The sequence below is a fragment of the Paracoccus aestuarii genome (assembly GCF_028553885.1).
GTDB classification, from domain to species: domain Bacteria; phylum Pseudomonadota; class Alphaproteobacteria; order Rhodobacterales; family Rhodobacteraceae; genus Paracoccus; species Paracoccus aestuarii.
Genome location: NZ_CP067169.1, coordinates 168,182 through 222,698, shown reverse-complemented (window position 1 = coordinate 222,698; position 54,517 = coordinate 168,182). Strand labels below are relative to the sequence as shown.

General features: G+C 69.9%; 57 protein-coding genes, 1 tRNA gene and 3 pseudogenes (1 of these 61 only partly in view). 34 read left to right on the top strand and 27 right to left on the bottom strand.

The window, feature by feature from the left end:
* Both JHW48_RS01130 and JHW48_RS01125 read right to left on the bottom strand, forming a co-directional pair.
* Positions 1-1,158 carry the 5' portion of an amidase gene (locus JHW48_RS01130; protein WP_119886269.1) on the bottom strand. 171 nt of this gene lie to the left of the window's left edge, so the window shows 1,158 of its 1,329 coding nt (coding positions 1-1,158); the start codon lies at positions 1,156-1,158; its stop codon lies beyond the left edge, outside the window.
* Positions 1,159-1,335: a DUF1674 domain-containing protein gene (locus tag JHW48_RS01125; protein WP_119886270.1), complete on the bottom strand. Its 177-nt coding sequence runs from the start codon at positions 1,333-1,335 to the stop codon at positions 1,159-1,161.
* Between the two features lie 100 nt (positions 1,336-1,435).
* On the opposite strand from JHW48_RS01125, the gene JHW48_RS01120 reads away from it, so the two are divergent.
* The 10 genes from JHW48_RS01120 (at position 1,436) to JHW48_RS01075 (ending at position 12,352) form a co-directional block, all read left to right on the top strand.
* On the top strand, positions 1,436-2,662 hold the full coding sequence (locus JHW48_RS01120; protein WP_240637849.1) for an RsmB/NOP family class I SAM-dependent RNA methyltransferase: 1,227 nt from the start codon (positions 1,436-1,438) through the stop codon (positions 2,660-2,662).
* Positions 2,663-2,726: 64 nt separating this feature from the next.
* Entirely contained in the window at positions 2,727-2,900 is a 174-nt protein-coding gene (locus JHW48_RS01115) for a hypothetical protein (RefSeq protein ID WP_170152293.1), read from the top strand.
* A 62-nt stretch (positions 2,901-2,962) separates the two neighbouring features.
* Positions 2,963-4,558 (top strand): bifunctional phosphoribosylaminoimidazolecarboxamide formyltransferase/IMP cyclohydrolase, encoded by a 1,596-nt coding sequence (gene purH, locus JHW48_RS01110; RefSeq protein WP_119886272.1) that lies wholly within the window; start codon positions 2,963-2,965, stop codon positions 4,556-4,558.
* Positions 4,558-5,268: a signal peptidase II gene (gene lspA, locus JHW48_RS01105; protein WP_240637845.1), complete on the top strand. Its 711-nt coding sequence runs from the start codon at positions 4,558-4,560 to the stop codon at positions 5,266-5,268. Before purH ends, lspA begins: the two co-directional genes overlap by 1 nt.
* A gap of 49 nt (positions 5,269-5,317) precedes the next feature.
* On the top strand, positions 5,318-5,821 hold the full coding sequence (locus JHW48_RS01100) for a DUF3035 domain-containing protein (protein ID WP_240637846.1): 504 nt from the start codon (positions 5,318-5,320) through the stop codon (positions 5,819-5,821).
* A complete protein-coding gene (locus tag JHW48_RS01095) occupies positions 5,821-7,071 on the top strand; it encodes a cytochrome P450 (RefSeq protein ID WP_119886274.1) in 1,251 nt (416 codons plus the stop codon). The genes JHW48_RS01100 and JHW48_RS01095 overlap by 1 nt, the downstream gene beginning before the upstream one ends.
* A gap of 372 nt (positions 7,072-7,443) precedes the next feature.
* Positions 7,444-8,814, top strand: coding sequence for a M16 family metallopeptidase (locus JHW48_RS01090; RefSeq protein WP_240637850.1), 1,371 nt, complete (start codon positions 7,444-7,446; stop codon positions 8,812-8,814).
* The gene (locus JHW48_RS01085) at positions 8,811-10,124 is read left to right on the top strand and encodes a M16 family metallopeptidase (protein ID WP_205961906.1); all 1,314 of its coding nucleotides are present in this window, start codon (positions 8,811-8,813) and stop codon (positions 10,122-10,124) included. The genes JHW48_RS01090 and JHW48_RS01085 overlap by 4 nt, the downstream gene beginning before the upstream one ends.
* 47 nt (positions 10,125-10,171) lie before the next feature.
* Positions 10,172-11,998, top strand: a complete 1,827-nt coding sequence (mutL, locus tag JHW48_RS01080) for a DNA mismatch repair endonuclease MutL (protein ID WP_119886276.1) — start codon at positions 10,172-10,174, stop codon at positions 11,996-11,998.
* A 66-nt stretch (positions 11,999-12,064) separates the two neighbouring features.
* The gene (locus JHW48_RS01075; protein WP_119886277.1) at positions 12,065-12,352 is read left to right on the top strand and encodes a DUF3775 domain-containing protein; all 288 of its coding nucleotides are present in this window, start codon (positions 12,065-12,067) and stop codon (positions 12,350-12,352) included.
* A 60-nt stretch (positions 12,353-12,412) separates the two neighbouring features.
* Here the strand turns inward: JHW48_RS01075 and JHW48_RS01070 are convergent, their stop codons facing one another.
* Both JHW48_RS01070 and JHW48_RS01065 read right to left on the bottom strand, forming a co-directional pair.
* Positions 12,413-13,621 carry a PQQ-dependent sugar dehydrogenase gene (locus JHW48_RS01070; RefSeq protein WP_119886278.1) on the bottom strand — a complete coding sequence of 403 codons (1,209 nt, stop codon included), beginning with the start codon at positions 13,619-13,621 and terminating at the stop codon, positions 12,413-12,415.
* A 92-nt stretch (positions 13,622-13,713) separates the two neighbouring features.
* Positions 13,714-14,787, bottom strand: a complete 1,074-nt coding sequence (locus JHW48_RS01065) for a saccharopine dehydrogenase (RefSeq protein WP_119886279.1) — start codon at positions 14,785-14,787, stop codon at positions 13,714-13,716.
* Positions 14,788-14,931: 144 nt separating this feature from the next.
* Between JHW48_RS01065 and JHW48_RS01060 the strand changes: the two genes are divergently transcribed.
* Both JHW48_RS01060 and JHW48_RS01055 read left to right on the top strand, forming a co-directional pair.
* Positions 14,932-15,684: an MBL fold metallo-hydrolase gene (locus tag JHW48_RS01060; protein WP_119886280.1), complete on the top strand. Its 753-nt coding sequence runs from the start codon at positions 14,932-14,934 to the stop codon at positions 15,682-15,684.
* A 4-nt stretch (positions 15,685-15,688) separates the two neighbouring features.
* A complete protein-coding gene (locus tag JHW48_RS01055) occupies positions 15,689-16,408 on the top strand; it encodes a TVP38/TMEM64 family protein (RefSeq protein ID WP_170152294.1) in 720 nt (239 codons plus the stop codon).
* A 4-nt stretch (positions 16,409-16,412) separates the two neighbouring features.
* On the opposite strand, the gene JHW48_RS01050 is transcribed toward JHW48_RS01055, so the two are convergent.
* From JHW48_RS01050 to JHW48_RS01040, 3 genes are all read right to left on the bottom strand, one after another.
* The gene (locus JHW48_RS01050) at positions 16,413-17,063 is read right to left on the bottom strand and encodes an RluA family pseudouridine synthase (RefSeq protein ID WP_119886282.1); all 651 of its coding nucleotides are present in this window, start codon (positions 17,061-17,063) and stop codon (positions 16,413-16,415) included.
* On the bottom strand, positions 17,060-17,686 hold the full coding sequence (locus JHW48_RS01045; RefSeq protein ID WP_119886283.1) for a LysE family translocator: 627 nt from the start codon (positions 17,684-17,686) through the stop codon (positions 17,060-17,062). Before JHW48_RS01045 ends, JHW48_RS01050 begins: the two co-directional genes overlap by 4 nt.
* Positions 17,687-17,752: 66 nt before the next feature.
* Positions 17,753-18,205, bottom strand: coding sequence for a GAF domain-containing protein (locus JHW48_RS01040; protein WP_119886284.1), 453 nt, complete (start codon positions 18,203-18,205; stop codon positions 17,753-17,755).
* 78 nt (positions 18,206-18,283) lie between these two features.
* Here JHW48_RS01040 and JHW48_RS01035 point away from each other — a divergent pair, with 78 nt between their 5' ends.
* The 7 genes from JHW48_RS01035 to JHW48_RS01005 all read left to right on the top strand — a co-directional run bounded on the left by JHW48_RS01035 (position 18,284) and on the right by JHW48_RS01005 (position 23,873).
* Positions 18,284-19,591, top strand: a complete 1,308-nt coding sequence (locus tag JHW48_RS01035; RefSeq protein ID WP_147388094.1) for a histidine kinase — start codon at positions 18,284-18,286, stop codon at positions 19,589-19,591.
* A gap of 45 nt (positions 19,592-19,636) precedes the next feature.
* Positions 19,637-20,290 (top strand): response regulator, encoded by a 654-nt coding sequence (locus JHW48_RS01030; protein ID WP_170152295.1) that lies wholly within the window; start codon positions 19,637-19,639, stop codon positions 20,288-20,290.
* Positions 20,287-20,811 carry a DUF2478 domain-containing protein gene (locus tag JHW48_RS01025; RefSeq protein WP_240637848.1) on the top strand — a complete coding sequence of 175 codons (525 nt, stop codon included), beginning with the start codon at positions 20,287-20,289 and terminating at the stop codon, positions 20,809-20,811. The genes JHW48_RS01030 and JHW48_RS01025 overlap by 4 nt, the downstream gene beginning before the upstream one ends.
* The gene (locus tag JHW48_RS01020; protein WP_119886288.1) at positions 20,811-21,068 is read left to right on the top strand and encodes a sulfurtransferase TusA family protein; all 258 of its coding nucleotides are present in this window, start codon (positions 20,811-20,813) and stop codon (positions 21,066-21,068) included. The genes JHW48_RS01025 and JHW48_RS01020 overlap by 1 nt, the downstream gene beginning before the upstream one ends.
* Positions 21,069-21,086: 18 nt before the next feature.
* Complete coding sequence (gene mbfA / locus JHW48_RS01015; protein WP_119886295.1) at positions 21,087-22,061, top strand: iron exporter MbfA; 975 nt, start codon at positions 21,087-21,089, stop codon at positions 22,059-22,061.
* 19 nt (positions 22,062-22,080) lie between these two features.
* Complete coding sequence (locus tag JHW48_RS01010) at positions 22,081-23,004, top strand: AEC family transporter (RefSeq protein ID WP_119886289.1); 924 nt, start codon at positions 22,081-22,083, stop codon at positions 23,002-23,004.
* A 68-nt stretch (positions 23,005-23,072) separates the two neighbouring features.
* Entirely contained in the window at positions 23,073-23,873 is an 801-nt protein-coding gene (locus tag JHW48_RS01005) for a crotonase/enoyl-CoA hydratase family protein (protein ID WP_119886290.1), read from the top strand.
* Positions 23,874-23,958: 85 nt separating this feature from the next.
* Here JHW48_RS01005 and JHW48_RS01000 read toward each other — a convergent pair whose 3' ends face one another.
* The 3 genes from JHW48_RS01000 to dapD all read right to left on the bottom strand — a co-directional run bounded on the left by JHW48_RS01000 (position 23,959) and on the right by dapD (position 25,881).
* Entirely contained in the window at positions 23,959-24,537 is a 579-nt protein-coding gene (locus JHW48_RS01000; protein ID WP_119886296.1) for an exopolysaccharide biosynthesis protein, read from the bottom strand.
* A gap of 67 nt (positions 24,538-24,604) precedes the next feature.
* Positions 24,605-25,060, bottom strand: a complete 456-nt coding sequence (locus tag JHW48_RS00995; RefSeq protein WP_119886291.1) for a YaiI/YqxD family protein — start codon at positions 25,058-25,060, stop codon at positions 24,605-24,607.
* Positions 25,060-25,881, bottom strand: coding sequence for a 2,3,4,5-tetrahydropyridine-2,6-dicarboxylate N-succinyltransferase (gene dapD / locus JHW48_RS00990; RefSeq protein ID WP_119886292.1), 822 nt, complete (start codon positions 25,879-25,881; stop codon positions 25,060-25,062). Before dapD ends, JHW48_RS00995 begins: the two co-directional genes overlap by 1 nt.
* Before the next feature lie 105 nt (positions 25,882-25,986).
* Between dapD and JHW48_RS00985 the strand changes: the two genes are divergently transcribed.
* Together JHW48_RS00985 and rsgA are read left to right on the top strand one after the other, a co-directional pair.
* Positions 25,987-26,823: an LOG family protein gene (locus JHW48_RS00985; RefSeq protein WP_272835686.1), complete on the top strand. Its 837-nt coding sequence runs from the start codon at positions 25,987-25,989 to the stop codon at positions 26,821-26,823.
* Positions 26,824-26,833: 10 nt separating this feature from the next.
* Positions 26,834-27,853: a ribosome small subunit-dependent GTPase A gene (gene rsgA / locus JHW48_RS00980; RefSeq protein ID WP_119885287.1), complete on the top strand. Its 1,020-nt coding sequence runs from the start codon at positions 26,834-26,836 to the stop codon at positions 27,851-27,853.
* Between the two features lie 54 nt (positions 27,854-27,907).
* On the opposite strand, the gene rlmN is transcribed toward rsgA, so the two are convergent.
* Both rlmN and JHW48_RS00970 read right to left on the bottom strand, forming a co-directional pair.
* Positions 27,908-29,113, bottom strand: a complete 1,206-nt coding sequence (gene rlmN / locus JHW48_RS00975) for a dual-specificity RNA methyltransferase RlmN (protein WP_119885286.1) — start codon at positions 29,111-29,113, stop codon at positions 27,908-27,910.
* 106 nt (positions 29,114-29,219) lie between these two features.
* Positions 29,220-29,741: an invasion associated locus B family protein gene (locus tag JHW48_RS00970; RefSeq protein ID WP_119885285.1), complete on the bottom strand. Its 522-nt coding sequence runs from the start codon at positions 29,739-29,741 to the stop codon at positions 29,220-29,222.
* Positions 29,742-29,890: 149 nt separating this feature from the next.
* Here JHW48_RS00970 and JHW48_RS00965 point away from each other — a divergent pair, with 149 nt between their 5' ends.
* Entirely contained in the window at positions 29,891-30,877 is a 987-nt protein-coding gene (locus tag JHW48_RS00965) for an asparaginase (protein ID WP_119885284.1), read from the top strand.
* Between the two features lie 110 nt (positions 30,878-30,987).
* On the opposite strand, the gene JHW48_RS00960 is transcribed toward JHW48_RS00965, so the two are convergent.
* Both JHW48_RS00960 and serB read right to left on the bottom strand, forming a co-directional pair.
* Positions 30,988-31,746, bottom strand: coding sequence for a TSUP family transporter (locus JHW48_RS00960; protein ID WP_119885283.1), 759 nt, complete (start codon positions 31,744-31,746; stop codon positions 30,988-30,990).
* 37 nt (positions 31,747-31,783) lie between these two features.
* A complete protein-coding gene (gene serB / locus JHW48_RS00955; RefSeq protein ID WP_119885282.1) occupies positions 31,784-32,668 on the bottom strand; it encodes a phosphoserine phosphatase SerB in 885 nt (294 codons plus the stop codon).
* 123 nt (positions 32,669-32,791) lie between these two features.
* On the opposite strand from serB, the gene JHW48_RS00950 reads away from it, so the two are divergent.
* Positions 32,792-32,865, top strand: a tRNA-Gly gene (locus JHW48_RS00950).
* Between the two features lie 92 nt (positions 32,866-32,957).
* On the opposite strand, the pseudogene JHW48_RS00945 reads toward JHW48_RS00950, so the two are convergent.
* Positions 32,958-33,818 (bottom strand): annotated as a pseudogene (locus tag JHW48_RS00945) (LysR family transcriptional regulator); the annotation flags it as partial.
* 136 nt (positions 33,819-33,954) lie between these two features.
* Here JHW48_RS00945 and chvE point away from each other — a divergent pair.
* The 7 genes from chvE to JHW48_RS00910 are packed head-to-tail and all read left to right on the top strand — an operon-like array spanning position 33,955 to position 42,936.
* Positions 33,955-35,010, top strand: coding sequence for a multiple monosaccharide ABC transporter substrate-binding protein (gene chvE, locus JHW48_RS00940; RefSeq protein WP_119885281.1), 1,056 nt, complete (start codon positions 33,955-33,957; stop codon positions 35,008-35,010).
* Positions 35,011-35,043: 33 nt separating this feature from the next.
* Positions 35,044-36,555 carry a multiple monosaccharide ABC transporter ATP-binding protein gene (mmsA, locus tag JHW48_RS00935; protein ID WP_119885280.1) on the top strand — a complete coding sequence of 504 codons (1,512 nt, stop codon included), beginning with the start codon at positions 35,044-35,046 and terminating at the stop codon, positions 36,553-36,555.
* Between the two features lie 13 nt (positions 36,556-36,568).
* The gene (mmsB, locus tag JHW48_RS00930; RefSeq protein ID WP_119885279.1) at positions 36,569-37,765 is read left to right on the top strand and encodes a multiple monosaccharide ABC transporter permease; all 1,197 of its coding nucleotides are present in this window, start codon (positions 36,569-36,571) and stop codon (positions 37,763-37,765) included.
* Positions 37,766-37,767: 2 nt separating this feature from the next.
* The gene (gene araD1, locus JHW48_RS00925) at positions 37,768-38,754 is read left to right on the top strand and encodes an AraD1 family protein (RefSeq protein WP_119885278.1); all 987 of its coding nucleotides are present in this window, start codon (positions 37,768-37,770) and stop codon (positions 38,752-38,754) included.
* Positions 38,755-38,765: 11 nt separating this feature from the next.
* The gene (gene araD, locus JHW48_RS00920) at positions 38,766-40,508 is read left to right on the top strand and encodes an L-arabinonate dehydratase (protein ID WP_119885277.1); all 1,743 of its coding nucleotides are present in this window, start codon (positions 38,766-38,768) and stop codon (positions 40,506-40,508) included.
* Positions 40,508-41,419: a Gfo/Idh/MocA family protein gene (locus tag JHW48_RS00915; RefSeq protein ID WP_119885276.1), complete on the top strand. Its 912-nt coding sequence runs from the start codon at positions 40,508-40,510 to the stop codon at positions 41,417-41,419. Before araD ends, JHW48_RS00915 begins: the two co-directional genes overlap by 1 nt.
* Positions 41,420-41,430: 11 nt before the next feature.
* Entirely contained in the window at positions 41,431-42,936 is a 1,506-nt protein-coding gene (locus JHW48_RS00910; protein WP_240637714.1) for an aldehyde dehydrogenase (NADP(+)), read from the top strand.
* Positions 42,937-43,121: 185 nt separating this feature from the next.
* On the opposite strand, the gene JHW48_RS00905 is transcribed toward JHW48_RS00910, so the two are convergent.
* Both JHW48_RS00905 and JHW48_RS00900 read right to left on the bottom strand, forming a co-directional pair.
* Positions 43,122-43,304 carry a CsbD family protein gene (locus tag JHW48_RS00905; protein WP_119885274.1) on the bottom strand — a complete coding sequence of 61 codons (183 nt, stop codon included), beginning with the start codon at positions 43,302-43,304 and terminating at the stop codon, positions 43,122-43,124.
* Positions 43,305-43,383: 79 nt separating this feature from the next.
* Complete coding sequence (locus tag JHW48_RS00900; RefSeq protein ID WP_119885291.1) at positions 43,384-44,031, bottom strand: GntR family transcriptional regulator; 648 nt, start codon at positions 44,029-44,031, stop codon at positions 43,384-43,386.
* 118 nt (positions 44,032-44,149) lie between these two features.
* On the opposite strand from JHW48_RS00900, the gene JHW48_RS00895 reads away from it, so the two are divergent.
* The 4 genes from JHW48_RS00895 to madM all read left to right on the top strand — a co-directional run bounded on the left by JHW48_RS00895 (position 44,150) and on the right by madM (position 48,214).
* Complete coding sequence (locus JHW48_RS00895; RefSeq protein ID WP_170152232.1) at positions 44,150-45,463, top strand: malonyl-CoA decarboxylase; 1,314 nt, start codon at positions 44,150-44,152, stop codon at positions 45,461-45,463.
* A 10-nt stretch (positions 45,464-45,473) separates the two neighbouring features.
* Positions 45,474-46,991 (top strand): malonate--CoA ligase, encoded by a 1,518-nt coding sequence (locus JHW48_RS00890; RefSeq protein ID WP_272835685.1) that lies wholly within the window; start codon positions 45,474-45,476, stop codon positions 46,989-46,991.
* Between the two features lie 65 nt (positions 46,992-47,056).
* Positions 47,057-47,449 carry a malonate transporter subunit MadL gene (madL, locus tag JHW48_RS00885; protein WP_119885272.1) on the top strand — a complete coding sequence of 131 codons (393 nt, stop codon included), beginning with the start codon at positions 47,057-47,059 and terminating at the stop codon, positions 47,447-47,449.
* Between the two features lie 3 nt (positions 47,450-47,452).
* The gene (madM, locus tag JHW48_RS00880; RefSeq protein ID WP_035746754.1) at positions 47,453-48,214 is read left to right on the top strand and encodes a malonate transporter subunit MadM; all 762 of its coding nucleotides are present in this window, start codon (positions 47,453-47,455) and stop codon (positions 48,212-48,214) included.
* Here madM and JHW48_RS00875 read toward each other — a convergent pair.
* From JHW48_RS00875 to JHW48_RS00830, 10 genes and pseudogenes are all read right to left on the bottom strand, one after another.
* Positions 48,147-49,316, bottom strand: coding sequence for an ABC transporter permease (locus tag JHW48_RS00875; RefSeq protein WP_119885271.1), 1,170 nt, complete (start codon positions 49,314-49,316; stop codon positions 48,147-48,149). The genes madM and JHW48_RS00875 overlap by 68 nt on opposite strands.
* Positions 49,313-50,452: an ABC transporter permease gene (locus JHW48_RS00870; RefSeq protein ID WP_170152231.1), complete on the bottom strand. Its 1,140-nt coding sequence runs from the start codon at positions 50,450-50,452 to the stop codon at positions 49,313-49,315. The genes JHW48_RS00875 and JHW48_RS00870 overlap by 4 nt, the downstream gene beginning before the upstream one ends.
* Positions 50,453-50,468: 16 nt before the next feature.
* Complete coding sequence (locus JHW48_RS00865; RefSeq protein ID WP_119885269.1) at positions 50,469-51,458, bottom strand: HlyD family secretion protein; 990 nt, start codon at positions 51,456-51,458, stop codon at positions 50,469-50,471.
* A 157-nt stretch (positions 51,459-51,615) separates the two neighbouring features.
* Complete coding sequence (locus tag JHW48_RS00860) at positions 51,616-52,548, bottom strand: IS5 family transposase (protein ID WP_119885268.1); 933 nt, start codon at positions 52,546-52,548, stop codon at positions 51,616-51,618.
* A gap of 97 nt (positions 52,549-52,645) precedes the next feature.
* Positions 52,646-53,057: pseudogene (locus JHW48_RS00855) on the bottom strand (IS3 family transposase); the annotation flags it as partial.
* 29 nt (positions 53,058-53,086) lie between these two features.
* Positions 53,087-53,218 (bottom strand): transposase domain-containing protein, encoded by a 132-nt coding sequence (locus JHW48_RS00850; RefSeq protein ID WP_419182423.1) that lies wholly within the window; start codon positions 53,216-53,218, stop codon positions 53,087-53,089.
* Complete coding sequence (locus JHW48_RS18615; protein WP_419182398.1) at positions 53,218-53,394, bottom strand: transposase domain-containing protein; 177 nt, start codon at positions 53,392-53,394, stop codon at positions 53,218-53,220. The genes JHW48_RS00850 and JHW48_RS18615 overlap by 1 nt, the downstream gene beginning before the upstream one ends.
* Positions 53,395-53,518: 124 nt before the next feature.
* Positions 53,519-53,851: an IS66 family insertion sequence element accessory protein TnpB gene (tnpB, locus tag JHW48_RS00840; protein WP_272835683.1), complete on the bottom strand. Its 333-nt coding sequence runs from the start codon at positions 53,849-53,851 to the stop codon at positions 53,519-53,521.
* A gap of 14 nt (positions 53,852-53,865) precedes the next feature.
* Entirely contained in the window at positions 53,866-54,288 is a 423-nt protein-coding gene (gene tnpA / locus JHW48_RS00835) for an IS66-like element accessory protein TnpA (protein ID WP_239441404.1), read from the bottom strand.
* A gap of 66 nt (positions 54,289-54,354) precedes the next feature.
* Positions 54,355-54,489 (bottom strand): annotated as a pseudogene (locus JHW48_RS00830) (DDE-type integrase/transposase/recombinase); the annotation flags it as partial.
* Between the last annotated feature and the right edge of the window lie 28 nt (positions 54,490-54,517).

The following is a 54,517-nucleotide window of genomic DNA, read 5'->3' as shown; positions in this document are numbered from 1 at the left end:
CACGAATTCCGCCGTCTCGGTCATCAGCCGTTCGCGGTCGGGCGGCAGGATCGGCACGGTGGGGACCAGCACCGCGTCATAGCCGCCGGTGACCTCCTTGATCCATTTGCGGCGGATCCGCGCCAGGCTTTCCCAGGCCGCGACGTAATCGGGGCCGCTGACATCCGCCCCGCCGCGGAACCGTTCCAGGATGGGCTGCCACATCAGTTCGGGCGCATCCTCGATCTGGGCGCGCCAGATGCCATAGGCCTCGGGGGCGAACAGCTGGGGCGACAGCGCCATGGCCTTGTCCAGCCAGTCGGTCGAGACATGGGCGATCTGCGCCCCGGCCCGGGCCAGCCGGTCCACCGCGTCCTGAAAGGCGGTGACGGGGCCGGTCTCGGCCTCGTCGAAGGGCAGGCCCTCCAGCACCATCAGGCGCAGGCCGCGGACGGTCGCGCCATCCAGATCCGGCGCGGGCTGATCGGCCATCAGCGCGAAGATCTGGGCGCAATCCTCGACCGTGCGGGCGATGGGGCCGGCGATGTCGAATTTCCGCGCCAAGGGCACCACGCCCTTTTCGGGCAGCGCGCCCTGCGTGGGCTTGAACCCCACCAGCCCGTTCCAGGCCGCGGGCACCCGGATGGATCCGCCGGTATCCGTGCCCACCGCCGCCGCCGCCAGCCCCAAGGCCACCGACACCGCCGCCCCGGAGGACGATCCCCCCGGCGCCAGGTCGGGGTCCAGCGCATTGGGCGGCGTCGCCGTGCGCGGGTTCAGCCCCAGCCCGGAAAAGGCCAGTTCCGTCATATGCGTCTTGCCCAGGCAGATCATGCCGCGCCGCGCCGCGCGGGCCAGGATATTGGCATCCTTGCGCGGCACCCGCCCCTCCAGCAGGCGCGATCCGGCCTCGGTCACGGTGCCGCCGCTGTCGATATTGTCCTTCCAGCTGATGGCCACGCCATCCAGCAGGCTCTGGCGGCGTTCCTGCTTGGCGCGGTCATGGGCGGCCACGGCCTCGGACCGGGCGCGGGCGGGGGTCAGCCGGGCATAGATGCGGTCGCAGTCGGGGTGATCCTTTGCGGCGGCCAGATAGGCCTCGGTCTGATCGATGGGGTCCAGGACGCCCGCCAAGATGGCGCGGCCCTGCTGGGTCGCCGATGCGCGCAACCAATCCATTCAGAAATCCACCGCGATGCCATTCTTTTCGTAATCGCCGTAGCGGACGGGTTCCGGCCCCTCGCGGCCGCCATATTCCTTGGGCAGGATCTGGGCTGTGCGGGCGCGGCGGCGTTCCTCGGCCTCGGCCAGGGCGCGCTGTGCGGCGGGCGGCAGGTCGGGTTTGGCATCGCTCATGGAACAATCCTCCGAATGAGGCTATGGGGCGGGATCAGTCTTGAACATCACTTAGGCAAAGGAAAGCGTTTTGGCAAAGCCGGGCGGCGATATGGCGCGAATGGGCGCGTTGCGATTGATCCAGGGCGTGCGCCAGGGGCGCGCGCTGACCGACCAGCCCGGCGCGCTGCGCGCCCTGACCGTGGCCGACCAGGCCCGCGCGGCGCGGCTGGCGGCCGAGACCCTGCGCCATCAGGGCCGCGCCGACCGGGTCATCGACCCGCTGGTCGCCCGCAAGCCCGCACCCCAGATCGCCGATGTCCTGCGCCTGGCCGTGGTCGAGATGCTGGAGCTGGGCGCCCCCGCCCATGGCGTGGTGGGCGCGGCGGTCGATCTGACCCGCACCTTGGGCAAGCGCGGCCAGGCGGCGGCGGGGATGGTGAACGCGGTGCTGCGCAAGGCCTCGGGTTTCGCCGACTGGACGGCATTGCCGCCCCAATCCCTGCCCGAATGGCTGCGCCCCGCGCTGGAGGAGGCCTACGGCCCCGCCATCCTGACCGCGATCGAGGCCGCCCATCAGCAGGGCGCACCCATCGACCTGACGCTGAAGCCCGGCGCCACCCCCCCGCCGGGGGCCGAGGCGCTGCCCACCGGGTCCTTCCGCCTGCATGGCCCGGTCCATGTCAGCGCCCTGCCGGGCTATGAGGCCGGCGACTGGTGGGTGCAGGACGCCGCCGCCGCCCTGCCCGCGCGCCTGCTGGATGCGCAACCGGGCGAGCGGATCGTCGATCTCTGCGCCGCGCCGGGCGGCAAGACGCTGCAACTGGCCGCCGCCGGGGCGCAGGTCACCGCGCTGGACATCTCGGACGCCCGCCTGCGCCGCGTGACCGAGAACCTGACCCGCTGCCGCCTGTCCGCCGATCTGGTCACGGCCGACGCGCTGGACTGGCGGCCCGCCACCGCGCCGGATGCGATCCTGCTGGACGCGCCCTGTTCGGCCACGGGCACGATCCGGCGCCATCCCGACCTGCCCTTCATCCGCGACGGCCACGGCATCGCCGAGCTGATCGAGCTGCAGGCCGCGATGCTGGACCACGCTCTGTCGATCCTGCGCCCGGGCGGTCGGCTGGTCTTTGCCACCTGCTCGCTGATCCCCGATGAGGGCGAGGTCCAGATCGAGGAAGCCCTGTCCCGCCATCCCGGCCTGACCGTAGAGCGTCCCACCCTGCCCGGCATCGACCCCGAATGGACTACCGAGGAGGGCGGGCTGCGCCTGCGCCCGGACCTCTGGGCGGATCGGGGCGGCATGGACGGATTCTACATGGCCCGGCTGCGCAAGGCGGGATGAACGGAACCGTCTGCACAGTTTGCGCCTTTCCCCTGCGACCCCACGCCAAGGAAAAGATGCCCCGATGAAACTGAGCACTGTCGCCATGGGACTGAAACTGGCCCAGCTGGTCCTGCGCACGCGCGGGGCGACGACGGCGGCGCGGGGCGCGGGCGGGCTGGCATCCGGCATCGGCACGGCGGTGATGGTCGTGGCCGCCGTCCAGCTGGCGCGCCAGGTCCTGTCGCCGCGGCGCTGAGGCTGGACCTTCGGCGGGGCTTTCGCTAACTGGGCCTGACCCAGAGACACGAGGCCCCTCCCATGTCTGCACCCGCAGCCCCCGTTACGCTCAAGCGCGCGCTGATCTCCGTTTCCGACAAGACCGGCCTGATCGATTTCGCCCGCGCGCTGGATGCGCGCGGTGTCCAGATCCTGTCCACCGGCGGCAGCGCCAAGGCGCTGCGCGATGCGGGTCTGACCGTGACCGACGTGGCCGACGTGACCGGCTTCCCTGAGATGATGGATGGCCGCGTCAAGACGCTGCACCCGGCGGTGCATGGCGGGCTGCTGGCGCTGCGCGACAATGCGGACCACGTGGCCGCCATGGAGCAGCACGGCATCGGCGCGATCGACCTGCTGGTCGTAAACCTCTACCCGTTCGAGGAGACGGTCGCCAAGGGTGCGGCCTATGACGACTGCATCGAGAATATCGATATCGGCGGCCCGGCGATGATCCGCGCCGCGGCCAAGAACCACGGCTTCGTCACCGTGGTCGTGGATGTGCAGGATTACGACGCGGTCCTGGCCGAGCTGGACGCCAATGGCGGCACGACCCTGCCCTTCCGCCAGCGGATGGCGCAGCTGGCCTATGCCCGCACCGCCGCCTATGACGCCGCCGTGTCGTCCTGGATGGCGGATGCGATCGGCGAGGCCACGCCCCGCCGCCGCGCCTTCGCGGGCACCCTGGCCCAAGGCCTGCGCTACGGCGAGAACCCGCATCAGCAGGCGGCCTTCTATGTCACGGGCGATGCGCGCCCCGGCGTGGCCACGGCCCAGCAGCATCAGGGCAAGGAGCTGTCCTACAACAACATCAACGACACGGATGCCGCCTTCGAGCTGGTGTCCGAGTTCGACCCGGCGAACGGCCCTGCCTGCGCAATCATCAAGCATGCCAATCCCTGCGGCGTGGCCCAGGGCGCGACCGCGCTGGAGGCCTACAGGCGGGCCTTCGACTGCGACCGCACCTCGGCCTTCGGCGGCATCATCGCGCTGAACCAGCCGCTGGACGGGGCCACGGCGGAGGAGATCGTCAAGATCTTCACCGAGGTCGTCATCGCCCCCGATGCCGACGCGGATGCGCGCCGCATCTTTGCCGCGAAGAAGAACCTGCGCCTGCTGACCACGGGCGGGCTGCCCGATCCGCGGGCGGGCGGGCTGGCTTGGCGCCAGGTCGCGGGGGGCCTGCTGGTGCAGGGCCGCGACAACGGCCATGTGGCCCGCGCCGATCTGCGCATCGTGTCCGACCGCCAGCCGTCCGAGCAGGAGCTGGCCGACCTGATGTTCGCTTGGACCGTAGCCAAGCATGTGAAATCCAACGCCATCGTCTATGCCAAGGACCGCGCCACCGTCGGCATCGGCGCGGGCCAGATGAGCCGCGTGGACAGCACCCGCATCGGGCGCCGCAAATCCGAAGACATGGCCCAGGCCCTGGGCCTGTCCGAACCTCTGACCCAAGGGGCGGCGGTGGCGTCCGACGCGTTCTTCCCCTTTGCCGACGGGATCGAGGCCTTGGCCGAGGCCGGGGCCCGCGCGGTCATCCAGCCTGGCGGCTCGATGCGCGACGACGAGGTGATCGCGGCGGCGAACCGGCTTGGGCTGGCGATGGTCCTGACCGGCCAGCGCCATTTCCGCCACTGATGGCCGCCGCCCCCAAGACCGCGCGCAAGCCGGGCCGTCCGCGCAGGCAGACGGGCCCGCAGCGCAGCGACATGCGCCTGGTCGCATGGGTCGCCGCGGCGATCTTTGCGCTGGACCAGGCGCTGAAATACCTGGTCGTGCATGTCCTGCAGCTGGACCGCGTGCGCGAGATCGACGTCTTTCCGCCATGGCTGAACCTGCGCATGGCGTGGAACCAGGGGGTGAATTTCGGGCTGATGGCCTCCGATCAGGACTTCATGCGATGGGTGCTGATCGGCATCGCCTTCGTGATCTGCATCTGGGTCTGGATCTGGGTCTGGCGGGCCGCGCTCGGGCGGCTGGCCCGGATCTCGGCGGGGATGCTGATCGGGGGCGCGCTCGGGAATGTGGTGGATCGGTTCCTTTACGGGGCGGTGGCCGATTTCCTGAACATGTCGCTGCCGAACTGGCAGAACCCCTACAGCTTCAACGTGGCCGATATCGCAATCTTTGCCGGGGCGATCGGGCTGGTCCTGCTGCCCCAGCCCGCCAAGCCCGCAGCCAAGCCCGCGCCGCGCAGCCGCAAACCGGCCATGAAACCGACGGCAAAACCGGCAGGGGGGCGCGCGCCGAAGGCCCCGGTCCAGCCGGACCTGTTCGGGGATGCGCCGGATGGCGGGGCGGTGCCGCCGGCAAGACAGGGTCGTGACGGGGACGGAAATCCGCGCTAACAAGGGCCGAACCAAGCCGAGGGGACGGGACATGCGGACAGGCGCGCTGATGATCAAGGTTGCGGCCGTGATGCTGCTGGGCGCCTGCGGGGGCGGCGGGGGGCTGAACAACCTGCGGGCCGGGCAGAATTCGCCCGATGAATTCGCGATCCTGCCCACGCGCAGCCTGTCCATGCCCGCCGACCTGTCGGTCCTGCCCGCGCCGACGCCGGGCGGGGCCAACATCACCGATCCGAACCCGATGGGCGATGCGGTCGCAGCCTTGGGCGGGTCGCCCGACCGGCTGGCCGATCGGGGCGTGGGCGCGGCGGACCAGGCGCTGGTCGCCCATGCCGCCCGTGTCGGGACCGATCCCCAGATCCGCGCCCGCCTGGCGCAGTCGGATGCCGAATGGCGCGCCCGCAACGGCCGCCGCCCGCTCGAGCGGGTCTTCGGCACCTCGGTCTATCAGCGGGCCTATGCGCCGATGGCGCTGGATGCGGCGGCCGAACAGCTGCGCTGGCAGCGGGCGGGGGCCGTCACCTCGACCGCGCCCGCGCCGAGGGCGCGCTGATGCCCATCGACCTGGGCGCGCCCGAGGGCACGGTCCGGTTCGACCCCACGCTGCCGGAATTCGGGTCCGATCCCTGGGGCGTCTATGCCGATCTGCGGGCCCGGCCCGGCCTGCCCTTCTGGCCGGAATTCGACGGCCACCTGGTCAGCCGCATGGCCGATATCCGCGCCATCGCGCTGGACCGGCGGATGGTGCGGGCACCCGCCGCCTTCTGCCCCCCGGGCGAGGTGCGCCGCCTGAAGGTCGCGGGCAATTTCCACGACATGCCCTTTCACGAACGCTTCGTGCAGACCTCCATGCTGGACACGGACGGGCCCGATCACGACCGCCTGCGGCGCGCGGTCTTTCCGTTCTTCACCAAGACCCGGCTGGAGGGGATGCGCGGCTTCGTCACCGCTTGGGTGGACCGCGCCGTGGACGAGGCCCTGGCCCGCGGGCGGATCGACTTCATCGCGGATCTGGCCGCGCGCCTGCCGGGCGAGGTGATCGGCCATCTGATCGGCACCGACCCCGCCATGGCCGCACGGATGACCGCTTGGTCCGAGGATGTCGTCAGCTATTTCGACATCGACCGGACCGCCGCCAAGAAGGCCCGCGCCGAGGAGGCGACGCGGCTGTTCGCGGCGCTGCTGGAGGATCTGCATGCCGAACGCGCGGCGCGTCCGCGCGACGACCTGATGTCGGCGATGATCGGAGCCGAGCGCGCGGGCCTTCTGAGCCATGACGAGCTGATCGCGACGATCATGCAGATCCTGCATGCGGGCCACGGATCGACCATCGACGTGATGGGGTCGGGGCTGCATGCGCTGCTGGGCCATCCCGACCAGATGGCGCGGCTGCGGGCGGAACCCGCGCTGATGCCCCAGGCCGTGCAGGAGATGTTCCGTTTTGCCGCGCCCCTGCCCTTCTTTCACCGCTATGCCGCCGAGGATCTGAGCGTCGCGGGGCGGGACTGGCCGCGGGGGACGAAGTTCGGGCTGCTCTATGCCAGCGCGAATCGCGACCCGGAGGCCTTTGAGGCGCCCGACCGGTTCGACATCGCGCGCAGGCCCAACGTGCATCTGGCCTTTGGCGCAGGGGTGCATGTCTGCCTGGGCAACAACCTGGCGCGGCTGAACATGGAGGTGCTGTTCGCGGCCCTGCTGGACCGCAGCGCGGCGTTGGAACAGGCCGGGCCGGTGCGCTGGAAGACCGGGCTGCAGGCGCATGGCCCGCGCAGCCTGCCGCTGCGGATCACTCCCCGCGCCTGACCGCCGGGGGCACGCGCCGACGCCCCCCATCGAGGGGGCCGCCGGCGCGGGCGGCTGTCGCCGCCGGTCCCAGCCCCCGCCGCCGTCCATTACAATCCCGCGAGGGTGCCTTGCACGCCTCTGTCCTGCGGTCCAAGTTGTGGCCAGCAAGAGGAGGTTGCCCCACCCATGCGTCGCCCCGCATCCCGCGTCACCGCCAGCGCCTTGGCGCGCAGCGCAGCCCTGCCGCCGCTGGCCGGGCTGATCCCCGCCATCGGGCTGATCGCCCTGCTGACGGCCCTGCCCGCCCCCGCGCAGAGCCCTGCCTTGACCGCGGCCGAGCCCGGCACATCCGCGGAACAGTCCCCGCAGATCGACCGTCCCGACGCCGCCATGCCCGAGGGCATCAGCCATTTCACCCTGCCCAACGGGCTGGAGGCCGTGGTGATCGAGGATGACCGCGCCCCCGTGGTCGTTCAGATGGTCTGGTACCGCATCGGCGCCGCCGACGAGGCGCCCGGCAAGTCCGGCATCGCCCATTACCTGGAACACCTGATGTTCAAGGGCACCGAGACCTTGGGCCCGGGCGAGCTGTCGCGCATCGTGACCGCCAATGGCGGGCGGGACAACGCCTTCACGTCATGGGATTTCACCGGCTATTTCCAGCGCATCGCCAGCGACCGGCTGGACCTGATCATGCGGATGGAGGCCGACCGCATGGCCAATCTGCGCGTCTCGGACGAGGATTGGCAGGCCGAGCGCCAAGTCGTGCTGGAGGAGCGCGCGCAGCGTGTGGACAGCAACCCCACCGCGCTTTTTGCCGAGGAGTTCAACGCGGTCCTCTATGACAACCATCCCTATGGCCGCCCGATCATCGGCTGGCGCGACGAGATCGAGGCGCTGACGCTGGACAATGCGATGGACTGGTATCAGGCGCATTACTCGCCCGCTGCCGCCATCCTGGTCATCGCGGGCGACGTCACCCCGGAGGAGGTCCGCGCCCTGGCCGAGGAGCATTACGGCCCCATCCCCGGCCGCGACGCCACCGCCGAGCGCCTGCGCCCGGCCGAGCCGCCCCGCCGGTCCGCCCGCCGGTTGGAGATGTCGGACCCCCGCGTGGCCCAGCCCCGCATGATGCGCGCCGTGCTGGCCCAGGAACGCGACCCGGGCGAACAACGCCAGGCGGCGGCGCTGACCGTGCTGGCCGACCTGCTGGGCGGGTCGTCCCAGACCTCGGTCCTGGGGCAGCGGTTGGTCCTGCCGGGCAAGGCGCTCTGGGCGGGGGCCAGCTATGACGGGCTGTCCCTTGACCGGACCCAGTTCCGCCTGTCGCTGATCCCCGCCGACGGCACCCCGCCGGAAGAGGCCGAGGCCGCGCTGGACGCGGTCCTGGCCGATTTCCTGGAGGAGGGCCCCGACCCCGAGGCGCTGGAACGCGTCAAGACGCGCATCCGCGCCGCCCAGATCTATGCCCGCGATTCCGCGCATGGGCGGGCCTATGACTATGGCCAGGGGCTGGCGACCAGCCTGACGGTGCAGGACGTGAACGACTGGCCCGACATCCTGGCCCAGGTCACCGCCGAAGACGTGATGGCGGCCGCGCGCGACGTGCTGACCACCCGTGGATCGGTGACCGGATGGCTGCTGCCCGAACCGCCTCCAGAGGGCGGGGACGCCCCCGGCGCGGCGCCCGACCTGCCCGCCCCGGTGGGGCCGATGCCCCCCGATGCCGACCCCATGACCAGCCCCGAGGTGCAAGGATGATCCGTGCCGCAATCGCCACCGTCCTGACCCTGCTGGCCACGCCCGCCCTGGCGATCGAGATCCAGGACGTCACCTCGCCCGGCGGGGTCCAGGCCTGGCTGGTCCAGGATGACAGCATCCCCTTCGTCGCGCTGGACATACAGTTCAAGGGCGGCGCCAGCATGGACCAGCCCGACAAGCGCGGCGCGGTCAACCTGATGACCGCCCTGCTGGAGGAGGGCGCGGGCAATCGCGACGCCGTGGCCTTTGCGCAATCGGTCGAGGATCTGGGGGCGAGGCTGTCCTTTTCGGCGGGCGACGACACGGTTTCGGTGGGCCTGCGCGCGCTGAGCGAGAACCGCGACGAGGCCGCCGACCTGCTGGCCCAGGCCCTGACCCAGCCCCGTTTCGACGAGGATGCGCTGAACCGCGTGCGCGGCCAGGTCCAGGCGGTGATCCGGGCCGAGGCGACCGACCCCAATGCCATCGCCGCCAAGGAGATGGCGCGCCAGGCCTGGGGCGACCACCCCTATGCGACCTCGATCAACGGCACGTCCCAGAGCGTCGCCGCCCTGACCCGCCAGGACCTGGTCGCGGCCAAGAACCGCGTCCTGGCCCGTGACCGCGTGGTGGTGGGCGCCGCGGGCGACATCTCGGCCGAGGAGCTGGGCCTGCTGCTGGACCGCATCCTGGGCGGGCTGCCGGCCCAGGCCACCGCCCCCCTGCCCGAGCCGGCCGAGCTGCGGCTGGACGGGGGCGTCACCGTCATCGATTGGGACAGCCCGCAGACGGTCGTGGCCTTTGCCGGGCCGGGCCTGCCCATCGACGATCCCGATTACTTCGCGGCCTTCGTAGCCAATCACATCCTGGGCGGCGGCGGCTTCAGCTCGCGCCTGATGGAGGAGATCCGCGAGAAGCGCGGCCTGACCTATGGCGTGGGCACCGGGCTGGCCACGGGCCTTTTCGGTCAGACCTGGCAGGGCGGAATGGCCGGATCGAACGCCACCACCGCCGAGGCCGTGGACCTGATCCGGCAGGAATGGGCCCGCATGACCGAAGGCGTGGGCGATGAGGAGCTGGCCGATGCCAAGACCTTCCTGACCGGCGAATATGCGCTGCGTTTCGACGGGAACGGGCGGATCGCCTCGATCCTGGCGGGGATGCAGCTGGTGGGCCTGCCCATCGACTATATCGACGGGCGCAATGCCAAGGTCGAGGCGGTGACCGCCGATGACGTGGCCCGGGTGGCCGATCGCCTGCTGGACCCCGAGCGGCTGCGCTTCGTGCTGGTTGGGCGGCCCGACGGGATCCAGGGCGACCCGCAGGACTGACCCCGAATCTCTGGCACAGGGGGGCGCGACCTGCTAGATCTGGGGCGATGACCAGCGCCGCACCCAAGATGAGCCCGCCCCCCCGTCCCGTCATTCGACAGCTGGACGAAGACACCGCCAACCGCATCGCGGCGGGCGAGGTGGTCGAACGCCCCGCCTCGGCCGTCAAGGAACTGGTCGAGAACGCGCTGGATGCGGGCGCCACGCGCATCGACGTGGCGATCGAGCAGGGCGGGCGCGGGCTGATCCGGGTCACCGATGACGGCTGCGGCATGGCCGAGGGCGACCTGCCCCTGGCCTTGGCCCGCCATGCGACCAGCAAGATCGACGGATCGGACCTCTTGGCCATCACCAGCTTCGGTTTTCGGGGCGAGGCGCTGCCCTCGCTCGGGGCGGTGGGGCGGCTGACCATCACCTCGCGCACGGGGGATGGCGCCGGGGCGATGATCGCCGTGACTGGGGGCCGCGCGGCGCCGGTGCGTCCAGCGGCGGCCAATTGCGGCACGGTGGTGGAACTGCGCGATCTGTTCTTCGCCACGCCTGCGCGGCTGAAATTCCTGCGCAGCGACCGGGCCGAGACCCAGGCCGTGGCCGAGACCCTGCGCCGCCTGGCCATGGCGCAGCCTTGGGTCGCCTTCACCCTGACATCAGACGGGCGCGAGATCCTGCGCGCCGATGCCGAACAGGGCGAGCTGTTCGGCGCCCTGACCGCCCGGCTGACCCGCCTGATGGGGCCGGATTTCACCGAGAACGCCATTCCCATCGATGCCGAACGCGACGGGCTGTCCCTGACCGGGCTGGCCGCGCTGCCGACCTATACGCGCGGCGCGGCGGTGGCCCAGCATGTCTTCGTCAATGGCCGCCCGGTGCGCGACAAGCTGCTGACCGGGGCGCTCAGGGCGGGCTATATGGATGTGCTGTCGGCGGGGCGGCACCCGGCGGCGGTGCTGTTTCTGGAATGCGACCCGCAGATGGTCGATGTGAACGTCCACCCCGCCAAGGCCGAGGTGCGGTTCCGCGACCCCCAGGCCGCGCGGGGCCTGGTCGTCAGCGCGCTGCGCCATGCCTTGGCCGGGACCGGCCAGCGCGCCGACAGCACCCTGGGCCAGGCGACCCTGGCGGCCTTTCGCCCCGAACCCCAGGCCGCGCGCCCCCTGCCCGCATGGCAGGCGCGGACCCCGTCGGGCGCGGCGATCCGGGCGGGGCTGGACCTGCAGGCCCCCGATCCGGGCTTTGCCGAGGCCCCCTCGGCCCGGTTCGACGCGGTGGGCCCGGACCCGGTGGCCGATCAGGCCCCCCTGGGCGCCGCCCGCGCCCAGATCCACGAGAATTACATCATCGCCCAGACCGCGGAGGGCATGGTGATCGTCGATCAGCATGCCGCCCATGAACGGCTGGTCTATGAACGGCTGAAGGCCCAGGCCGCCCGCGACGCCATCCCCGCCCAGGCCCTGCTGATCCCCGAGATCGTCGAGCTGGACCCCGCCCATGCCGAACGCATCCTGGGGCTGGCGCCGGATCTGGCGCGGCTCGGGCTGGTGATCGAACCCTTCGGCCCGGGCGCGGTGGCCCTGCGCGAGGTGCCTGCCATGCTGGCCCGGCTGGACGGGGCGGCGCTGATCCGCGACATCCTGGACGATCTGCAGGATCAGGGCCGGTCCGACCGGCTGCAGGCGCGGATCGACGCGGTGCTGTCCTCGATGGCCTGCCACGGATCGGTCCGATCCGGCCGCCGCATGACCCCGGAGGAGATGAACGCCCTGCTGCGCGACATGGAGCGCACGCCCCGGTCCGGCCAGTGCAATCACGGCCGCCCGACCTGGGTGCGGCTGGACCTTGCCGATATCGAACGGCTGTTCGGCCGCCGGGATTGATGCGAACGGGCTTGACGCAACGCCAGGTTGCGCCGATCCTTCACGGATGAGTGAAGGAGTCTTCAGATGCTGAACATTCCCACCAAGACCGTGGCCCGGATGATCGACATGGCGCGGGACGGCGCGCAGGACCGGCTGCGCGACACAATCGCGGGGCTGGATGCCGATGCGCGCACCGACCTGGTGGCCCTGGCCTGGATCGGCCGCGACAGCTTCGAGGCCGAGGAACTGGACGAGGCCCGCAGCGCCGCGCGCCAGGCGCCCATTGCCGAGGCGCAGGATTATCTGTCCCGCGAACCCCGCCTGCCCGATTTCCTGGAGGCGGGGATGGAGGCCTTGGGCCTGCGCCCATGACGGTCCGCGCATAGGAAAGGCGGCCCCCGAAGGGACCGCCCGAAGCCTGTGCAGGCGCGATCACCCCTCGGGGGTGATGCGGATCAGCTGGCCGTTCTCGTGGTCGGTGATGACCATCAGCGACCCGTCCTGGGCGACCTCGATCTCGCGCACGCGGCCGATGCCTTCGGCATGACGGGCCTCGCCCACGACCATGCCGTCCTCCAGCTGCAGGCGGATGATGTCGCCCGACCGCAGGCCGCCGATCAGGGCATGGCCCTGCCATTCGGGGAACATGTCGCCCTCGTAGAAGGCCATGCCGCTGATCGCAGGCGACGGATCCCAGTAATAGTTCGGCTGCTGCGTGCCCTCGACCTCGGTCTGGCCCAGCTCGTCGCCGTTATATTCGGTGCCATAGGTCGCCTCGGGCCAGCCATAGTTCAGGCCCGGCTCGATCAGGTTCAGCTCGTCGCCGCCGCGGGGACCGTGCTCGTTCATCCACAGCTGGCCGTCGGGGGACATGGCCGCGCCCTGGATGTTGCGATGGCCCATGGACCAGATCTCGGGCAGGGCGCCGTCGATGCCCGATCCGGCGGGGCTGCCATCCTCGGCATTGATGCGGATGATCTTGCCCAAGGTCGATTGCGGGTCCTGGGCATAGACGCGGGGTTCGGGATCGGACCGTTCGCCCAGGCCCACGAAGATATGGCCTTCGCCGTCATGGACGATGCGCGCGCCGAAATGCTTGGTCGAGGCCCAGGCCGGCTGCTGCTGCCAGATGACGTTGACCTCCTCCATGGTGGAGCCGTCCTCGGACAGGATTCCGGTGGCCACGGCGGTCGCGTTCTCGCCATCGCCGCGCGGCTCGGCATAGGTCCACCAGACGCGGCGCGTCTCGTCGAAATCCGAGGCGATGGAGACGTCGTGCAGACCGCCCTGGTCGCGGGCATCGACCTCGGGAATGCCCTCGATCGGGTCGGACATCTCGCCGTCATTGGTGACGATGCGCATGCGGCCCGGACGTTCGGTCAGCAGCCAGTCGCCGTCGGGCATCTGCACAAGGCCCCAAGGGTGTTCCAGCTCGTCCAGCACGACGGTCTGTTCCAGATCGACATTGCCCGATTCCAGCGCCGGGGCGCGGGTCTGGCCCTCGAAGGCGGGGGTCTGGTCATAGGCCGCGCCATGGGGCGGTTCCTCGTTCCAGTCCTGCGCGACGGCCATGGATGCCAGGAAACCGGTGGCGGCGAGGGCGGTCAGGCTTGTCGTCGTGCGGCGAATGCGGCGCGTCATCGTGGTCCTCCGGGTGTGAATTGTCCGGACCAATGCGCCCGGCGGGGGGACGTTCCCCGCACGGCGGTTCACGACCGCTCACGATGGCGTCATCAGGCGGAACGATCCGGTTCGATTCCCGCGACATGGTCGCGATGCAGCGCCGCCGCCCGCGCCCAGACCGGGTCCTGCGGATCGTCCAGCCGCAGCAGAACGGGCAGCAGTTGGTCGGCGTAATCGACCGAGCTTTCGCGCGGCAGCAGGGATGGCAGGTTGTCGATGGCCACCACGTCCAAGGGCGGGTCCTGGGCCACGCGGTTCACCGGCGCGTCCCAGCTGGTCAGCCGGTCGTTCACGCGGATCGGGGAATAGTCGCTGGACGGATCGCAGGCCACGTCGCCGATCACCGTCAGCGCCCGGCCCGGCGCCGTGGCGGTCGCAGGCACGAAGACCGGCGCGCCCGGCTGCGCCAGGATCGCGTTGATCAGGATGTCATGCATCAGCACCTCGGGGAAGGGGCCGCCATGGGCGGTCTCCTCCTGGTCCCACCGGGTGACGGGCAGGCCCATCGCCACCATCAGATCCGCCGCGCCGCGCCCGACGCGGCCCTTGGCGCCGATCACCAGGGCGCGGGGCCGTGGCCCACCGGTGCCGTCCAGCCGGGCGCGCAGGGCGGTGGTCATCGCCTCGCGGTCGGGCCAGGTCCGCAGCGGACCGCAGACCCCGCCCTGCTGCTGGGCGGCCCAGGCCATCAGCGCCACCGCCGCCCCCGCATAGCCCGCCCAATAGCCGAAGGCCGCCAGCCGCCGCCCGTCCTCATCCGTCAGGTATTCCAGATCCAGCAGCGTCCCGCCGCCTTGGGCGAAGCGCCCCAGCAGGACGCGCCCATCCGCCTGGCCCTTGAAGGCATGGCCGAACATCACATGGCGGTGGCGCAGCGGCGTGCCGTCGGCGGGCAGCTCCTTCAGGCCAAAGATCACCGCATCGTCGGGGGCTGCGGGCCAGCTGCCCTCCGGGGCGATGGCGGCGCCGGCCTCGCGATAGGCGTCGATGGGGATGATGCGGCGGGGGCTGTCCTCGACCGTGACCGAAAACCCCGCGGCGATCAGGCGCGCGACGCCCTCCGGGGTGATGCCCACGCGTTCCTCGTTCGGGCGGCTTTCCGCCCGGACCCACAGATGTGTCATCGCCGTCCCCCGTCATGATCCCTGCCCCAAGGTCTAGGTCAGGGGCCCGGGCATCGCAAGCCGCGCAGGGCCCGAGGCGGAACCCTTGGCCCCCGGCGTGGTTTGCCCCGAGGCCTTTCCCTCGAAACCCCCGGAGACTCCCCGATGACCCCGATGCGCACCGCCCTGACCCCCGCCGCCCTGACGCTGGCGATCCTCGCCGGTCCCGCCCTGGCCCAGGACGGTTTCCGCCATGCCGTCGAGGGCGGCGAGGTCGTGATCCATCCGGTCGATCACGCCTCGATGGTGCTGGAGACGCCGTCGGGCGTCATCCATGTCGATCCGGTGGGGGGCGCTGATCTCTATGCCGATCTGCCCGCGCCGGACCTGATCCTGATCACCCATGAACATGGCGACCATTACGACCAGCCGACGCTGGACGCGCTGGCCGCGGTGCCGATCATCGCCAATCCGGCGGTGGCCGGGATGCTGCCCGCAGCGATGGCCGAACGCACCACCGTGATGGAGAACGGCGACAGGGCGCAGGCGCTGGAGATCGCCATCGAAGCCGTCCCCGCCTATAACATCACCGAGGACCGGCTGAACTTTCACCCCCAAGGGCGCGACAACGGCTATGTCCTGACCATCGGGGATCGCCGCTTCCTGATCGCGGGCGATACCGAGGACACGCCCGAACTGCGCGCGCTGGAGGACATCCACGTTGCCTTCCTGCCGATGAACCTGCCCTATACGATGACGGTCGGGCAGGCGGCCGAGGCGGTGACGGCCTTCGCGCCGGATTTCGTCTATCCCTATCATCACCGCGACAGCGACCTGGAGGAATTCACCCGCTTGGTGGCCGAGGGCGGATCGGGCGCCCAGGTCGTGATCGCGCCTTGGTATGACGACGCGGACTGATCCCGTGGCCGCACCGCACCGCCCCCGCCTGCCATGGCTGACCATCGCGGCCGTCCTGGCCGGGCTGGCCGTCCTGGCGGGGGCGGTGCTGTGGCTGTGGCCGTCCCTGCCCGCGCTGCAATCCGACCTGACCCGCCTGCACGAGCTGTTCGAACACGGCCAGGGCTGGCGCGACCGCAACCCGGTGCTGGCGGTCGCGGCCTTTCTGGCGGGTTTCGGGCTGCTGGCGGCGCTGCCCGTGCCGGTAGTGGTGGTGCTGACCTTGGCGGGGGGCGCGTTCTTCGGCTTCTGGCTGGGGGTGGTGCTGTCGGTGGCGGGGACGGTTCTGGCCTCGATGCTGACCTTTCTGGTCGCGCGATACCTGCTGCTGCGACCGGTCCGGCGGATGCTGGGGGCGCGCGCCGATCAGCTGGACCGGATGGTCGAACGCGACGGGGCGCTGGCGCTCCTGAGCCTGCGGCTGACCCCGGCGCTGCCCTTCTTCGTGCTGAACCTGGCGGGCGGGGTCAGCGTGCTGCCGGCGCGGGTCTTTGCCTGGGTCACGGCGCTTGGGGTGCTGCCCAACAAGGCGATCCTGACCGCCGCCGGCACCCAGCTGGCGGAACTGGACCAGATCTCGGACATCATGGGGCCGCGGGTGATCGCGGTGATCCTGGCGCTGGCGCTGTTTCCCTGGATCGCGCGCTGGATCACCCGGCGCCTGCGCCGCCGGACCGCCGCCTGAGCGGTCAGAACGGGACGGGGGCCGAAAACCCCATCTGCACCCCGCTTTCGGGATGGCGAAAGCGCAGGTTTTCCGCATGCAGCATCAGCCGGGGATGATCCGCCGCCGCCCCTTCGGCATAGAGCGGATCGCCCAGGATCGGATGGCCGAGCGAGGCCATATGCACCCGCAGTTGGTGGCTGCGCCCGGTGACGGGCATCAGCCGGACGCGCGTCTCGGCCCCGCTGCGACGCACCACGCGCCAATCGGTCTGGGCGGGGCGGCCCTCGGCATGGTCGACCTTTTGCCGGGGGCGGTTGGGCCAATCCACCATCAGCGGCAGATCCACCCGCCCCTGCCGTTCCGCCAGATCCCCCCACAGCCGCGCGACATAGACCTTGCGGGTCAGCCGGTCCTCGAACTGTCGCGACAGGGTGCGTTGGGCATGGGGGGTCAGCGCAAAGACCATGACCCCCGACGTGTCCAGGTCCAGCCGATGCACCAGCAGCACGGTCGGAAAGGCGGCGCGCAGCCGGGCGGTCAGGCAATCGGCCCGATCCTCGCCCCGCCCCGGCACCGACAGCAGGCCCGCGGGCTTGTCCACGACCAGCACCTCGGCATCGGCATGGATGATGCGGGCCGGATCCGGCGGCGGGTCATAGACGAAGCCGGTCATTTCCAGATCAGCCGCAGCGCCAGCCCCGCGAACATCACCGCGGCGATGCGGTTGACCAGGCCCAAGCGCTTGCCGATCACCTGACCCGCGACGCCGCCGACGATGCCGTAGCCCATCGTGACCAGCGTGCCGGTGAAGGCGAAGACCAGCCCCAGCCCCAGGATCTGCTGCCAGACCGGGCCCCAGGCCGGGTTCGTGAATTGCGGCAGGAAGGCCAGCATGAACAGCACCGGCTTGGGGTTCAGCGCATTGGACAAAAACCCGCGCCGGATGATGTTCCAGACCCGCACGCTGCCCCGGGCCGAGGGATCGACCTCGCCCGCGTTCCAGCTTTTCCACGCCAGCCACAGCAGATAGGCGGCGCCTGCCCATTTGATCGCACGCAGCGCCTCGGGATGGGCGGCGACGACGGCGCCCAGCCCCACGGTCGCCAAGGTGACATGCATCAGCACGCCCAGCCCCACGCCGAACCCCGCCCAGGCCCCGGCGCGCGGGCCCCCTTGGATGCCGCAGGCGCTGGCGAAGAACACGTCCTGTCCGGGGGCGAAGTTCAGCACCAGCCCCCCCAGGATGAACGCCGTCAGCTGGCCCGCCGGAATATTGGCCAAAGTGTCCCAGATCATGCCCGAAATCCCCCGTTTCGCGCAGGTTTGATCCGCGCGCGGCCGGGCGCAAGCCCCCTCATGCGTCTAGAGGTCGCCAAAGACCTGCGCCAGGATCGCGGCCAAGGCATCCGCATCGGCCTGATCGAAGGCATCCGGCCGGTCGCTGTCGATGTCCAGCACCCCGATCAGCCGACCCCCGCGCCCCAGGACCGGCAGGACGATTTCCGACCGGGTGCTGCTGGAACAGGCGATATGGCCGGGAAACGCCTCGACATCGGGCACGATCTGGACCTGCCGCAGGCGCGCCGCCGCCCCGCAGACCCCGCGCGAAAACGGGATCACCAGACAGCCGTGGCCGCCCTGATAGGGGCCGATCTTCAGCATCTCGGGCGCGGTCACCCGGTAGAATCCGGTCCAGTCGAAGCGGTCGTCGGAATGGTGCAGTTCGCAGGCCAGGGTGGCCATCAGCGCGACCTCGTCGGTCTCGCCCTCGGTCAGGGCCCGGATGCGGGCGGCAAGGTCGTCATAGCTGCTCATCCGCGCTGCATAATCGGGCGCGCGCGGCTTGGGAAGGGGCCATTGCCCCGGCGCGCCATTCGCGCGATCCTGCCCGCCATGACGCTGCGCGGCCGCATCCTGACGGTGATCCTGGCGGTCCAGATGCTGCTGGTCGCGGCGCTGGCCTTGGGCAGCCTGGACCGCCTGCGCCGCGACATCGCGGCCGAGACGCGGATGGGCGCCGACACGGCCCGCGCGCTGGTGCTGGCCACGATCGGCACGATGCAGGGCGCGGTGCCCGCCGACCGGATCATGGCCCTGCTGCCCGAACGGCTGACCGAACCGCGCCATGCCCGGATCGGCGTGGTGGACGTGCTGGACGGCACGCTGCGCCAGCCGCCGGGCCCGGGCGATCCGCGCGCCCGCGCGCCGGGCTGGTTCGGCGCGCTGGTCGCCCCCGCCCCGTCCGAGACCCGCCTGCCCGTCATCATCGACGGCCGGCCCCGCGGCTATGTGCTGATCACCGGCGATCCGGGGCCGGGCATCGCGCGGGCCTGGCGCGACATGCGCGACCTGATGGCGCTGGCGGTGGCCGCGGCCTTGGCGCAGGCGGGGCTGATCGCGCTGGCCCTGTCCCAAGGCCTGCGCCCCGTCGCCCTGATCGAGGACCGTTTGTCCGGCATGACCCGGGGCGAGCTGGAATCGCGCATCGGCCCCCTGCCCCAGCCCGATCTGGCGCCCTTGGCCGCCCATGCCGACCGGCTGGCCCAGGCCCTGGAACAGGCCCGCGCCGACCGCCTGCGCCTGCAGCAGCAGATCGTCGCGCGGGCTGATGCGGAACGAAAGGCCATCGCCCGCGACCTGCATGACGAGATGGGGCCCTGCCTTTTCGGCCTGCGGGTCGAGGCGGATGCCCTGCGCGCCCAGGCCCCCGACGCGGCCACCGCCCAGGCTGCCGACCAGATCGCCGCCATCGCCGAACAGATCGCCCGCGTGAACCGCGCCCTACTGGACGACCTGCGCCCGGTCGCGGTGGGCCAGCTGCCCTTGCCGGTGGTGCTGGGCGATTACGTCGACGACCTGCAACGCCGCTTTGCCCGGCCCCGATTCGCGCTGGAGATCGCCTCGGGCCTGCCCGAACCGGACGAGGCCACCGCCCTGACCCTGTTCCGCATCCTGCAGGAGGGCACGACCAACGCCCTGCGCCATGCCGATGCGGATCTGGTGCGGATCCGGCTCTGGACCGATCCGGCGCATTGGCGCATGATCCTGGCCGATGACGGCAAGGGGATCGACCCCGACCGCCCCGAGGGGACCGGCCTGACCGGGATGCGCGAACGCATCACCCTGATGGGCGGGCGGTTGCAGGTCGATGCCGGGCCCTCCGGCACCACGCTGCAGGCGGCGCTGCCCCGGCTGCCATGACCGCCGCGGCGCCCCTGCGGGCCAAGACAGGAACTGGACGACGACGTGACGAAACGCGCCTTGGTCATCGACGACCACCCGATCACCCATCTGGGGGCCAGCCGCCTGCTGCGCGACCTGGGCTATGACCCCGTGGGCCAGGCCATGTCCGCCGAGGAGGCGCTGGACCAGCTGGCCGCGAATAGGGATGCGGATGCGGATGCGGGCCCCGGCCTGATCCTGCTGGATATCAGCCTGCCGGGCCTGGGCGGGCTGGACGCGATCGCGGCGCTGCGCGGGGCCGCCCCCGAGGCCCGCATCCTGGTCTTTTCGATGAACGACCAGACCGGTTTCGCCGCCCGCGCGCTGCAGCTGGGCGCGCAGGGCTTTCTGTCCAAGAACGCGCCCCCCGCCGATTTCCGCGACGCCGTGCGCATGCTGGAGGCGGGCGAGTTCTACCTGTCGCCCAAGCAGGCCATGGCGCTGGCCACGCTGCGGGCGGGGGCGGCGGACGACCCCCTGGGGGCGCTGTCGGATCGCGAAAGGCAGGTCCTGGCGCTGATCGGGCAGGGCCACGGGCTGCAGGCCATCGCCGACCAGCTGGGCGTTAGCTACAAGACGGCGGCCAACACATCCTCGGCGCTGAAACGCAAGCTGGGCGTCGACGGGATCAACGGGCTGATGAAATTTGCGCTGGACAGCGGCGTTCAGGGGGCATGATGCTGGCTTGGTTCACCACGACCGACGATTGCGCGCCCGGCCATGCCGACCGCCTGCTGGAGGATCTGGCCCGCCGGCTGGAACCCGCGCTGGCGCGGCGCGGCCTGGCGCTGGCGGGCGCGGTTCAGCGCAACCTGGATCTGGGCCCCGACATCCCCTGCGACATGGAGATGGTGGTCCTGGGCTGCGACGGCCCGCCGCTGCGGATCTCGCAATCGCTCGGGCCGGGGGCGCAGGGCTGCCGGCTGGACACGGGCGCGCTGGAACAGGCGGTGGCGCGGACCGCCCCGCGCCTGCCCGGCGCCGCCTTGGTCATCATCCCGAAATTCGGCCGGCAGGAGGCGATGGGCCGCGGCTTTCGCGACCTGATCGGCCGCGCCGTGGCCGAGGGCCAGCCCGTCGTCACCTATGTCCCCCGCCAGCAGGCCGCGGCCTTCGCCGATTTCGCGGGCGATCTGGCGCAGCGGGTCGAACCGGAGGACCTTTGCGACTGGTGCCTGGACCGGGCGGGGGCGCAGTGATGCGCATCGACGCGCGCGGCCTGTTATGCCCGCTGCCGGTGCTGCGGCTGCGCAAGGTGCTGGAGGATGCGGCACCGGGCATCGAGGTGCGCCTGATCGCCACCGATCCCATGGCGGTGGTCGATGTGCCGCATTTCTGCCAAGGGGCCGGTCATGTCATGGTGGCGCAGCGCGATCTGGGTGACGGCGCGTTCGAGTTCACGGTCCGCAGGGGTGATCCCCGGCCCGGGAATGGCGGGCCCACCCCTTCAGGATAGTCACGACCGATCATGACCATGCCCTTCCTGGCCAACCGCAAGCGCCTGTCCGAGCTGACCGAACGCGAGATCCTGGCCCTGGCCATCGCCTCGGAGGAGGACGATGCCCGCATCTATCGCAACTGGGCGGCCTTCCTGCGCAAGGACTATCCCGCCAGCGCCGCCGTCTTCGACGCCATGAGCGCCGAGGAGGACGGCCACCGCCGAATGCTGCTGGATGCCTATCGCGCCCGGTGGGGCGATGCGATCCCGGTCATCCGGCGCGAACATGTGGCGGGCTATCTGACCCGCCGCCCCGCCTGGATGATCGAGAACCTGTCGCTGGAGGCGATCCGCGCCGAGGCCGCCGGCATGGAACGCGACGCGGCCGATTTCTATGCCCGCGCCGCCCAGTCCAGCGGCCATGCCGCGACGCGCAAGCTGCTGGGCGATCTGGCCGCCGCCGAACGCGGCCACGAGAACCGCGCCCATGAGCTGTCCGAGACACTGCTGCCCGAGGATGCCCGCGCCGAGGAGGATGCCGTCGCCCATCGCGATTTCGTCCTGACCTGGGTCCAGCCGGGGCTGGCCGGGCTGATGGATGGCAGCGTGTCCACCTTGGCGCCGATCTTCGCGGTGGCCTTCGCGACCCAGGATCCCTGGACCACCTTCATCGTGGGCTTGGCCGCCAGCCTGGGCGCGGGGATCAGCATGGGCTTCACCGAGGCCGCATCCGATGACGGGGTCGTGTCGGGGCGCGGATCGCCCATCAAGCGCGGCATCGCATCGGGGGTGATGACCACGGTGGGGGGGCTGGGCCATGCCCTGCCCTATCTGATCGCCGATTTCTGGACCGCCACGACCATCGCGATCATCGTCGTCTTCATCGAGCTGTGGGCCATCGCCTGGATCCAGAACCGCTGGATGCAGACGCCCTTCTGGCGGGCGACCTTGCAAGTCGTGGTGGGCGGTGGTCTGGTGCTGGCCGTGGGGGTGCTGATCGGATCGGGCTGACGGCCCCCTCGGGGGGCCCATGACCGAGATCCTGCTGAAGACCCTGCCCTTCTTCGCCCTGATCGGGCTGGGCTGGGGGGCCGCCGCGACGCGGCTGTTCCCGCCCGAGGGCGCGGCCTGGCTGACCCGATTCGTGTTCTATTTCGCGCTGTCGGCGATGCTGTTCCGCTTTGCGGCGGGGCTGGACATGGGCGCGATCTTCGATCCGCGCTTCGTCGCGGCCTATCTGGCGGGGTCTGCGGCGGTCTGGGCCGTGGCCCTGTGGATCGCCCGCGCCCGCGGCCTGACCCTGCCCGAGGCCGCGATGGAGGCGCATTCCGCCATGACCGGCAATACCGGCTTTCTGGGCGTGCCGATGCTGGTCGTGCTGCTGGGGCCGGCGGCGATCGGGCCGGTGCTGATGGTGCTGACCATCGACATGCTGGTCTTTTCGACGCTGATCACGCTGATCGTGCATGGCGCGCGCCATGGCGGGCTGCGGCTGGCGGCGGTGCTGCCGGTGCTGCGCGGGGTGGCCGCCAACCCGATGATCCTGGCGATGGTCGCAGGCCTGGCCTGGGGCGGGCTGTCCCTGCCCCTGCCCGGTCCGGTGGACGATTTCCTGGCCCTGCTGGGGGCCGCGGCCACGCCCGGGGCGCTCTTCGCCATCGGCGCCAGCCTGGCGGGGCGGCGGCTGGCGCGGCTGGCGCCCTCGGCCTGGCTGTCGGGGGCGAAACTGGTCCTGCACCCGGCGGCGGTGGGCCTGGCGGCCTGGGGCTTCGGCGTCGATCCGGTCGCGGCGGGGGTGATGGTCGTGGCGGCGGGCCTGCCCGTGGCGGGCAACGTCTATATCCTGGCCCAGCATTTCGGCCTGGCGCAGCAGCGGGTCTCGACCGCGATCCTGATCTCGACTGCGGCCAGCATCGTGACCATCCCGGCGCTGATCCTGCTGATCGGCGCCTGACGCCCCCTCTCGACCCCTGCGCGGCCAGCCGCTATCCCCATGAGGCAATCGAGGGAGGAGAGGACCACATGCGCGACATCGCCGATCTGCGGCTGACCAACATCCTGCTGGCGGTGGATGACGAGGGCATCGCCCGCGTCACCCTGAACCGCCCGTCCAAGCGCAACGCCCTGGACCTGGCCACCATCGAGGAGCTGATCGACATCTTCACCACCCTGCCCCGGGCGGGCGTGCGCGCGGCCATCCTGGACGCGGCGGGCGATCATTTCTGCGCGGGGCTCGATCTGGTCGAACATCACCGCGAGGATCGCAGCGCGGCGGAATTCATGCAGGTCTGCCTGCGCTGGCATGACGCCTTCAACCGCATGGAATACGGCGGCGTGCCGGTCATCGCGGTGCTGCAGGGCGCGGTCGTGGGCGGCGGGCTGGAACTGGCCTCGGCCGCCCATATCCGCGTGGCGGGGCCGGACACCTATTTCGGCCTGCCCGAGGGTCAGCGCGGCCTCTTCACCGGCGGGGGTGCCACGATCCGGGTGGCCGACCTGATCGGCAAGGCGCGGATGATCGACATGATGCTGTCGGGCCGGCTCTATCGCGGGCCGGAGGCCCTGTCGGTGGGCCTGTGCCAATATCTCGACGACGACCCGGCCGCCAAGGCGCTGGCCATCGCGCGCCAGGCCGCGCAGAACCCGCCGCTGTCGAATTTCGCCATCTGCTCGGCCATCAGCCATATGCAGAACATGAGCGCGCTGGACGCGGCCTATGCGGAATCGGCGGTGGCCGGCGTGGTCAACACCCAGGCCGCGGCGCGCGATCGGCTGGCGGCCTTTGCCAGCGGCGCCGCCGCCCGCATCCGGCCCACGGAATAGGGCGCCCGCGCGCCGGCGCCGACAGGCGCGGGGGCGGCGCGCGGGCGGGGCTCGATGCCCCGGCCGCGCGCTCCCGGGTCCGGGATCAGGTCACGACCTTCAGGACCAACGTCACAAGCCCGCCGATCGCCATGATCCCCAGCAGCGCGAAGGCCCCGTCCCGCGCCAGCATCCCGAAGGCCAGCAGGCTGACCACCACCCCCATCAGCGACGAGGTGAAGGGCACCAGCTCCAGAAACGGCATGGCCAGCCCGCAGCACAGGCAGATCAGCTCGGTCACCCATCGCATCGGGCGGCGCACCAAGGGCGTCAGCCGCACCTCGGTCACCCGGTCCAGGAATGCCGCCGGCCGCCGCATCCAGTCCAGCGCGTTGCGCAGCGGCGCCCCCGACACCTGCCGCCGCATCAGGAAGCCCGGCAGCCAGACCCGATCGCGCCCCATCAGCATCTGCGCCGAGATCAGCGCGATCAGCAGCCCGCAGATGCTGGAGAACAGTGGCACCCCCGACAGGGGCGACACCACGGCCAGCGCCGGGATCATCAGGTTCGGCGGCAGCGAATCGCGGCCCAAGGCGGTGGTGATCGCCGCCACGCTGACCCGGTCGCCATCGGCGATCTGGCGGACCCGGCCCAGCAGGTCGGTGATGATCATGGCGTCGGACATGCCGGACATTCTCCTTGGGGGCGGGTGACCGCGACCGAACGCCGCGGCCCCCCTGCGGGTTCGCCTGTCAGCCCGCGCGCCGCGCGGCCGTCACCAGCCGGTCCAGCGCCTGCAGGAACCGCGCCCGGTCCGCCTTGCCGAAGGCCGCGCCGCCACCCTGGCGGAACGGATCGGCGGCGCGCAGATCCGCCATCAGGTCGCGCGTGGCCAGGCGGGGCCCGATATTGCGGGCATCCAGCACCTCGCCCGCATGGGTCAGCACCGCCGCCCCCGCCTTGATGCAGCGATCCGCCAGCGGCAGGTCGCCCGTCACCACGACATCGCCCGGCCCGCAATGATCCGCGATCCAGATATCGGCCACATCCGGGCCTTCGGGCACGATCTGCAGCCGGACCAGCGGATGCGTGGGCATCCTCAGGCCGCCATTGCAGACCAGCACCATCGGAACGCCCATGCGGATGGCGACCCGCTCGGCCTCGGCCTTGACGGGGCAGGCATCCGCATCGACGAAGATCGTGGTCATCAGTCGCGCAACAGCTCGTTGATCGATGTCTTGGACCGCGTCTTCGCGTCCACCCGCTTCACGATCACCGCGCAATAGAGGTTCACGCCGTTCTTCGACGGCATCGTGCCCGCCACGACGACCGATCCGGCCGGAACCTCACCATACATGACCTCGCCCGTCTCGCGATCGACGATCTTGGTCGACTGGCCGATATAGACGCCCATGCCCAGCACGGAGCCCTCGCGCACGATGCAGCCCTCGACCACCTCGGAGCGCGCGCCGATGAAGCAGTCATCCTCGATGATCGTCGGCCCCGCCTGCAGCGGTTCCAGCACGCCGCCGATGCCCACGCCGCCCGACAGGTGGACGTTGCGGCCGATCTGCGCGCAGGAGCCCACGGTGGCCCAGGTATCGACCATCGTGCCCTCGCCCACATGGGCGCCCAGGTTCACGAAGGACGGCATCAGCACCGCGCCCTTGCCGATGAAGGCCGAGCGGCGCACGATCGCGCCCGGCACCGCGCGGAACCCCGCCTGCCGCCAGTCATCGGCGGTCCAGCCCAGGAATTTCGACGGCACCTTGTCCCACCAGTTCGCGCCCTGCGGGCCGCCCGACATCTCCTCCATGTCGTTCAGGCGGAAGGACAGCAGGACCGCCTTCTTGGCCCATTGGTTCACATGCCAATCCGTACCGCGCCGTTCGGCGACGCGCAGGCTGCCCTGATCCAGCTGGCGCAGCGTCTCCTCGACGGCGTCGCGGACCTCGCCCCGGGTGGTGGCGCCGATGCCGTCGCGGCCGTCCCATGCGGTTTCGATGGCTTGTTCCAGGTCTTGGGTCATCTTGGCCTCTTGCTGCTGTCGCGTCCGGGTGGAAACTGTTGCCTCAGGGCTATAAGCAGCCGTCAACGCAGGCGCAATCCGCGCAAGCCCCCAACCGAGGCACCGATGACCCAGACCAGAGACGAGGACCGCGCCCATCCGCTGCCCCATAGCACCCAGGACGCCGCCCGGGCCGAGACCATCCCCGACACCCCCCAGACCCGCGCCCCCGCCTACAAGCTGGCCTTCACCGACCGCGATTTCCTGCTGCGCGAGGAGCTGCGCCCCGTCCGCCTGCAGCTGGAGCTGCTGAAGCCGCAGATGATCATGGACGAGGCCGGGATCGAATCGACCGTGGTGATGTTCGGCGGCGCGCGCATCCCCGCCCCCGACGGCAATCAGCGCGATCCGCGCCGCCCGGCCCTGGCCTCGATGTCGCGCTATTACACCGAGGCGCGCAATTTCGGCCGCAAGATGACCGAACGCAGCCTGGCCCAGGGCGGGACCGAGATGGTCATCTGCACCGGCGGCGGCCCCGGCGTCATGGAGGCGGGCAATCTGGGCGCGCAGGAGGCCGGCGGCCGGTCCATCGGCCTGGGCATCGTGCTGCCGCATGAACAGGCGCCGAACCCCTATGTCTCGCCGGAACTGTGCTTCAACTTCCATTATTTCGCGATCAGGAAGATGCATTTCCTGATGCGCGCCCGCGCGATCACGGTCTTTCCCGGCGGCTTCGGCACGCTGGACGAGCTGTTCGAGGCGCTGACCCTGATCCAGACCGGCCGCATGGCGCGGGTGCCGGTGCTGCTGTTCGGGGCGGAATTCTGGGACGGGATCATCAACTGGCAGGCCTTGGCCGATGCGGGCACGATCAGCCCCTCGGATCTGGACCTGATCCGCTATGTCGAGACCGCGGACGAGGCCATCGCCATCATCGAGGCCTGGCCCGCCCCCAAGGGCTGAAAGGACGGCGATGGATCACGACGCGCTGCGGGACCTGGGCTGGGACGCGTTCTTCGCCGACCAGCGGGGCGATGACGAGGATGCGCTGCTGCCGATGCGGGTGGCCTCGGTCCATCGGTCGCGCCTGGTGGCGGAAACCGGGCGGGGGCGTCAGCGGCTGGACCTGCCGCTGCACGCCACCACGGCCGATTACGCGGTGGGCGATTGGGTCCTGGCCGATCCGGCGACCCATGTGGCCCTGCGCCTGCTGGACCGCCGCAGCCTGCTGCGCCGCCGGACCGAGGGCACGGATATCCGCCAGCTGATCGCGGCCAATGTGGACGTGCTGTTCATCGTCACCTCCTGCAATGACGATTTCAATCCGGCCCGGCTGGAGCGTTACCTGGCCGTCGCGAACGAGGCCGGGATCCGGCCCGTCATCCTGCTGACCAAGATCGACAAAGTCGACGACCCCGCCCCCTGGATCGCCCGCGCCCGCGACCTGCAGCGCGATCTGGAGGTGGTGGCCCTGAACGCCAAATCCCCCGAGGCGCGGGACCGGCTGGCCCCGTGGTGCGGGCCGGGGCGGACGCTGGCGCTGATCGGATCGTCGGGGGTGGGGAAATCGACCCTGCTGAACACCTTGGCCGGGCTGACCGCCGATACGGGCCAGGCGACCGGCGCGATCCGCGAATCGGATGCCAAGGGGCGGCACACGACCACCGCGCGGTCGCTGCATCCGGTGGCGGGCGGGGGCTGGGTCATCGACACGCCCGGCATGCGGACGCTGCATCTGGGCGATGTCGCCTCGGGGCTGGACATGCTGTTTGCGGAAATCACCGAGCTGGCCCCCGAGTGCCGGTTCCGCGACTGCACCCATCAGCACGAGCCGGGCTGCGCGGTGCTGGCCGCCGTGGCGGACGGCCGCCTGCCCGCCGAGCGTCTGGACCGCTGGCGCAAGCTGGCCGAGGAGAACCGCGCCAACACCCCCGTCCAGACCGGGCCGCGCGGCAACCGCACGACCCTGCCCCGCGGTGGGAAACGCCGCTGAACGGACGTCGTGGCGGGAAACGCCGCTGACCGGACGACCCGGCGGCGCGCGCCGTCAGCTGGCGGCGGTCTCGGCCGCGATCTGGGCTGCGGATTTGCGGCCGCGTTCGGTCGCGGATTTCAGCTGGCCGCAGGCGGCCATGATATCCTCGCCGCGCGGGGTGCGGATCGGGCTGGCATAGCCCGCCTTGTAGACGATGTCCGCGAAGGCCCGGATCCGTTCGGGCGAGGATCGGCGATAGGGCGCGCCGGGCCATTCGTTGAAGGGGATCAGGTTGATCTTGGCCGGGATGCCCTGGATCAGCTTGACCAGGCGGCGCGCATCCGCATCCGTGTCGTTCACCCCGTCCAGCATCACGTATTCGAAGGTGATCCGTTCGCTGTTGGTCAGGCGCGGATAATCGCGCAGCGCGTCCAGCAGGGTGGCGATGTTCCAGCGCTTGTTGATCGGCACCAGCCGGTCGCGGACCTCGTCGGTGGTGGCGTGGAAGCTGACGGCCAGCAGGCAGCCGATCTCCTCGGCGGTGCGGGCGATCTCGGGGACCACGCCGCTGGTCGACAGGGTGATGCGGCGGCGCGACAGGGACAGGCCCTCGCCATCCATCACGACCTTCATCGCGTCGCGGACATTCTCGAAATTGTAGAGCGGCTCGCCCATGCCCATCATCACGACATTGCTGACCAGACGCGTCTCGTCCTTGGGCGCGCCTTGGACGGGCCATTCGCCCAGATCGTCGCGCGCCAGCATCAGCTGGCCGACGATTTCCCCCGCGGTCAGGTTGCGGACCAGTTTCTGCGTGCCCGTATGACAGAAGGAACAGGTCAGCGTGCAGCCCACCTGGCTGCTGACGCACAGCGTGCCGCGGCCTTCCTCGGGGATGTAGACGACCTCGACCTCGTGGCCGCCGGCGATGCGGACCAGGTATTTGCGGGTGCCGTCGCTGCTGACCTGGCGGGTGACCAGTTCGGGCAGGGCGATGGTGAAATGCTGGGCCAGCAGGGCGCGGTAATCCTTGGCCAGGTTCGTCATGTCCGCGAAATCGCGCACGCCCCAGTGATAGATCCACTGCCAGACCTGGCCCACGCGCATCTTGGCCTGGCGTTCCGGCGTGCCGGCGGCGATCAGCGCGTCGCGCAGCTGGTCGCGCGTCAGCCCGACCAGGTTGATGCGGTCGGTCTGGGGCAGCTTGCGCGGCAGGGTCATGACGTCCTGCGTGATCGGCGCAGACGGGATCGCTGCAGACGGGGTCTGATCGGTCATGGGGATCACCGGAATCGGGAACGGAACGGGGCGAAAGACAGCCACATAAGCAAAGGCGGGCCGGAAATCAACCGGCCCGCCCGATGTCGTCGTCCCGGCGCAGGCCTTATTGGCAGCGCGACCGGGCGGTGTTGGTGGCGGCGGTGATGCCGGTCAGGCTGAACGTGTCCTTGGTGGTCGTCCCGCGCGAGGAACGCCCCGTCACCACGGCCGAGGCCCCGGCCCGCAGCGCGCCGATCAGCGCCTCGTCATCCGAGGGGCTGCCGGTCCAGGCGCTGTCGCCTTCGGTGAACAGGTTGAAGGTGCGCCCGCCCACATCGACCTCGACCGTCGAATCGGGGGCGAAGGGATAGCCGCCGCTGAAGGAGACCTCGCCGTTCTGACCCGGACGATAGGCGACATAGAGGCGGATGTCGCCGCGCGCCACCTCGACGGTCTGGCCGTCGCGGGTGTTCTGGGTGGACCGCGGCGGCGACACGGCCCAGCATTCGCGCGGATTGTCCGCGGCAAAGACGGTCCAGTCGCCCTCGGTGGCCACGACGTTGCTGGATTCCTGCGCAGACGCCGTGCCCAGCCCGGCGATAAGGACAAGGCTGGCGCCGATGCTGCGCAGCGTGGTGATGGTCATGCTCTGGCCTCCTGCCATTCATTTCGCCGGCTCATGCGGCGTTTTTCCCGATTGCTGTGGTCTTTTCAACCATCTGTCGTCAGGATAGCAAAATTCGCGGCCCCGAAAAGGCTGCGGATGCAATATCGCGCAATTGTCAGGGAAAGACCATGCGCCCGGCCGAAATGATCGAACTGTGGCGCGGCGACCTGCGCGAGAGCCTGCATCGCGGCCATGCCGTGATCTGCGACGCCCATGGCGTGGTCGAGGCCTGGGGCAATCCGGGCCAGGTGATCTATCCCCGGTCGTCCTGCAAGATGATCCAGGCCCTGCCCCTGATCGAGAGTGGCGCGGCAGATGCCGCGGGCCTGACCGCCCGCCAGCTGGCCCTGGCCTGCGCCAGCCATTCGGGCGGGGCCGCGCATGTGGACGGGGTGGACCGCTGGCTGGCGGGGCTGGGCCTGGCCGACGACGATCTGCGCTGCGGCTGCCACATGCCCCGCGACCGGGTCGAGAACCGCCGCCTGACCTGCGCCGATCTGGCCCCGCGCCAGGCGCATAACAACTGTTCGGGCAAGCATGCGGGCTTTCTGACCCTGAACCGCCATCTGGGCGGCGGGCCGGATTACGAACGCCCCGACCATCCCGTCCAGCAGGCCGTCCGCCGCGCCTTCGAGGAGGTCACGGCAGAGGACAGCCCCGGCTTCGGCATCGACGGATGCTCGGCCCCCAACTGGGCCTGCACGGTCGAGGGGCTGGCCCGCGCCATGGCGCGCTTTGCCAATCCCGGCCCGGACGCACGGGGCCGGGCGATGCGGCGGCTGGTGGATGCGATGCGCGCCCATCCCGACATGGTCGCGGGCGAGGGCCGGTCCTGCACCCGGCTGATGGGCGCGATGGACGGCCGCGTCGCCGTCAAGACCGGGGCCGAGGCGGTCTTCGTCGCGATCCTGCCCGAACAGGGCCTGGGCGTCGCGCTGAAGATCGAGGATGGATCGACCCGCGCCAGCGAGGCCGCGATCACCGCCATCCTGACCCATCTGGGCGTGCTGGACGCCGCCGAACCGGCGGCGCGCGACCTGCTGGGCGGGCCGATCGCGAATTGGCGCGGCATCGCGACCGGCGCGCTGCGTCCGGCGGCGGGATTTCCCGGCTGACCGTCACGCAATCGACGCATCCGCATGGTCTTATGGCGCTGCGGAATGTCCCCCCGTTCCGCCCCCTGTCCCGGCCCGGCGCCCCTTGGCAGAGCGGGCGCCGGCAGCCGTCACAGCATCTGCCAGATCAACCGCGCCGCCAGCAGGGTCGATGTGACCACCAGCAGGGGCTTGATCAGCCGCGCCCCCACCCGCGACGCCAGCCGCGCCCCCAGCCAGGCGCCCGCGATCTGCGCAGCCCCCATCGCCACGCCCAGCATCCACAGCGGCTGGCCGACCAGCGCAAAGGCCCCCAGCCCGCCCAGGTTCGACGCGAAGTTCAGCAGCTTGGTATGCGCCGTGGCCTTCAGCACCCCGTATCCCGCCAAGGTGACGAAGCCGATCATGTAGAAGGCCCCCGCCCCCGGCCCCATCAGTCCGTCGTAAAACCCGATGAAGGGCACCACCGTCAGCGCAAAGACCAGGGGCGTCAGCCGCCGCGTGCGGTCCAGATCGTCCAGCCCGGGCTTCAGCGCGAAGAACAGCGCGATGCCGATCAGGATCACCGGCAGGATCAGGCGCAACCCCTCGGTCGGCACCGCGCTGACCAGCAGCGCCCCCCCGGCCCCCGCCGCCCCGGCGACCAGGGCGGACCGCCACTGGCTGCGCAGATCGACCAGCCCCCGCGCGGCATAGCTGATGGCCGCCGTGCCCGCGCCAAAGACCCCCTGGACCTTGTTCGTGGCCAGGGCCTGGGCCGGCGGCACCCCCGCCAGCATCAGCACCGGCAGAGTGATCAGCCCCCCGCCCCCGGCGATGGCATCGACGAAGCCCGCGGCGAAGGCCGCCAGCATCAGCAGCATCACCAGATCCAGCGTCAGGTCGAACATGGCGGGCGCCCCTTCGCGGGAATGGCCGATGGGGGCGTCACAGCTCGGGGGTCACGAAATCGTCCTGCGCGAAGCCCTGCAGATAGAGCAGCGCCGTCAGGTCGCCGTGATTGATGCGGATCTGGGCCTGGGCCGCGACCGCGGGCTTGGCATGCAGCGCGACGCCCGCCCCGGCCAGCTGGATCATCCCCAGGTCATTGGCCCCGTCGCCCACCGCGATGGCGTTCTGCGGCGTGGTGCCCAAGCGGGCGGCGATCTGGGTCAGGGCATCGACCTTGGCCTCGCGCCCCAGGATCGGCAGGACGACGTGCCCGGTCAGCCGCCCGTCCTGGGCGGCCAGGGTATTGGCGCGGTGTTCGTCAAAGCCCAGCATCCCGGCCACGGCCTCGGTGAAACTGGTGAACCCGCCCGAGACCAGCGCCGCATAGGCCCCATGCGCGCGCATCGTCGCGACCAGCTGCGGCCCGCCCGGGGCCAGGGTGATGCGTTCGGCCAGCACCTGGCCGATCACCGATTCGGGCAGGTCCCGCAGCAGGGCCACGCGCTCGGTCAGCGCCTGGTCGAAATCCAGCTCTCCGTTCATGGCGCGGGCGGTGATGGCGGCGACGCGGGGGCCGAAGCCGGCCATGTCGGCCAGCTCGTCGATGCATTCCTGGCCGATCATGGTGGAATCCATGTCCGCGATCAGGATGCGCTTGCGCCGGCCCCCGGCGGGCTGGATGGCCAGGTCGATGCCGATGGTCTGCAGATCGGCCCAGACCTGGTCGGCATCGGCGGGGGCGGTCATCATGTCGAATTCCGCGGCGATCCCCGGGGCCAGCCAGCGCGGCGCATCGCCCCCCCATTGCCGCGCCAGCCCGCCGGCCAGGTCCGCATCCAGGTTCGCCGCGACGGGCGATGCGATCAGCGAGACGGTGAACATGGCGGCTTGGTCCTTCCAGCGGGTCCCCTTGGCCGCGTCCTAGGCCAAAGCCGCGCCCGATGCCAGAGGCCCCGCATCCGCCCCTTGACCGCCCGCCCGGGCTGCGCTAGGCAAATCCGGCCTGCGGGTGTAGCTCAATGGTAGAGCAGAAGCTTCCCAAGCTTACGACGAGGGTTCGATTCCCTTCACCCGCTCCAAGTCCCCCGACATCGCCGGTTGCCAGGCTGACCTCCTCGATCACCGCCTCGCGCATGCGGCGGGCCAGGCGCGAGAGCGGGCGGCGGCGCAGGTTCAGCAGGTAATAGGGCTCGACCCGGATCTCGCGCGGGTGGGGCAGCAGCGCGATGCCCGCGCCCACGGGCGGGCGCGACAGCAGCAGCGCGACCTCCTCGGAAATGGCGGCGATGGCGTCTGACTGGGCCAGATAGGCGATGGTGAACAGGATCGAGGGGCTGTCGACGATGTTGCCCGGCCCGGGCAGGCCGACCGCGGCGAAGGCCTCGCGCGTGGCCTCGCGGATAGGCGCGCCGCGGCTCTGCATGATCCATTCGCTGTCATGCAGGTCCGACAGGCCCACCCGCGGCACGCCCGCCAAGGCATGGCCCGCGCGCACGCAGAAGCTGACCTTTTCGTCGCGCATCGGCAGGATCTCGAAATCGCGGCTGTCATGGTCGGGCAGGATCCGGGCCAGCGCGAAATCCATCCGCCCTGCGACCAGCTGGTCCAGAAGATCGCGTGAGGGCATCACCTCGACGGTGATCTGGGCGCCGGGCGTGTCGGACTTGATGCGCCGGATCGCGCGGGTCAGATAGCCCACCGCAGGCCCGGTCACCGCCCCGATCCGCACGGCCCCTGCCCGCCCGCCGTTCAGCGCGCGCACGTCATCGGCCATGGAATGCATCTCGCGCAGGATGATGCGGGCGCGGCGCAGCACGCCCGTGCCGATCTCGGTCGGGGTCATGCCCTTGGGCTGGCGCAGGAACAGGGGTGCGCCCAGCTGACGCTCGATCTCGGCCAGCATGCGCGATGCGGCGGGCTGGGTCATGGCGCAGGCGGCGGCGGCGCGGCCCAGCTGGCCGCCATCGGCGATCTCCAGCAGCAGGCGCAGCTGGGCGGGCTTCAGAAAGGATCGGGCGGGCGGGTGCGACATGACGATTCCGGTATGCAGATGGTCTGGAATGTCATTTTCCCGATATGACCGCGCCGCGATAGGGTCATGCTGCGAAACCGGGGGAGCGGGTCGCGCAAGGGCCTTGGCACCGGGGCCGTCCGTCAGGGAGGATATCATGAAGATCACAACCGCAGCCGTCGCTCTGGCGATCGGCACGTCATGGCTGGCCTTCGGGGCCGCCGCGCAGACCGTGGGCATCGCGATGCCGACCCAGTCCTCGGCCCGCTGGATCGACGACGGCAACAACATGGTCCGCCAGTTCCAGGAAGCCGGCTATCAGACCAACCTGCAATATGCCGAGGACGACACCCCCAACCAGCTGGCCCAGGTCGAGAACATGATCACCCAAGGGGTGGATGTTCTGGTCATTGCCGCGATCGACGGCACCACCCTGTCCAACGCGCTGGCCAATGCCGCCGCATCCGACATCCGCGTGATCGCCTATGACCGGCTGATCCGCGACACGCCAGATGTGGATTACTACGCCACCTTCGACAATTTCAGCGTGGGCGTCGAACAGGCCAATTCGCTGGTCCGGGGGCTGGAGGAACGCTTTCCCGACCAGTCGCCGTGGCATGTCGAGCTGTTCGGCGGCAGCCCGGACGACAACAACGCCTATTTCTTCTATGACGGGGCGATGTCGGTCCTGCAGCCGCTGATCGATGACGGCCGCATCACCATCCCCTCGGGCCAGCAGGGGATGGAGACGGTCGGCACGCTGCGATGGGACGGGGCGGCCGCGCAGGCGCGGATGGATAACGTGCTGTCGGCGAACTACACCCAGGAACGGGTGCATGGGGTGCTGTCGCCCTATGACGGGCTGTCCATCGGCATCCTGTCGTCGCTGAAGGGCGTGGGCTACGGATCGGGCGACCAGACCATGCCCATCGTCACCGGCCAGGATGCCGAGGTCCAGTCGGTCAAGTCGATCCTGGCGGGCGAACAGTATTCCACCGTCTTCAAGGACACGCGCGAACTGGCCCGGGTGACCGTCGGCATGGTCGATGCGATGCTGCAGGGCACCGAGCCCGAGATCAACGACACCGAGACCTATGACAACGGCGTCAAGGTCGTCCCCTCGTTCCTGCTGGAGCCGGTGGGCGTGGATCAGTCGAACTGGCGCGAGGTGCTGATCGACAGCGGCTATTACACCGAAGACCAGATCAACTGAGATCGCGGGCGCCGGGACGGGAGAGGGGACGCGATGGGCGCGATTCTGGAAATGCAGCGCATCGGCAAGTCCTTTCCCGGCGTCCGCGCCCTGGACGATGTCAGCCTGACCGTGGCCGAGGGTGACATCCACGCCATCTGCGGGGAAAACGGCGCGGGGAAATCGACGCTGATGAAGGTGCTGTCGGGGGTCTATCCCCATGGCAGCTATGACGGGCGGATCGTCTTCGACGGCCGGGACGCCCGGTTCCGGTCCATCCGCGACAGCGAGGATCTGGGCATCATCATCCATCAGGAACTGGCGCTGATCCCCCAGCTGACCATCGCCGAGAACATCTTTCTGGGCAATGAACGCGCCCGGCGCGGGGTGATCGACTGGCCCGACACCTTCCGCCAGACCCGCGCCCTTCTGGACAAGGTGGGGCTGCTCAAGCCGCCCGGCGCGCGGGTCGACACCCTGGGCGTCGGCCAGCAGCAGCTGGTCGAGATCGCCAAGGCCCTGTCGCGCAACGTCCGCCTGCTGATCCTGGACGAACCGACCGCCGCCCTGTCGGAAAGCGACAGCCAGGCCCTGCTGGACCTGCTGCTGGAGCTGAAATCCCAAGGCGTGACCAGCATCATCATCAGCCACAAGCTGAACGAGGTCCGCCGCGTGGCCGACCGGGTGACGGTGATCCGCGACGGATCGACCATCAGCACGCTGGATGCCGCCGGCCTGACCGAGGACCGCATCGTGCGCGACATGGTGGGCCGCGACATGGCCCATCGCTACCCCGAACGCGAACGCCGCGCGGGCGAGGTGGTGTTCGAGCTGCGCGACTGGAACGTGGGCCATCCCGAACAGCGCGACCGCCGCGCGATCCGCGATCTGTCGATGCAGGTCCGCGCGGGCGAGGTTGTGGGCATCGCGGGCCTGATGGGCGCGGGTCGGACCGAACTGGCCATGAGCGTCTTCGGCCGCAGCTGGGGGCGCGACATATCGGGCACGGTGCGCATGCATGGCAAGGTGGTCGACGTGTCCACCGTGGACCGCGCCATCGCCGCCGGGCTGGCCTATGTGACCGAGGACCGCAAGACCCTGGGCCTGATCCTCGACGAGACGATCCGGCGCAACACCATCCTGGCGAACCTGCCCGCCGTCTCGGCCCATGGCATCGTCGACGAACGGCGCGAGACCGAGGTCGCCGAACGCTATCGCCGCAGCCTGCGCATCCGCACGCCATCCGTGTTCCAGAAGGTCGTGAACCTGTCGGGCGGCAACCAGCAGAAGGTCGTCCTGGCCAAATGGCTGTTCACCGAACCCGAGCTGCTGATCCTGGACGAACCGACCCGCGGCATCGACGTGGGCGCCAAATACGAGATCTACACCATCATCAACGAGCTGAGCCGCGCGGGCAAGGCGGTCATCCTGATCTCGTCCGAGATGCCCGAGCTGTTGGGCCTGTGCGACCGGATCCACGTGATGAACGAGGGCCGCTTCGTGGGCGAACTGTCCGCGGACGAGGCCAGCCAGGAAGCGATCATGTCGCTGATCGTCAGGGAATAAGGGGGAACGCGGCATGGACCGGACCGAGACCACCGCACAGGCCGACCGCATCGGCATCGGTGCCTATATCGCGCGGCATATCCGCGAATACGGGCTCTTGTTCGCGCTGATCGCGATCATGGCCTTCTTTCAGATCGTGACCGGGGGCGTGCTGCTGCGCCCGGTCAACATCACCAACCTGTTCCTGCAGAACAGCTATATCATCATCATGGCGCTCGGGATGCTGCTGGTGATCGTGGCGGGGCATATCGATCTGTCGGTGGGTTCGGTCATGGGGTTCATCGGCGCGCTGGCGGCGGTGATGATCGTGACCCACGGCCTGCCGGTCTGGCTGGCCATGGCGATCTGCATCGTGACCGGCATGGCGATCGGCGCGGTGCAGGGCTACTTCGTGGCCTATTGGAAGATCCCGTCCTTCATCGTCACCTTGGCGGGGATGCTGGTCTTTCGCGGGCTGTCGCTGTGGCTGCTGTCGGGCCAGTCGGTCGGGCCCTTTCCGCAGGAATTCCAGGCCCTGTCGACGGGCTTCGTGCCCGACCTGCTGGGCGTGGGGCGGCCCAATGCGCTGGCCATGGCGGTGGGCGTGACGGCCACGGCGCTGATCCTGTTGCTGGGCCTGCGGGGGCGGGCGCGCAATGCCCGCTTCGGCATCGATGACGAACCCTTCGGTCTGTTCCTGGCGCGCAATGCCATCGTCGCCGCCGCGCTGCTCTTCGTGACCTGGAAGCTGGCCTGGTTCCGCGGGCTGCCCAATGTGCTGGTCTCGATGGTGGTGCTGACGGTGGTTTATGTCTTTCTGACCGAGCGCACGACCCTGGGCCGGCGCATCTATGCGGTGGGCGGCAATGCCAAGGCCGCCAAGCTGTCGGGGATCCGCACCGAAAGGCTGACCTTCCTGACCTTCGTGAACATGGGCCTCTTGGCGGCGCTGGCCGGGCTGATCTTCGCCGCGCGGCTGAACACCGCCACCCCCCGCGCGGGCTTCGCGGTCGAGCTGGACGTGATCGCCGCGGTCTTCATCGGCGGCGCCTCGATGTCGGGGGGCGTGGGGCGCATCGTGGGGGCGGTGGTCGGCGCCTTCATCATGGGGGTGATGAACAACGGCATGTCCATCATGGGCATCGGCATCGATTACCAGCAGGTGATCAAGGGCCTGGTGCTGTTGGCCGCCGTCTTCTTCGACGTCTACAACAAGAACCGCGAGGCGTGACGATGCTGTTGTCCCAACTGATGCTGCTGGACGGATCCCGGGCGGTGGCGATGCGCCTGGACGGCCAAGCCCGCCTGGTGCCCGGTGCCGTCTCGATCCGCGACCTGGCGCTGGAGGCCTTGGCCGCGGGCCGCGACCTGGCCGCCCAGATCGCCCTGCGGGGCGAGGGTGCGCCTGTCGATCTGACCGGGGCGCTGCGCGACGGGCGCGTGCTGGTGCCGGTCGATCATCCCGACCCCGCCCATATGCACCTGACCGGCACCGGCCTGACCCATCTGGGCAGCGCCGCCACCCGCGACGCGATGCACCAGACCGCGGATGCGCAGATGACCGACAGCATGCGGATGTTCCGCATGGGCCTGGAGGACGGCAAGCCCGAGGCCGGGCGCATCGGCGCCCAGCCCGAATGGTTCTGGAAGGGCAACGGCCATGCCGCTGTGCCCCCCGGCGCGCCCCTGGCATCGCCCGGCTTCGCCCTGGACGGCGGCGAGGAACCCGAGATCGCGGGTCTCTATCTGATCGCGCCCGACGGGCGGCCGGTGCGCTTGGGCTTTGCCTTGGCCAATGAATTCTCGGACCATGTGACCGAGCGCGGCAATTACCTGTGGCTGGCCCATTCCAAGCTGCGCCCCGCCAGCTTCGGCCCCGAGATGCGGGTGGGCCCCCTGCCCGATCATGTCCAAGGCACCAGCCGCCTGATCCGCGACGGCCGCACCCTGTGGGAAAAGCCCTTCCTGTCGGGCGAGGCGAACATGACCCACAGCCTGGCCAACCTGGAACATCACCATTTCAAATATGACCTGCACCGCCAGCCCGGCGACGTGCATGTGCATTTCTTCGGCACCGCGACCCTGTCCTTCGCCGACGGCATCCGCACGCAGCCGGGCGACCGGTTCCGCATCGACTGTCCCGATCTGGGCCTGCCGCTGGAAAACCCGCTGACACGGCTGGATGACGGCCAGACCGCCATCGCCGTCGCCGCCCTGTGAGGACCCAAAGCATGAGCTTCACCCCCGCCCCTTGGCCCCGCCGCCTGCGGTCGCAGGAATGGTATGGCGGCACCTCACGCGACACAATCTATCACCGCGGCTGGCTGAAGAATCAGGGCTATCCGCATGACCTGTTCGACGGCCGGCCGATCATCGGCATCCTGAACACCTGGTCCGACCTGACCCCCTGCAACGGCCATCTGCGCGAACTGGCCGAAAAGGTGAAGGCCGGCGTGTGGGAGGCCGGCGGCTTTCCCGTCGAGGTGCCGGTCTTTTCGGCCAGCGAGAACACCTTCCGCCCAAGCGCGATGATGTTCCGCAACCTGGCGGCGCTGGCCATCGAGGAGACGATCCGCGGCCAGCCGATGGACGGCGCGGTGCTGATGGTCGGCTGCGACAAGACCACGCCCAGCCTGATGATGGCGGCGGCCAGCTGCGACATCCCCTCGATCGTGGTGACGGGCGGGCCGATGCTGAACGGCTGGTTCCGGGGCGAACGCATCGGATCGGGCACGCATCTGTGGAAATTCTCCGAAGCCGTCAAGGCCGGCACCATGACACAGGACGAATTTCTGGAAGCCGAGGCCGCGATGTCGCGATCCTCGGGGACCTGCAACACGATGGGCACGGCCAGCACCATGGCCTCGATGGCCGAGGCGCTTGGCATGGCGCTGTCCGGCAATGCCGCGATCCCCGCGGTGGACTCGCGCCGCCGGGTCATGGCCCAGATGTCGGGCAGGCGGATCGTGCAGATGGTCAAGGACGACCTGAAACCATCCGACATCATGACCAGGCAGGCCTTCGAGAACGCCATCCGCGTGAACGGCGCCATCGGCGGGTCCACCAATGCGGTCGTGCACATGCTGGCCATGGCCGGGCGCGCGGGCGTCGATCTGACCTTGGACGATTGGGACCGCTGCGGGCGCGACGTGGCGACCATCGTGAACCTGATGCCCTCGGGGCAATATCTGATGGAGGAGTTCTTCTATGCCGGCGGCCTGCCCGTCGTCATCAGGCACCTGGCCGAGGCGGGCCTGCTGCATCGCGATGCCCTGACCGTCAGCGGCCAGACCATCTGGGACGAGGTCAAAGGCGTCGTGAACCATAACGAGGACGTCATCCGCCCCGCGACGAACCCCCTGACGCCCCAAGGCGGCATAGCGGTGCTGCGCGGCAACCTGGCGCCTGCGGGGGCGGTGCTGAAACCATCCGCCGCCAGCCCGCATCTGCTGGTCCATCGCGGCCGGGCCGTCGTCTTCGAGGATATCGACCATTACAAGGCCCGCATCATCGACGAGGATCTGAACATCGACGAGACCTGCGTGATGGTTCTGAAGAATTGCGGCCCGCGCGGCTATCCCGGCATGGCCGAGGTGGGCAATATGGGCCTGCCGCCCAAGGTCCTGCGCCGCGGCATCACCGACATGGTGCGCATCAGCGACGCGCGCATGTCGGGCACAGCCTATGGCACGGTGATCCTGCATACCAGCCCCGAGGCCGCGGCGGGCGGCCCCCTGGCCGTGGTGCGCGACGGCGACATGATCGATCTGGACGTGCCGAACCGCCGCCTGCATCTGGACATCCCCGAGGCCGAGCTGGCCGCCCGGCTGGCCGCCTGGACCCCCCTGCCCGACCAGCCCGCCAGCGGCTATGCCTGGCTGCACCAGCAGCATGTGATGGGCGCCGATACCGGGGCGGACATGGATTTCCTGCGCGGGTGTCGCGGCAATGCGGTGGGAAGGGACAGCCATTGATGAAGATCGCGCTTGCGGGCATCGGCAAGATCGCCCTGGACCAGCATGTCCCCGCCTTGGCCGCCAGCCCCGACTGGACCTTGGCCGCCACCCTGTCGCGCCATGGCCGGGTCGAGGGCGTGCCCGCCTTCGCCGATATCGACGCGATGCTGGCGGCCCATCCCGATATCGGCGCCGTCAGCCTGTGCCTGCCGCCGGTGCCGCGATTCGACGCGGCGCAGGCGGTCCTGCGGGCGGGCCGGCACCTGATGCTGGAAAAGCCCCCCGGCGCGACCTTGGCCGAGGTCCACGCCCTGCAGGCCATGGCGGCGGATGCCGGGGTGACGATCTTTGCCACCTGGCATTCGCGCATGGCCCTGGGCGTGGCCGCCGCGCGCGACTGGCTGGCCGGGCGGCGCGTCACCGGCGGCCGGATCACCTGGCGCGAGGATGTGCGCCACTGGCATCCCGGCCAGGACTGGATCTTCGAGGCCGGGGGCATGGGCGTCTTCGACCCCGGCATCAACGCCCTGTCGATCCTGACCCATATCCTGCCCACCCCCGCGCGCCTGACGGCGGCAGAGCTGGACATCCCCGCCAACCGCCAGGCCCCCATCGCCGCCCGGCTGGACTTCGCCGGGGGCATCACCGCCGATCTGGATTTTCGCCAGCAGGGTCCGCAGACCTGGGACATCGCGCTGGAAACCGATGGCGGCCGGCTGGCCCTGAGCCAGGGGGGCAACCTGCTGGAAATCGACGACCGGCCCGTGCAGGGTCGGGGCGGCATCGCGGGGGAATATCCCGCGCTCTATGCGCGCATGGCCGATCTGGTCGCGCGCGGGGCATCCGATGTCGATCTGGCGCCGATGGTGCTGGTCGCGGATGCCTTCACCTTGGGCCGGCGGGCGACCGTCGCGTCCTTCGATTTCTGAAAGGCTGGATGATGACGCAGACTGGACATCTGATCGCGGGGGAATGGCTGGACGGGCCGGGGCGGTTCCGATCGGCCCCCGCCACGGGCGCGGCGCGCGACTATGCCTCGGGCAGCGCCGATCTGGTGGACCGCGCCGCCCGCGCGGCCGAGGATGCCTTTGCCGCCTATGCCGCCACCTCGCGCGCCGCGCGGGCCGATTTCCTGGACGCCATCGCCGATCAGATCGAGGCGCGGGCCGAGGCGATCACCGCCATCGGCACGGCCGAGACCGGCCTGCCCGAGGCCAGGCTCCAGGGTGAACGCGGCCGCACCACCGGCCAGCTGCGGCTGTTTGCCGACCATATCCGCCAAGGCGGCTATCTGGACCGCCGCCACGACCCGGCCCTGCCGGACCGCCAGCCCCTGCCCCGCCCCGATCTGCGCGCGATCCAGCGCCCCATCGGGCCGGTCGCGGTGTTCGGCGCGTCGAACTTTCCGCTGGCCTTCTCGACCGCCGGGGGGGACACGGCATCGGCGCTGGCCGCGGGCTGCCCGGTCGTGGTCAAGGGCCATCCCGCCCATCCCGGCACCGGCCAGATCGTGGCCGAGGCCGTCGATGCCGCCATCCGCGCCACGGGCATGCCCGCGGGCGTCTTCGGCTTCATCCATGGCGACACGCATGAGGTCGGCCAGGCGCTGGTCCGCCACCCGCTGATCCGGGCCGTGGGCTTCACGGGCAGCCTGCGCGGGGGCCGCGCGCTTTATGACCTCTGCGCGGCGCGCCCCGAACCGATCCCCTTCTTCGGCGAGCTGGGCAGCATCAACCCCTGCTTCCTGCTGCCCGCGGCGCTGTCCGCACGGGGTGACGCCTTGGGCCAGGCCTGGGCCGCCAGCCTGACCATGGGCGCTGGCCAGTTCTGCACCAATCCCGGCCTTGTCATCCTGCATCGCGACCATGCGGAGCCCTTCCTGGCGGCCGCCCGCGCCGCCCTGGCCGATGCCGCGCCGCAGGTGATGCTGGCCGACGGGATCGCCGGCGCCTATGCCGAGGGCATCGCCCGGATCGCCGCCGCAACCGAGGCCCTGACCCCCGCCCGGGCCGAGGGGCGGCAGGCCTGGCCCGGCCTCTATCGCACCGATGCCGACCGCTTCCTGTCCGATCATGACCTGTCCGAGGAGGTCTTCGGCCCCCTGGGCCTGGTCGTCACCGTCCGCGACGACGCCCAGATGCAGGCGCTGGCGCAGGGGCTGGCGGGGCAGCTGACCGTGACGCTGCATCTGGACGATGCCGATCACGATCTGGCAGCGCGGCTGATGCCGGTCCTGGAACGCAAGGCCGGGCGGATCCTGGCCAATGGCTGGCCCACCGGGGTCGAGGTGGCGGATGCGATGGTCCATGGCGGCCCCTATCCCGCCAGCACCAATTTCGGGGCGACCAGCGTGGGGACGCTGGCCATCCGCCGATTCCTGCGGCCGGTCTGCTTCCAAAACATCCCCACGGCCCTGCTGCCCACCGACCTGCGCGACGGCGAATAGTCGGCACCGAGGCTGCTGCGGCAGAGCAGCGGCTGCAGCACCGTTTTTTTCGCGGGTCCGTTCCGTTTGTCCGGGTGATCGCACTGTCATCGCAACCGGTCGTTCGCGACGCGCAGGCCTAAAAAAGCCGCCATGGTCCGGGGACCATGGCGGCGCGGAGGGTTCGTTACGAACCGGGGGCGCGATCAGATATCGTCGCCCAGCTTGCCCTTGACGGTGCCGGTGGCCGACTGGACCTCGCCCTTGGCCTTCTGGGCCTTGCCCTCGGCCTGCAGCTTGGTGTTGCCGGTCATGCTGCCGATACCGTCCTTTACGCTGCCGGCCGTCTTGTTGCCTGCTGCCTTCAGCTTGTCGGTCATCTCGCCCATGGCGGTATCTCCTGTGTTGCGCTACGCCCTTGCGGCGTCTGGATTGTCAACCCCGGAAATGGGCATTCGGTTCCACGCCTCAGGGCGCCACCATCGCGGCCAGATCGCGGAAGCGTTCCCCTTGGACCAGAACATGGTCGGTCATCAGCCGACGCGCCAGATCCGCGTCGCCCTGGCGGATCGCCTGTTCGATGCGGCGATGTTCGTCCAGCGACCGGCGGATGCGCCCCCGCGCCTGCAGCTGGCGGCGGCGATAGGGCTGCAGCACCGCCTGCAGGCGCGTGGCCTGGGCGCGCAGGAAACCATTGCCCGATGCCGCATAGATCGCCTGATGAAAGACGGTGTTCTCGGTGTAGTAACCCTCGGCGTCGTCGCGATCGGCGGCGCGCGCGCAGGCGGCGTTGGATGCGGCGATGCGGTCCAGATCCTCGGCCGTGGCGCGGCGGCAGGCCAGCGCCGCGCAGAAGGCCTCCAGCTCGGCCATCAGCTCGAACCGCTCCATCAGCTGGCGCACGTCCAGACGCGCGACGAAGCTGCCGCGCTTGGGCTGCACGACGACCAGGCCCGATGCCTCCAGCGCCTGCAGGGCCTCGCGCACGGGGGTGCGCGAACAGCCGTATCCTGCGGCGATCGCCTCGGGGTCGATGCGGTCGCCGGGCTGATAGCGGCCGTCGACGATGGCGTTTTCCAGATCGACGCGGATGCGGTGGGTGGTGGGGCGGGTCATGGTCGGGTCTTTCGTGATCGCCCCGATTCCAGCGCAGCGGGGACGGAATGTCCATCACCCGGTTTGTTGTATACAACAAGACCCCGGACGTGTATATCATGCCGGGGGAGGATGGATCATGGTGAAACAGCGACTGACCTTTCTGGCCGATTTCGTCGAGGCCCTGACCCGCCGCAAGCGGGGGGACGAGGATGCGACCCGCACGGCCCTGGCCCGCCCGCCGCTGGAGCGCGCGACCGTGGCCTGCGCGGTGCTGATGGGGCGGATCGGGGATGCGGCGCGGGTCGCGGTGGCCGATCAGGCGCTGTCGGCCTATGGCGATCTGGAGGATGGCGACCGGCTGGAATTCTTCCGCACCCTGCGCGACGCCTATGGCGTGGATGCTGACCGCATCCGCCAAGCTTATGCCGCCTGGGACGCGGCGCCCGATGCGGCGGGGGTGGCGCGCCTGTTCGGCGCGGTCGAGCCGCGCCGCCAGACCCTGCTGCGGCGCCTGAACCTGGCCCCCGGCGCGACCCTCCGCCTGGTCCGCATGCGCGAGCATCTGCTGGAGGCGATCCGCCAGGACCCCGCCTTGGCCCCCATCGACGAGGATTTCGCGCATCTCTTCGCCTCCTGGTTCAACCGGGGGTTTCTGACCATGCGCCGGATCGACTGGAACAGCCCGGCGGCGGTGCTGGAAAAGCTGATGGCCTATGAATCGGTGCATCGCATGGCGGGCTGGGACGATCTGAAGCGTCGTCTGGCGGACGGGGATCGCAGGCTCTATGCCTTCTTTCACCCCGCCACGGGGGACGAGCCGCTGATCTTCGTCGAGGTCGCGCTGACCCGCGGCATCCCCGATGCGATCGCGCCCATCCTGACCGCGCCGCATGACCGCGACCCGGCGCCCGCGGATACGGCGGTCTTCTATTCCATCAACAACAGCCTGGCGGGCCTTAAGGGCGTCAGCTTCGGGAATTTCCTGATCAAGCAGGTCGTGGCCGTGCTGTCGGCCGAACTGCCCCAGCTGCGCTGCTTCGTGACCCTGTCGCCGGTGCCGGGATTCGCCCGCTGGCTGGGCGCGCAGGACGATCCGCGCATGACGGCCCTGGCCGGGGCGCTGTCCCGCGGCGACTGGCAGGCCGATCCCGGCCTGGTCGAGAGCCTGCGCCCCGAGGTCGAGGCCGTGGCCGCACGCTATATCTTGAATGCCAAGGCGCGGGGCGATCAGCCCGCCGATCCGGTGGCGCGGTTCCATCTGGGCAACGGGGCCAGCGCGCATCGGCTGAACTGGCCCGCGGACCTGGCGCCCTCGGGGCTGCGCGGCGCGCATGGGCTGATGATCAACTATCTCTACGAGCTGGACGCCATCGAGGCCCGGCACGAGGCATTCATCCGCGACGGCACGGTGGCCCATGGGCCGCAGCTGGCCGAGGCGCGGGCACGGTAAGGGAGGACCGATGATGCAGACCATCCACGAACAATTCATCCAGACGGCCGAGGTGATGCAGGGCAAGCCCCTCTTCGAACGCCCGGGCCAGCCTGCCATCAGCTTTGCCCAGATGCGCGAGACGGTCGAGGCGCTGGCCGGCGCGCTGACCGCCATCGGCGTGACCCCCGGCGACCGCGTGGCCGCCCAGGTTGAAAAATCGCCCGAGGCCGTCGCGCTCTATTTGGCGACATTGCAGGTGGGGGCGATCTTTCTGCCGCTGAACACCGCGTATACCGGCCCCGAGATCGACTATTTCATCGGCGATGCCGCGCCGCGCCTCTTCGTCTGCGATCCGGGTCAGGCGGACGGTCATGCCCATCGCGCGGGCCGGACGCTGGCTGTCGAGACCTTGGGCGCGGATGGTCGGGGCAGCCTGATGGACCGCGCCGCGGCGGCCACCCCGCGCGAGGACCGGCACCCGGCCGGGCCGGACGACCGGGCGGCGATCCTCTATACCTCGGGGACGACGGGGCGGTCCAAGGGGGCGGTGCTGACCCATCGCAACCTGGCGTCCAACACCGAGGCGCTGCTGGCGGAATGGCGCTTCACCGCCGATGACCGGCTGATCCATGCGCTGCCGATCTTTCACACGCATGGCCTCTTCGTCGCGGCCAACATGGCGCTGGTCGCGGGCGCGACGATGGTCTGGCTGACCAAATTCGATGCCGAACAGGCGATCGACCTGATGGACCGCGCGACCGTGCTGATGGGCGTGCCGACCTTCTATACCCGCCTGCTGAAATCGCCGCGGCTGGACCGGGATGCGACGGCGCATATGCGGCTGTTCGTCTCCGGCTCGGCGCCGCTCCTGGCCGAGGATCACCGCGCCTTCACAGGGGCCACGGGCCACGCGATCCTGGAACGCTATGGCATGACGGAAACCTGCATGATCGCGTCGAACCCCTATCAGGGCGACCGCATCCCCGGCGCGGTGGGCATGGCCCTGCCCGGCATCGCCATCCGCATCACCGACCGCGAGACCGGCGCCCCCCTGCCCGATGGCCAGATCGGCCTGATCGAGGTCAAGGGCCCCAATGTCTTCGAGGGCTACTGGAATATGCCGGAAAAGACCGCGGCGGAATTCCGCGAGGACGGCTATTTCATCACCGGCGATCTGGGGGTAATCGGCGATGACGGCTATCTGCGCATCGTCGGGCGGGACAAGGATCTGGTCATCTCGGGCGGCTACAACGTCTATCCCAAGGAGGTCGAGGAGGCGATCGACGCCCTGCCGGACGTGCTGGAAAGCGCCGTGATCGGCCTGCCGCATCCCGATCTGGGCGAGGCGGTGACCGCCGTGGTCGTCCCCAAGGCCCCGATCGACGAGGCCGCCATCCGCACCGCGCTGGAGGGCGGGCTGGCCCGCTTCAAGCAGCCCCGGCGCGTGATCCTGGCCGATGCCCTGCCGCGCAACGTGATGGGCAAGGTGCAGAAGGCCGAACTGCGCCGGATCCATGCGGATCTCTACGCGACGCAGTCTGCGTAACGAACCGGGCCGGCGCGCGGCGGAGGAGGCCGCGCCCGCCCGTCATCATCCCGAGGGAGGGGAACATGATCATCTACGGAGTGGCGGCCTTGGCCGCCTGTCATCTTGCGGGCGTCATCCTGGGCGACCTGCTGGGGGTCCTGTTGGGCGTCCAGTCGAATGTGGGGGGCGTGGGCTTCGCCATGCTGCTCCTGATCCTGCTGACCGACTGGCTGCGCCGGACGGGCCGCCTGCCGCAGGCTTCCGAACAGGGGGTGCTGTTCTGGTCGGCCATGTACATCCCCATCGTGGTCGCGATGGCCGCCCAGCAGAACGTGGTCGCCGCGCTGGCGGGCGGCCCCTTGGCGATCATGGTGGGCATCGGCGCCACCGTCGCCTGCTGGGCGCTGGTCCCGGTCGTGGCCCGCATCGGCGGCCAGGACGAACCGCTGCCGCCCCTGACCGCACAGGAGGCCTGATCCATGGAGATGATCGTCGAGGTTCTGGCCCGCAACGGCCTGGTCTTTGCCTTCCTGTTCGTGGGCGGCGTCATGTGGCTGTCCTATCAGCTGTCCGACCGTTTGACGGCGGGTCGGCTGCACGGGTCGGCGGTGGCCATCATCATCGGCCTGATCCTGGCCTGGATCGGCGGCATGATGACCGGGGGCAGCCGCGGGCTGGCGGATGTGCCGCTGTTCACCGGGATCGGGCTGATGGGGGGCGCGATGCTGCGCGACCTGGCCATCGTCTCGACCGCTTACGGCGTCGACATGCGCGAGATCCGCAAGGCCGGCGCGGCGGGGGTCAGCGCGCTGGCCTTGGGGATCGTGGTGTCATTCGCGGTGGGCGCGGCGATCGCGGCGGCCTTCGGCTATACCGATGCGGTCAGCATGGCGACGATCGGCGGGGGTGCGGCGACCTATATCGTGGGCCCGGTGACCGGCACCGCCTTGGGCGCCAGTTCCGAGGTCATCGCCCTGTCGGTCGCGGCGGGGCTGCTGAAGGCGGTGCTGGTGATGATCGGCACGCCGCTGGTCGCGCCGCTGATCGGGCTGAACAACCCGAAATCGGCCATGGCCTATGGTGGGCTGATGGGCACGACCAGCGGCGTGGCCGGGGGGCTGGCCGCGACCGACAAGCGGCTGGTGCCTTACGGCGCGATGACGGCCACCTTCTTCACCGGGCTGGGCTGTCTGATGGGGCCGTCGGTCCTCTATCTGGCGCTGCTGGCCGTGACGGGCTGAGCGTCTCGACCGCCAGCACCACGAGGCCCAGCCCCGCGGCCAAGGCCCACAGATGCCACAGGATGGGCGCGATCTCGGGCAGGGTCGCGCCCATCTGCGTGACCCGCACCAGCCCGTCGATCGCCGCCGTCGACGGGATCAGCTGCGCCAGCGCGTTCAGATGGGCCGGGATCGCCTCGACCGGCCACGCAAAGCCCGACAGGAAGAAGAACGGCATCCCGAGCGCCAGCAGCACGACCTGCACGACCTCGCCCCGCCGGAACAGCGCCGCGACCAGCTGCGCCAGAAACCCGGCCGCCAGCAGGAAGGGCAGGCCCAGCATCATCAAGGCCCCCGGCCCGCCCAGGATCGGCAGCCCGTAGATCACCGGCAACACGATCAGATAGACCGGCAGCAGCCCCGCCCAGATGGCCAGCCACGCCCCCGCCCGGCCCAGCAGCCGCCAGACCGGGTGGCCGGGCAGCGGCCCCCTGCGCGTCGCGGCCAAGGCCAGCCCCATCATCATCGTCTGCTGCAGGATCAGCACGAAGGCCGCGGGCAGCACATAGGTCGCGTAGCCCGCCGCGGGGTTGAACAGCGGCACCTCGATCTGGTTCGCGGGGCTGACCTGGGCGGTGGCCACGGCGCGGGGCGTGCCTTGGGCCATCAGGCGCCCGGCCTCGACCTCGGCGCCCATCTGCCGCAGCGGCACGGCGGCGCCCTGCATCACGCGCTGATACATCAGGAAATAGCTGGCATCGGCGTAAAGCGCGACGGGGCTTTGATCGCCGCGCAGCAGGGCGCGTTCGAACCCGTCGGGGATCAGCATGACGCCATAGGCGCGGCGTTCATGGACCAGCCGCGTGGCCTCGGCCATATCGGGGGCATGGTGGGTCAGGGCCACGGCCTCGGACGCGTCCACGCGCCGCGCCAGATCGGCCGAGGCGGTCGATCCGTCCTGATCGACCAGCACCACCGGCACGTCGCGCAGCAGCTCGGCCCGATAGGGCAGCGGATAGATCAGCGCATAGATGACCAGCGCCAGCAGGACGATCATCCGCACCTGCCGGTCGCCCAGCACGGCGGCCAGCTCGGCGCGGAAGGCGGTGGCCAGCGCGGTCATGACGCGACCTCCTGCCGGGCCAGGCGCGACAGCTGCGCCAGGATCAGCGTGGCCAGCACGCCCGCGATCACCGCCAGCCACAGGACCGACATGGCGGATATGTCCAAGGGCGTCGCGCGCAGCGACTGGTCGATGCGCAGCTGCACATACCAGGTGCCGGGAATGGCCGCGCCCCAGGCTTGGGCCAGGGTGGACATCGCCTCGCGCGGGAAACCCAGCCCCATGAAGCCGAAGGCCGGCGCGGTGATGATGGCGATCAGGCTGGCCGCGCGGCCCATGTCGCGCGACAGCACGAAGGCCAGCGCGCCGATCATCTGCGACGCCAGCACGAACAGCACCGCGCCAAGCGCCATCAGCCACAGCGACCCGCGCAAGGGCACGGCCAGCCAGCCATAGAGCGCCACGTCCGACAGGCCCAGGATCAGCAGGAAGACGACCGTATAGGGCAGGATCTTGCCCAGCATCGCGGGCAGGATGCCGCCCGCCATGCGCATCAGCACGCGCGGATGCCGCCCCGGCCCGAAATCCAGGGACACGGCATAGGCCGTCGCGGCGGCGGCGATGATCTGCAGGACCGTGGGGATCAGCGCGGCCAGCAGGAAATGCACATAGTCGAAGGCCGGGTTGAACAGCGCATGGGCCTGCATCGGGATCGGCTGCAGGGCGACCATGGCCTGCACCGGGGCCTCGCCCTGGCCTTGGCGCACCGACAGGCGCAGGCCCGCCAGCGTCGTGTCGATGGCGTTGCGGGCGCCGCGGGCGACCAGCGATCCGGCGCTCATGTGCTGGTTGTCGTAGAAGGTGACGATCTCGGGGCGATCGCCCCGGATGATGTCGCGTTCCAGGTTCTGGGGCATCAGCACCGCGCCGCGCACCGCGCCGGACACGATCAGCGAGCGCGCCTCGGACAGGTCTGATGCGCGATGGGTCACGGTCAGTTCGGGCGCCGCGTCCAGCATCCGCGTGACGGCCCGCGACAGGTCCGACCGGTCCAGGTCGATCACCGCCACTGCCATGCCCGTGGGAATCCCCGCGCGAAAGATCCCGCCCAAGACCAGCAGCATGATCAGCGGCAGCACGATCACCAGCCCCGCCAGCGCCGGGCGGCGCGGCAGCAGGCGGAACTCGCGTGCCATGACGGCCAGCATGGCCCTAGCGGTCCAGCTGGATCAGGGCGGACATGCCGGGGCGCAGACCCTCCAGCGGCGCGACGGGCCGGGCCCGCAGCTCGAAGCTGCGCAGGTCGAAATCGCCCGTCGCGCGGGTCGCGCGCCAGCTGGCGAACTGGCCCTGCACGTTGATCAGGGTGATCTCGGCCTCGGCCTCGGCATCCAGGGCGGGGATGCGGATGGTCAGCCGGTCACCCATCTCCAGCCCCGCCAGCAGATCCTCGCGCAGGTTGAAGGTGAACCAGGCCTGATCCAGATCGACGATGGTGAAGAGCGGCGCGCCCGGCCCGACATTCTCGCCCAGCTCGATGGTGCGGCCCGAGATCTCGCCCGACATGGGCGCGAAGATCCGCAATTCGTCCAGATCGGCCTGGCGTTGGGCCAGCGCGGCCTCGGCCTGGGCGACCTGGGCCGCGGCGACCTCGCGTTCCTCGGGCGAGGCCCCGGCCCGGGCCAGGTCCAGCTGCGCCTCGGCGGCCTCGACCCGGCCTGCGGCGGCGTCGAGGTTGCGCGTCGACTGGTCCAGCGCCGCCTGCGGGCGCAACCCCTGCTGCGACAGGCCGGTGTCGCGGCCCAGCTGCTCCTCGGCCAGGCGCAGATCGGCCTGGGCGGCGGCCAGCTCGGCCTCGCGGGCGCGGATCACCTCGGGGCGGGTGGCGCCGGCCGCGGCCTCGGATGCGCGGGCGACCTCCAGGCCTGATGCCGCGGCGGCATGGGCGGTGACCAGCTGCGGGTTCGACAGTTCGGCCAGCAGCTGGCCGCCCTCGATCCGCTGGCCCAGATCGGCCTCGATCCGCATGACCCGGCCCGAGGTGCGGGCCGAGACATCGACCCGCGGGGCCGCGACCTCGCCCTGGATCAGCAGGGGTCCGGGGCGCGTCGCCCACCAGACGGCACCGATGACCAGCCCGGCCAGAACGGCCAGGACCAGCAGCGGCAGAAGGGATCGGCGGGGCGCTTGGGCAGGTTTCATCGGTTCGGTCCCTGACATTCGACTGAGCGCCAGACTACGCCCGGCCCGCGCCTTGGACAACTCGAAAGCATGCTTTCGAAAAGCAATTTTCATGGGCGTTGTTGGGCATTGTTGCAGAACTCGGCGTCGGAGCAGGGCTCTCCCTTACCCATTAAGCTCAGGCCAGGCGCTCGATTTTGGCGGTGCCGGGTGCGTTGAAGCGGTTCATGAGCGCGACGCGGATGTAGATCTCGGCCGCTTGTCTGTCGGGGTCTTGCGAGGCGATGCGCTCACCGAAGGATTTGAGGCAGCGCATCCTTGCCTCGATCCGACTTCGGACGTAATAGCCGGACCAGACCTTCCAGTTCGCCCGACCGAAACGTTTGGTCGCCCGGAGGATGTCGTTGCAAGCGCGAGCGGCAGGGCAGTCCTCCTTCCAGAGGCGACCATTCTTCCGGATCGGGATGATGGCCGTGCCGCCACGGTCCACGATTGCGGTGTGGCATCGCCGGGTGTCGAAGGCACCGTCGCCGGTCACGGTGCCGACCAGCCCCTCCGGTGGGATCTGCTTCAGAAGGTCAGATAGCGCAGGACCGTCGCCTTCGCGGCTGGAAGTGAACTCCACCGCCCGAATGTCGCCGGTGGCTGTATCCATTGCCAGGTGGACCTTGCGATACTGGCGCTTGCGGTGGGTGCCATGCTTGCGCGCCAGCCATTCTCCATCGCCGAGAAACTTGATCCCGGTGCTGTCCACCAGCAGGTTCAGAGGACCTGGTGCGCGCCGGCAGGATATCTGGACAGTGAGGGTTTTTTGTCTGCGGCTCATGGTGGAGAAGTCCGGCACGGGCCAGTCGAGCTCGGCCATCTCCAGGATGCTGGCCACCGTTCCGGTTGTCTGCCGAAGCGGCAGCCCGAAGAGCACCTTCACCAACAGGCAGAACTGGATGGCCGCATCCGAGAACACCGGCGGGCGACCACGACGACCCGCCTTGTTCGCCAGCCACACCATGTCCTTGTCCATCCAGATCAGTGGCGATCCACGCCGCCTCAAAGCCTCGTTGTAGGACTTCCAGTTCGTCATACGGTAGCGGGCCGCGTCAGGTTTGCTCATGCCGAGACGCTTACCCTACCAGCCCGCCCGCGTGAATCCCGCGGCAGGCTGGAGTTCTGCAACAACGCCAACCAGTCCACCCATTCGAGCGTCGCATATGCGCAGAGCTGCTGGCGCGCCAGCCAACGATCTTACAGGCATAGGCATCGATGAATGAGGAGGGTCAGAAAACAGTCCAGTGGACTGTTTTCCCGACGAATGGCGACATAGACGAAGCCCTTCCATGTGGCGACATAGGTAAAATCGTCGTCCATTGGGCTTGAACCAATGGCGCCACAATGGACGACCCCACAGCATGTTCGGTGCCGGGACACGGAACTGGCGGTTCACCTTGTCCGGCAGACACGGCGCCTTCCTGTCAGGGATCGTCGTCCGATGCGGCTTTCCCCTGATAATGCCTGAATACCCACGTCTTTCATCAATCTCGCAATTGTGTAGCGGTCTACATCGAAGCCCTCACGACCTAGCCGCCGCCAGACTTTCCGAACCCCATAGACCCGCCAGTTCTCTGTAAGAGGCGGCGCCGCCTCACCTGGTTTCAGCTTGACGGGTTGAAGTTCCAGGGCAGCAGGTCGTCGATCTTTGCCTGAGGATGGCCGGCTGCCACCGCTTCCAGGGTTGCCTTGAGGTAGGCGAAGGGTTCGACGCCGTTGACCTTTGCGGTGGCGATCAGGGATGCGATGCGCGCCCAAGATCGGCCAACGCGGTTTCCAGATCCTCGAAAGCCAGCTGACGCTCGTCGTCGTTCAGCTTCTCGGAGCGTTTGCCATGCAAGACCTGGTTCAGCTCGGCGATCAGATGCTCCAGCCGCCGGTTGGTTTCCTGCAGCGCGTCCCGTTCACGCAAGCGACGGCAAGAGCAGCGGCGCGCTGGCTTTCGGGGATGGCGGACAGGTCGATGGACGGAGCGGCGGACATGAAGTCATCATACCCTGATCCGACTGTAGTTGAACGTTTTTATTGCATTCAGGTCATTCTGCAACGGCTGGCTTTGGGGTCTCCAGAGGCCGGATCCGCCGCCAGTCGAGGCCGGCAAAAAGCGCCTCGAACTGCGTTCGGCTCAAGGTCATGGCCCCGTCCCGGATGGCCGGCCAGGTGAAGCTGTCGGCCTCAAGGCGCTTGTAAGCCATCACCAGCCCGCTGCCGTCCCAGAACAGGATCTTCAGCCTGTCGGCGCGCTTCGAGCGGAACACAAAGATCGTGCCGGTGAAAGGGTCTTCCGCCAGCATCGACTGCGCCAAGGCTGCCAATCCGTCGTGCCCCTTCCTGAAGTCCACCGGCTTGGTCGCCACCAGGATCCGCATGCCCTGCGACGGCATCAGCACGGCGCGGCTCCAAGAGCACGGACAATCTCGGCCAGCCGAACGGCGGGCGTGTCCGCGGCCAGCTCAAGCCTCACCTCCCCGATAATGATCCTGATCCCCTCGTCCGCAGCGCGCCCGTCGTAGGAATGGACAGCAGGCGGTGTATCGCAAACCACCAGCGACGCAAAGACCGGCTCTTCGGCCAAGATGGCTGGCAGCACCAGCTTGCCCTGCTTGGCCAGCCGCCGCCACGCCGATACCTGGTTCGGCTGCACTCCATAGTGATCCGCCACTGCGTTTACCGTGGCCCCCGGCTGCAGTGTATCGGCGACCACCCGAGCCTTCACCTCATCCGGCCACCGCCGATGACCAGAGGCATAAATCTCCACGCCCAGGGAGGTGAGAAACGAATTCTTGGCACACATTGCGAAACGCACTCCCCATCAGCCGATGAAAAGGACTTCGCAGCAGCGCGTCAGCCACGCAACGTGGGGTTCAGACGCCGCGTTCGCCTTGCCGCGGCGCCAGACGGCCATCATCAGAGCATCCATGACCAGCGTGGCATCCCTCTCGGCCTTCGTCGACCAGCCGACCACGCGGCGGGAGAACAGGTCCAGGACTGCAGCGACATAGAGCCAGCACGGGGCGATCGGCAGGAGGCTGCAG

Bases quoted from the DNA above. Each gene is read 5' to 3' on its own strand.
- JHW48_RS01050 (WP_119886282.1), bottom strand. From the start codon at position 17,063: ATGACCGGCTTCGTCTATGACCCGCCGCCGGATCCGGCCCGCATCATC.
- JHW48_RS00900 (WP_119885291.1), bottom strand. From the start codon at position 44,031: ATGACCCGCCCCACCACCCACCGCATCCGCGTCGATCTGGAAAACGCC.
- JHW48_RS01090 (WP_240637850.1), top strand. From the start codon at position 7,444: ATGCCCGAGGGCATCAGCCATTTCACCCTGCCCAACGGGCTGGAGGCC.
- JHW48_RS00965 (WP_119885284.1), top strand. From the start codon at position 29,891: ATGCGCCCGGCCGAAATGATCGAACTGTGGCGCGGCGACCTGCGCGAG.
- JHW48_RS01065 (WP_119886279.1), bottom strand. From the start codon at position 14,787: ATGACACATCTGTGGGTCCGGGCGGAAAGCCGCCCGAACGAGGAACGC.
- mmsB (WP_119885279.1), top strand. From the start codon at position 36,569: ATGGACCGGACCGAGACCACCGCACAGGCCGACCGCATCGGCATCGGT.
- JHW48_RS01040 (WP_119886284.1), bottom strand. From the start codon at position 18,205: ATGAGCAGCTATGACGACCTTGCCGCCCGCATCCGGGCCCTGACCGAG.
- JHW48_RS00905 (WP_119885274.1), bottom strand. From the start codon at position 43,304: ATGGGCGAGATGACCGACAAGCTGAAGGCAGCAGGCAACAAGACGGCC.
- JHW48_RS00895 (WP_170152232.1), top strand. From the start codon at position 44,150: ATGGTGAAACAGCGACTGACCTTTCTGGCCGATTTCGTCGAGGCCCTG.
- araD1 (WP_119885278.1), top strand. From the start codon at position 37,768: ATGCTGTTGTCCCAACTGATGCTGCTGGACGGATCCCGGGCGGTGGCG.
- JHW48_RS01095 (WP_119886274.1), top strand. From the start codon at position 5,821: ATGCCCATCGACCTGGGCGCGCCCGAGGGCACGGTCCGGTTCGACCCC.
- JHW48_RS01025 (WP_240637848.1), top strand. From the start codon at position 20,287: ATGATGCTGGCTTGGTTCACCACGACCGACGATTGCGCGCCCGGCCAT.
- JHW48_RS01020 (WP_119886288.1), top strand. From the start codon at position 20,811: ATGCGCATCGACGCGCGCGGCCTGTTATGCCCGCTGCCGGTGCTGCGG.
- JHW48_RS01100 (WP_240637846.1), top strand. From the start codon at position 5,318: ATGATCAAGGTTGCGGCCGTGATGCTGCTGGGCGCCTGCGGGGGCGGC.
- JHW48_RS00960 (WP_119885283.1), bottom strand. From the start codon at position 31,746: ATGTTCGACCTGACGCTGGATCTGGTGATGCTGCTGATGCTGGCGGCC.
- rlmN (WP_119885286.1), bottom strand. From the start codon at position 29,113: ATGACCGATCAGACCCCGTCTGCAGCGATCCCGTCTGCGCCGATCACG.
- dapD (WP_119886292.1), bottom strand. From the start codon at position 25,881: ATGACCCAAGACCTGGAACAAGCCATCGAAACCGCATGGGACGGCCGC.
- JHW48_RS00970 (WP_119885285.1), bottom strand. From the start codon at position 29,741: ATGACCATCACCACGCTGCGCAGCATCGGCGCCAGCCTTGTCCTTATC.
- JHW48_RS01035 (WP_147388094.1), top strand. From the start codon at position 18,284: ATGACGCTGCGCGGCCGCATCCTGACGGTGATCCTGGCGGTCCAGATG.
- JHW48_RS01005 (WP_119886290.1), top strand. From the start codon at position 23,073: ATGCGCGACATCGCCGATCTGCGGCTGACCAACATCCTGCTGGCGGTG.
- JHW48_RS01000 (WP_119886296.1), bottom strand. From the start codon at position 24,537: ATGTCCGACGCCATGATCATCACCGACCTGCTGGGCCGGGTCCGCCAG.
- serB (WP_119885282.1), bottom strand. From the start codon at position 32,668: ATGTTCACCGTCTCGCTGATCGCATCGCCCGTCGCGGCGAACCTGGAT.
- chvE (WP_119885281.1), top strand. From the start codon at position 33,955: ATGAAGATCACAACCGCAGCCGTCGCTCTGGCGATCGGCACGTCATGG.
- JHW48_RS00865 (WP_119885269.1), bottom strand. From the start codon at position 51,458: ATGAAACCTGCCCAAGCGCCCCGCCGATCCCTTCTGCCGCTGCTGGTC.
- JHW48_RS01085 (WP_205961906.1), top strand. From the start codon at position 8,811: ATGATCCGTGCCGCAATCGCCACCGTCCTGACCCTGCTGGCCACGCCC.
- lspA (WP_240637845.1), top strand. From the start codon at position 4,558: ATGGCCGCCGCCCCCAAGACCGCGCGCAAGCCGGGCCGTCCGCGCAGG.
- JHW48_RS00915 (WP_119885276.1), top strand. From the start codon at position 40,508: ATGAAGATCGCGCTTGCGGGCATCGGCAAGATCGCCCTGGACCAGCAT.
- JHW48_RS00890 (WP_272835685.1), top strand. From the start codon at position 45,474: ATGATGCAGACCATCCACGAACAATTCATCCAGACGGCCGAGGTGATG.
- purH (WP_119886272.1), top strand. From the start codon at position 2,963: ATGTCTGCACCCGCAGCCCCCGTTACGCTCAAGCGCGCGCTGATCTCC.
- JHW48_RS01075 (WP_119886277.1), top strand. From the start codon at position 12,065: ATGCTGAACATTCCCACCAAGACCGTGGCCCGGATGATCGACATGGCG.
- JHW48_RS00995 (WP_119886291.1), bottom strand. From the start codon at position 25,060: ATGACCACGATCTTCGTCGATGCGGATGCCTGCCCCGTCAAGGCCGAG.
- araD (WP_119885277.1), top strand. From the start codon at position 38,766: ATGAGCTTCACCCCCGCCCCTTGGCCCCGCCGCCTGCGGTCGCAGGAA.
- JHW48_RS01070 (WP_119886278.1), bottom strand. From the start codon at position 13,621: ATGACGCGCCGCATTCGCCGCACGACGACAAGCCTGACCGCCCTCGCC.
- JHW48_RS00860 (WP_119885268.1), bottom strand. From the start codon at position 52,548: ATGAGCAAACCTGACGCGGCCCGCTACCGTATGACGAACTGGAAGTCC.
- mmsA (WP_119885280.1), top strand. From the start codon at position 35,044: ATGGGCGCGATTCTGGAAATGCAGCGCATCGGCAAGTCCTTTCCCGGC.
- JHW48_RS01115 (WP_170152293.1), top strand. From the start codon at position 2,727: ATGAAACTGAGCACTGTCGCCATGGGACTGAAACTGGCCCAGCTGGTC.
- JHW48_RS01010 (WP_119886289.1), top strand. From the start codon at position 22,081: ATGACCGAGATCCTGCTGAAGACCCTGCCCTTCTTCGCCCTGATCGGG.
- rsgA (WP_119885287.1), top strand. From the start codon at position 26,834: ATGGATCACGACGCGCTGCGGGACCTGGGCTGGGACGCGTTCTTCGCC.
- JHW48_RS01060 (WP_119886280.1), top strand. From the start codon at position 14,932: ATGACCCCGATGCGCACCGCCCTGACCCCCGCCGCCCTGACGCTGGCG.
- tnpB (WP_272835683.1), bottom strand. From the start codon at position 53,851: ATGCGGATCCTGGTGGCGACCAAGCCGGTGGACTTCAGGAAGGGGCAC.
- JHW48_RS00985 (WP_272835686.1), top strand. From the start codon at position 25,987: ATGACCCAGACCAGAGACGAGGACCGCGCCCATCCGCTGCCCCATAGC.
- JHW48_RS01045 (WP_119886283.1), bottom strand. From the start codon at position 17,686: ATGATCTGGGACACTTTGGCCAATATTCCGGCGGGCCAGCTGACGGCG.
- JHW48_RS00875 (WP_119885271.1), bottom strand. From the start codon at position 49,316: ATGACCGCGCTGGCCACCGCCTTCCGCGCCGAGCTGGCCGCCGTGCTG.
- JHW48_RS01125 (WP_119886270.1), bottom strand. From the start codon at position 1,335: ATGAGCGATGCCAAACCCGACCTGCCGCCCGCCGCACAGCGCGCCCTG.
- madL (WP_119885272.1), top strand. From the start codon at position 47,057: ATGATCATCTACGGAGTGGCGGCCTTGGCCGCCTGTCATCTTGCGGGC.
- JHW48_RS01120 (WP_240637849.1), top strand. From the start codon at position 1,436: ATGGGCGCGTTGCGATTGATCCAGGGCGTGCGCCAGGGGCGCGCGCTG.
- mutL (WP_119886276.1), top strand. From the start codon at position 10,172: ATGACCAGCGCCGCACCCAAGATGAGCCCGCCCCCCCGTCCCGTCATT.
- madM (WP_035746754.1), top strand. From the start codon at position 47,453: ATGGAGATGATCGTCGAGGTTCTGGCCCGCAACGGCCTGGTCTTTGCC.
- JHW48_RS00870 (WP_170152231.1), bottom strand. From the start codon at position 50,452: ATGGCACGCGAGTTCCGCCTGCTGCCGCGCCGCCCGGCGCTGGCGGGG.
- mbfA (WP_119886295.1), top strand. From the start codon at position 21,087: ATGCCCTTCCTGGCCAACCGCAAGCGCCTGTCCGAGCTGACCGAACGC.
- JHW48_RS00910 (WP_240637714.1), top strand. From the start codon at position 41,431: ATGACGCAGACTGGACATCTGATCGCGGGGGAATGGCTGGACGGGCCG.